This window comes from Motilibacter rhizosphaerae (genome assembly GCF_004216915.1).
Taxonomy (GTDB): Bacteria; Actinomycetota; Actinomycetes; order Motilibacterales; family Motilibacteraceae; genus Motilibacter; species Motilibacter rhizosphaerae.
Genome location: NZ_SGXD01000005.1, coordinates 227,938 through 283,355, shown reverse-complemented (window position 1 = coordinate 283,355; position 55,418 = coordinate 227,938). Strand labels below are relative to the sequence as shown.

The following is a 55,418-nucleotide window of genomic DNA, read 5'->3' as shown; positions in this document are numbered from 1 at the left end:
CGCCGGTGAGGCCCGCGGGCTCGACCGGGCGGAGGCGCTGCGCGCCATGACCCTGCGCTACGCCGAGCTCATGCACTCGAACGAGCCCGTCCACACGTGGGAGGTCAGCGGCGGTTGAGGTCGCGCGCGCTCGCCTGGTCGCGCGGCATCAGGTCGAGCCGGGCCACGACGACGTGCGCGGGCCGGGTGACCGCCCAGGTGATCGCCTCGGCGACGTCCCCTGCGGTCAGCGGCGTCACCCCCTGGTAGACGCCGGCCGCGCGCTCCTCGTCGCCGCTGAAGCGGACCTTGGAGAACTCGGTCTCGACCATGCCGGGCGCGACCTCCAGGACGCGTACGGGCTCGCCGAGGAGCTCCACCCGCAGCGTGTCGACGACTGCCGCGGCCGCGTGCTTCACCGCGGTGTAGCCGCCGCCGCCCGGGTACGTCTGGTGCCCGGCGACGCTCGTCACCACGGCGATGCGCCCGTCGCCGGAGGCGCGCAGCGCGGGCAGGAACGCCCGCACCGTGCGCGCGACGCCGGTGACGTTGGCGTCGTACATCCAGCGCCACTGCTCCTCGTCGAAGCCCTCGACGGGGTCGAGCCCGAGCGCACCGCCGGCGTTGGCGATGACGACCTCGACGGCGTCGTGGCCGGCCGCGAACTCCTGCACCGACGCCGTGCTCGTGACGTCGAGCGGGCGGGCCTCGACGCTGACGCCGGCCGCCCGCGCCTTCTCCGCGACCTCGGCCAGGCGGTCCTGCCGCCGGGCGCCGAGGAGGAGGTCGAAGCCCGCCTCCGCCAGCGCGTACGCCGTCGCCTCGCCGATGCCGCTGCTCGCGCCCGTCACCACCGCTGTCGCCATGCCGCCGAGGCTACCGACCCCCGGCGCGCCGCCCGCGCGGGCCCAGCGGAGGATGGGGCGATGAGCAGCGAGCACGCCCCCACTGCCACGGCCATGCGCCGCGCCCTGCGCCGCGCCCGGGACGGCGTGACCCTGGACGCCGCGGAGGGTGCGGTGCTGCTGCAGGCGCGGGGCGCCGACCTCGAGGAGCTGTGCGTCTCGGCCTCCCGCGTCCGCGACGCGGGGCTGGCGGCCGCCGGGCGGCCGGGGGTCGTGACGTACTCGCGCAAGGTCTTCATCCCGCTGACGCGCCTGTGCCGCGACCGCTGCCACTACTGCACCTTCGTCACGGTGCCGGGCGTGCTGCGCCGCGAGGGGCACGGCATGTTCCTCACGCCGGACGAGGTCCTCGACATCGCCCGGCAGGGCGCGGCGATGGGCTGCAAGGAGGCGCTGTTCACGCTGGGCGACCGGCCGGAGGACCGCTGGCCGGAGGCGCGGGAGTGGCTCGACGCGCACGGCTACGACGACACCCTCGCCTACGTCCGCGCGATGGCGGTGCGGGTGCTGGAGGAGACCGGGCTGCTGCCGCACCTCAACCCGGGCGTGCTGTCCTGGACGGACTTCCAGCGGCTCAAGCCGGTCGCGCCGTCGATGGGCATGATGCTCGAGACCGTCGCAGAGCGGCTGTGGTCGGAGCCCGGCGGCCCGCACTACGGCTCCCCGGACAAGGAACCCGCTGTGCGCGTGCGGGTCCTCGAGGACGCCGGCCGGACGACCGTGCCGTTCACGACCGGGCTGCTGCTCGGCATCGGGGAGACCTTCGAGGAGCGGGCCGAGGGGATCCTCGCAATACGCCGTGTCGCGCGGCAGTACGGCGGCATCCAGGAGGTGATCCTGCAGAACTTCCGGGCCAAGAGCGGGACCGCGATGGCCGCGACGGAGGACGCCTCCCTGCAGGAGCTCGCGGCGACGATCGCGGTCGCCCGGCTCGTCCTCGGCCCGGCGGTCCACCTGCAGGCGCCCCCGAACCTCGTCGACGACGAGTACGCCCTGATGCTGCGCGCCGGCATCGACGACTGGGGCGGCATCTCGCCGCTCACGCCGGACCACGTCAACCCCGAGCGGCCGTGGCCGCAGATCGACGAGCTCGCCGAGCGCTGCCGTGAGCTCGGGTTCGAGCTGCGCGAGCGGCTCACGGTCTACCCCGAGTACGTCCGCCACGGCGAGCCGTGGATCGACCCGCGGGTGCTGCCGCACGTCCGTGCCCTCGCCCTGCCGGACGGCCTCGCGGACGAGAAGGCCGTCGTGGCAGGGCGTCCGTGGCAGGAGCCGGACCAGCCGCTGACCTCGGCGGGGCGTACGGACCTGCACCGCGAGATCGACGAGTCGGGGCGCACCGACGACCGCCGCACCGACTTCGACGAGGTCTACGGCGACTGGGAGTCGCTGCGCGACAGCGTCGCCAGCGCGCGGGTGCCCGAGCGGCTGCCGGCCGACGTCCGCGAGGCGCTCTCCGTTGCCGCGGACGACCCGACCCGGCTGAGCGACGCGCAAGCGCTCACGCTGCTCGAGGCCGACGGCGAGCCGCTCGACGTGCTGGCGCGCATCGCGGACGACCTCCGCCGCGCGGTCGTCGGCGACGAGGTGACCTACTGCGTCACGCGGAACATCAACTTCACCAACGTCTGCTACACCGGCTGCCGGTTCTGCGCGTTCGCCCAGCGGCGGACCGACGCCGACGCGTACACCCTGTCACTGGAGCAGGTCGCCGAGCGTGCGGCGCAGGCGTGGGACGTCGGCGCGACCGAGGTCTGCATGCAGGGCGGGATCCACCCCGATCTGCCTGGCACGGCGTACTTCGACATCGCGAAGGCGGTGAAGGAGCGCGTGCCCGGCATCCACGTGCATGCGTTCTCGCCGATGGAGGTGGCGAACGGCGCGACCCGTACGGGCATGAGCATCCGCGACTGGTTGCAGCAGGCCAAGGAGTCCGGCCTGGACAGCATCCCCGGCACTGCAGCGGAGATCCTCGACGACGAGGTCCGGTGGGTGCTGACGAAGGGCAAGCTGCCGACGTCCGTGTGGGTCGAGGTCGTGCGGACCGCGCACGAGCTCGGGATCCGCTCGTCCTCGACGATGATGTACGGCCACGTCGACGCCCCGCACCACTGGCTCGGGCACCTGCGCCTGCTGGCCCAGCTGCAGCAGGAGACCGGTGGCTTCACGGAGTTCGTGACGCTGCCCTTCGTCCACCTCAACGCGCCGGTCTACCTCGCGGGGATCGCCCGTGCCGGCGCCACTCCTCGGGAGAACCGCGCCATCACCGCGATGGCCCGGCTGCTGCTGCACCCGTGGATCCCCAACATCCAGACCTCGTGGGTGAAGCTCGGCTCCGAGGGTGCGGCGCAGATGCTGCAGTCAGGCGCGAACGACCTCGGCGGCACGCTGATGGAGGAGACGATCTCGCGCATGGCCGGGTCGTCGTACGGGTCCTACAAGAGCGTCCGCGACCTCGAGGCGGTCGCGGCGGCCGCCGGGCGTCCGGCCCGCCAGCGCACCACGACGTACGGCGTGGTGCCGGAGGAGCGGCGCGAGGCGGCCCTGCGCTCCGACGGGCACCTGCCGGTTCTGCTGCCCGTGGTGTAGCCCCCGAGATCTGCATGATCACGGGGAGGGGGCGCCCCAGGATCTGCATGATCACGGGGAGGGGGCGCCCGAGATCTGCATGATCACGGGGGAGGGGCGGGTCAGACGAGGGTGAGCTGCTCGCCCTGCCGCGCCCGTCCCTGGGCCAGCAGGGCGCGCTCGTGCCCCGTCCGCCAGGCGGTCGTGACGCGGCGGCCGACGCCGTGGCGCGTCGCGAGGTCGGTGACCTGCTGGGCGATGCGCGCCTGGTAGGCCTTCGGGGCGTAGGAGCCGGCGACGTACATCGCCTGGTAGCGCGGCACGAGGTCCGGGTGCGTCGCCTGCAGCCACTGCATCCACCACTCGCGGGCGCCGGGGCGCAGGTGGAGCGTCAACGGGGTGACGTAGTCGGCGCCGGACTCGGCGATGGCGCGGACCGTCGCCTCGAGCTGTTGCGGCGAGTCGGTGAGCCAGGGCAGCACGGGCGCCATGAGCACGCCCGTGCGGATGCCCGCCTCCCGCAGCTTCGCGAGCGTCTCGAGCCGGCGGGTGGGCGGCGGGGTCCCGGGCTCGACGGTGCGCCACACCTCGTCGTCGACGGAGCCGACGCTGACCGCGACCGAGACGTCGGTGACGTCCGCAGCCGCGGTGAGCACGTCGAGGTCGCGGGCCACCAGCGCGCTCTTGGTGAGGATCGAGAACGGCGTCCGCGCCGCGGTCAGCGCCTGCAGGACCTGCCGGGTCAGCTGGTAGCGGCCCTCGGCACGCTGGTACGGGTCGGTGTTCGTGACGAGTGGCAAGGTACATACTCACGAGGGTGCGGAGCAAGGAGGACACAGTGCGGACAGCGATCTACTGCCGGATCAGCCAGGACAGGGACGGCTCTGAGGCGGGGGTGACCCGTCAGGAGGAGGACTGTCGTGCCCTGGCAGCGGAGCGCGGCTGGGAGGTCGTGGAGGTCTACACCGACAACGACGTGTCCGCCTCCAGCCTCAGCCGGAAGCCTCGGGTGCGCTACGAGCAGATGTTGGAGGACGCCCGCAACGGGCGCTTCGAGGCGGTCACCTTCTACTCCAACTCCCGGCTCACGAGACGGCCAAGGGAGTGGGAGCAGGTCATTGAGCTGGCACAAAAGCACAAGATCAGGTTGGCCTCCGTCAAGAGCGGTGCCGCCGACCTAACGACGGCGGACGGCAGGGCCGTAGCCCGCACCATCGCCGCATGGGACGCCGCAGAGGCCGAGCGGACGGGAGAGAGGGTCAGTCGAGCGCACGAGCAGCGCCGCGCCCAGGGGAGGGCGCACGGCGGACACCACGTCTTTGGCTACCTCAAGCCTGACGCCTCGCAGGGCATCGGTTACACGACACACATTGACCCGGAAGCCCAGGCTGCGATACGTCAAGCGGCGGAGATTGCCGTTCTTGAGGGAAGCCTGACCAGCATTCAGAAGGCTTGGAACGCCGCTGGCGTCCTCACGGTGAATAGCGGTCCGTGGAACAGTCTGCGCAGCATCCAGCGAGTCCTGATGAACCCACGGATTGCCGGTCTGGTGGCCCACAAGGGGGAAGTGGTCGGGGAGGGTGACTGGCCCGCCGTCATTGACCGGCCAACCTGGGAGGCCATGTGCACGGCTATTGCGCCTAAGAAGGGCGGGCCAGGGTCACACAACGCTCGGAAGTATCTCTTGAGCGGCTATGTATTCTGTGGCTCTTGCGGACACCGCATGGAAGCCGCCGAGTCGTCGGGCACCTACAGCAAGGGCAAGCGCGCTGGCACCCGTTGGACCGTCAACCGGTACGCCTGCTATTCCAGCACTGGCGGTTGCGGCAAGGTCACCCGGAATAAGACTTGGCTTGAGACGTACGTGAAGGCACTGGTTGGCAGGGCCCTCCAGGACGCTCCTCCCAGGGAGCATGCCGTGAGTGGAGCAGACCACTCCGCCGAGATTGCCCGACTTGAGGCCGACATTGCGGCTACGCGCGCAGACATGCTGTCCGGCGCCGTGCCGAGGGCCGACGGCTTCGCCTACGTGACCGCCTGCCGTGCGCGAGTGGTGGAGCTTCAGCGAGAGCAGGCGCAGTGGGCCCGAGCAGCCATTGAGCAGAGTGCCCGACCCCCACTGGAGGTCTGGCAGGACGAGCGCCCAGAGACCCTGGAGGCGCGACGGGCGATCCTGGGCACCGTCGTGCGCAGCGTGGAGGTTCTGCCGCTCCCACGCGGCTTCTGGACGGCGGACAACCTGCCCCTGGACTCCGTGAGGGTCCACACCGCTTGACTGTGCCGCGTTAGTTAGGTTGACCCCCGTGGACACCGGGGCTACCTTCGCCTCGGTCCACGGGAACGTGCGACCACACCAGCGAACCGAGAGGACACGGCGTAGCCGTTAGTCAGACCGCTCAGGCCACAGTGCCCGAGCAAGCCCGGACAGCCGTCACGGCTGGATCGGACCGCAAGACCCTGAAGGACCTTGAGCCGTGGGCGGACGCCTGGGCAGCCGACCACTGGCACCCGTCGTCGGAGACCTGGGATCGGCTCTACCGCCTGGCGGCGCTAGCCCCGGCTTCAGTCGTTCGAGGGCCGAATCTCAATCTCGGCACGGACCAGCCGCTTGGTCTCGCTGCCCTCGTGCAGGACGTAGGGCCCATCGGAGAAGTCCTCCGTGACGTCATCGAGCCGCAGGTGTCCATCCCTAACGAGAGTGTCCAAGTCCTCAGCAGACAGGACCAGGCGGACAAGCGCGCCCTCGGCGCGACCCTCAAGAGCAACACGGGAAGCCATGCGCAGCAGCCTAGCGGGCTGCTCTCCGCCAGCACCAAGGCCGCAGCATGAGGCCCAGCACGATCATCCATGAGTCCTGGACCTGCGGTTGGCGCGCAGGACGCAACCCTCTGGCTGAGCCCCCACGGGACAAGGCTGAGGCGGACGCCTGGCTGCGCTACATGCAAACCTTCGGCACCAAGAACCCCGCCGCACGCAAGCTCTGGCGCGACATGCACGCGCGGTTCCTTCGGGACCTTGAGGCAGCAGCGAATGACTGAGCGGCTTCTGGTCCGGGACGTGAACCTCTACAACCGACTCCTCCGAGGACACAGCGGCCTCAAGGTGGGTCCTCGCGCCGTTTGCCAGGTCCATTGCGCCCGGGCCACATATCGAGGGAAGAGCGGGGGAGTGGTCTTTCCGTTCAGCATCAAAACCCTCTCCGATGAAGTCGGCCTCAATGAGAAATCCGCCCGGGACAATCGTCGGATTGCTATTGACTCGGGCTGGCTCACTAGTCTGGGTAGCGACACCTGGAAGCGCGAGCGCTTGGCTCTGTCGATTCCTTTCGACAAGTGGAAGGAGTTTCAGGACTGTCCGGGAACGGCTGAGATTGCGCACGGGGAGTGCGGCCATTGGAAGGGCAAGTCAGAGCTGGGCACCCTGGTGGTACCCCCTCAGAGCGCCCCCTATGGGGCGCCCAGGGATCCTTGGGCTGAGCTTGAGTACTACCCCCCGAGCGGCTACTACGGCGGCGCAGACGCGGGGCTAGCTCCCTACTAGGGGCACCCCTGGCACGGTAGAAAGCTCCACGTCTGCGGAAGAAGATGCCGTGGATCACGAAGAATGTATACCCATACTCTGTCTATCTCTGTTGCCACTCTGTTGAGTGGCTATAGAGAGTAGAGAAGCACGAGCACCGAAGAGTGCTCGGCTTGAGAACTAAGGCACAGAGGTAAGCCAGACTCCTCGGAACAGACTGGCGTCAGTTCCTCGGAGTTAGAGAACTGGTGAAGGAATGACAATCACCCCGTGAAGGGGTGATGGTCAATGCAGTATCAGCCCAGGGATGAAGACAGCCCCGCAAAGGGCTGCCAGAGAGCTGATAGCCAGAGAAAGCCCTAGGAACGCCTCAGCGGCCATTGAAGCCGCTGGGGCTACTCCTGGGCCCCCGAAGGGCACAAGGCGCTTAGAAACGATTCTGAGGCTTCTCAGAGGCATCTGAGCGTCATATGGGGAAGGGGGGTGTGAAACCTTGACGGTTTCACCTCTCCCAGACCTGGACCTAGCCAAATTGGCACGGCCGCAGATTGATGAACTTTTATCCGGTTTCTGGTTGTGTTTTTGGTGTTTGCTGTTCATTGTGAGCGAGTTCAACTGAATGAGAAGGAGAGACATGCGGGGGACCATCTATTGCGAGCACTGCGGACGCCTTTGGGCGCAGTGCCCGGAGGCCCAGGAGCGAGACGCGGCTCAGTGGGTTGCGAGAGTCGCCCGGAGAGGACCGATCCCAGGCGTACCGAGGCGCCAGGCGACCGAGCATGACGCGCGGAGGCCAGTGAATAAGGCGGACGCCATTTCAGCGGGTCTCTTCAAGCTGGACGGCGAGTGACGGAAGCGGCGTCGATTGCCCGTGACATACCTCACACGGCTCTGTTGTCCTACTTTTGCTCCTAGGACAGCTCTTCTATAGTGAGGGGTTTTCTTCCCTCCGCAACACACAGAGGAGAAGGACCATGCCATTCCTTGAGCGTCATCAGTGCCAGCAGTGCGATTCGTTCTTCACCCGGACCTATGGGCTCCGGGGTCGCAAGCCGCGCTACTGCGGCGAGTCCTGCCGCGCCAAGGCGGAGCACGCTCGCATCGTGGCCCGCCTGGTGGCCGATGGGAAGCTCGTTGAGGTTCCCGCGTGACCGACGTGGCTGCTGCGCTGGACCGGATCACCCGGACTCAGCGACAGGCCCTCCTGTCGGCCTTCACGGGCCTCAGGGACGCCAATGCCACCAAGGATGAGCCGTACGCCGCTCTGTGGTCAGAGCTGGCCTGGGCAGTCCATGAGGCTGCCCGCCGCGAGGCAGTGAGCCTCAAGGCGCTTGAGCGGGAGGTTGCTCCCATCCGCGCCGTCGCCGTCACGTTCGAGGACGGCCCTGCTCAGCCGCTCTACGGAGTGCTGGGTTACCCGGACCGCTAACGGTCCGATCTTGATTGTCCTGGCGTGAAGCCGCGTCAGGTCTTGCTGGTCCGCAGAACACGGGTTGGGGAGAGCCGGGTGGCGTCCTAAGGGGCGCTGCCCGTTCTTCATTTCTACCGGTCCTAGGACCGGCGCCAACCCCGTTCAATTCAGCCCGCTAGCGCTTCCGGCTAGTGGGCTTTCTGCTGTCCAGAAGGACCCACATTGTTCAACATTGACGCCTTCGAGGCGCTTATTGAGAAGGCCCGCAGCGAGCAGCGCGGGCTTGCCCCGACCGAGCTTGCCGCTGTCCTGACTTCGCTCCGGTCTGAGACGCGTAACGAGGTTCTGGCCGCTATCAACGCTCCTGGTCTTGAGGACCAGCACATTGAGCGCCGGGACGCGCTTGAGGCTATTGTCCTCAGCGCTGTTGAGAAGTCTAACGAGGGCGCTTCGTCCGCCGTGACTGAGCGGCGTTCCCGAGTTCTTCACGCCGCCGCTAACGCGGTGCCTGGCGATGAGAACCGCTCTCTGATTCCTGGGACGAGCGAGCTGCGGGCCCTCATTGCAGAGGGCACCAACCCGGCCGGTGGTTACACCGTTCCCACCGAGACGGCCCATGAGCTGATTGGCAAGCTTGCCGCCGCGTCTGTTTTCCTCCGTGCCCCGGGGCTTCAGGTCCGCCGCTTCACCGGTGGCAGTTTCCTGATTCCTCAGGTGCAGAGTTCTTCGGCTCCCGGCGTTGTTGCCGAGGGTGCAAGCATCACCGAGGGAACGCTTTCCTTCGGCGCGCAGACGTTCAAGCCCATTAAGTACGCGAGCCTCTACCGAGCGTCCTCGGAGATCCTTGAGGATGCTTCGGTGGACCTGCGCAACGAGATTGCGCACATTATGACTCGTGACGTTGGTAGCGCGGTTGACGTGGACGCCTTCGGCGCGGGCAACGGCACTACGGCCCTCAAGGGCCTCACTGCTGCCAGTCAGGGCACCACAACCAACTTCAGCACCGGCCACACCGCGATTACGTGGACGGACATTCTGAACTCCGTCACCGACATTGAGGCGACTGGCGCTAGCGCTACTGTCGTCTGGGCATCCCCGGATCAGGCCAAGCCGCTGCGCGCGACTCAGACCACCACGGGTGAGTTCATCATTGGCAGCCCGACCACGACGCCCACCGACCGCGCCGCTGGCCTTCCGCTCCTCGTGAGCGCGAACCTCCCCGCGCGTACGGTCATCGTGGCTGACGCCAGTCGCATCTACGTCGGCGTTCGTCGTGACGTGAATATCGCCTACAGCGCCGATGCCTTCTTCGGCGCGGACAGCCTTGGCCTTCGCCTGACGTACCGCCTCGCCGGTATCAACGTCGCTGAGGCCACCAGCGTCCAGATTCTCAAGGCTTCCGCCTCGTAACAACTTCTAGCGGCCCTCGGCCGGGGTGTCTTACAGGGACCTCCACCCGACAGAGGGGCTTAGCCCGCTAGTGAGCTGCTGCGCCGCGTCATCCCTCACTGCTGCGTTCCGCCCGGTACACCGGAGTTCACAGTGAGGCGGCTCAGCCGCTCTTTGGCCCCCTGGCCCGCCGATTCTCTCAATCTCGGCCGGGTCGGGGGGCCTTTTTGTCGTTCCCCGTGACTTCTGAACCCAAGGCAATCCACATGGCTGATTCCTCTCAAACCCTGCGCGTCGTCATCGTCGGTGACGCCAAGTCCGTCCAGCGTGCCTTCAGCGGAACCTCCGCTAGCGCCGCTAAGACCGAAGCTGCACTCAAGCGTCTCTCTGCTCGCACCGCTGCGGTCGGGACGGCGTTTGGGGTTATGGGTGGCCTTGCAGCGGCCTCGCTGGCACGCATGGCGGTTAACGGAGCCAAGGCTGGCTTCACGCTGGCTGAGAAGCTTGAGCAGGCGCGCATTGGCTTTACGACCCTTCTGGGGTCGGCCAAGGCTGCCGACACCATGCTCAACAACCTGAAGAACTTTGCCAAGACCACGCCGTTTGAGTTCCCCGAGCTGGTCACTCAGGCTAACCGCCTGCTGGCGATGGGCTTTGCCTCCAAGCAGATCATTCCCCTGCTGACCAATGCCGGTAACGCTGTTGCCGCTGTTGGTGGCAATGGCGAGACGCTGGACCGCGTGACTCTGGCTCTGGGTCAGATCAACACCAAGGGTCACGTCATGGCTCAGGAGATGAACCAGCTCACCGAGGCTGGCATCCCCGCCTGGCAGATGCTTGCCGACAAGCTCGGGACGAATGTCGCCGGGGCGATGGACAAGGTCACCAAGCGCCAGGTGGACAGCAAGACCGCTATGGATGCCTTCATGTCCGGCATGGAGAAGTCCTACGGCGGCATGATGGACAAGCAGTCGCACACCGTCCAGGGCATGATTTCGAATATCAAGGACGCCTCTGGCCTGGCTGCTGCCAACATCGTCACGGCATTCTTCCCGGCTATCAAGGTGGTCCTCAACAAGTTCGTTGACCTCACGAGCTGGATTAGCAACAAGACCCCTGCCGCTATCAACAAGGTCAAGGGCGAGTTCGAGAAGCTGAAGCGTTCTCTCAAGGAGAACCTTCCTAGCATCGACCTCAGCAAGCTCTTCAAGACGGGCAAGGCTGACGCTAGCGCCGGTAAGGCGTTCGTCCAGCCGATCCTTGACTCTCTCGGGAATGCTGGCAGTGCAGTGACAGAGAAGGTCAAGACCTGGCGTCAGCCGGTCATGGACGCCTTCTCGCAAATCAAGATGGACGTTACGCCGATCCTGCACAGCATGGCGGTAGGCATCCGAGACGGTGCCAAGACGCTCATTGACGCCTTCACGGCGGGTGTGCAGACGGGCGATTGGGGTCCGCTGGGTCAGGCTATTGGCACTGCCATTGGGACCACGCTGAAGGCTTCGGCTGACCTGGCTACCGTCCTCCTGGGCTGGGTGAAGCAGGTCGATTGGGTGGGTGTCGGTATTGCCGCTGGCAAGGTCGCGCTTCCGTTCGTCATCGGTCTCGCGTCCGGGCTTCTGGCGTTCGACCCCAAGGCCCTCTTCTCGCAGCTTGCGGCGCATTGGGAGCTTGTCCTGGTGGCGGGGCTATCCATCGCCTTTGCCCCGGCGAAGATTGCCGGTGCTCTTGGTGAGGTGCTGGCCCGCGTTCCGCTGGCCGGTGGCCTGCTGAAGTGGGGTGTTGAGGCCCTTCAGAAGTTCGGGGATGGACTGGAGTCCGCCGCTGTCCGGGTCCTGGGCAACCTGGGTAAGGGCTTCGCTCGCAGCTTCACCAAGATTGGCACTGACTCCGCTGGGTCTATCAGCGGCATGATCGTGAGCATTGTCAAGTATCTTGCCGAACTGCCGATCCGGGCTGACAAGGCGCTCCTCACGCTTCAGTTCGCGGGAGCTAGAGCAATCGTGAACTTCGGCCGAGCGATGCTAGACCGTGCTCCTACGGCCGTGGGCGACGTGCTGGGCACCATCAACCGCCTGCTCATCAATGGCGGGGTGAAGATCGCCAAGCTCCTGGTAGACGCCGGACGCAACGTGATTGAACTCTTCCTCAACGCGATGACGGGGAAGTTTGCTGGCGTGAGTGCCAGTATTCAGGCGCTGGGTGCTCTCATCAAGAACGCTGCGGCTGACTTTGGGAGCCTGCTGGTTGACGCTGGGGTGAACCTGGTTCGTGGGCTTGTTCGTGGAGTCACCAGCTCGGCGAGTTTCGTCAAGGACGCCATGAAGGGTCTTGCCTCCACGGCCAAGAACACCTTTACCTCGTTCCTTGGCATCCACTCGCCGTCGCGAGTCTTTGCTGAGTACGGTGACAACACGGTTGAGGGTTACGCGGCTGGCGTCAAGCGCACTACACCCAAGGCTGTGGCTGCTGTTGCCGCTCTCGCTCGCTCGGTCTCGGATGCCATGAAGCGCTTTGAGACTGACCTCTTCAACAAGGACAGCAACGGGATTGTTGCCAACCTTGTGGGGGACACGTCTGGCATCAAGGATCAGGCACTCAACCTGGCTACCTCTGTCCTTGGGCTTCCGGCGGACCTCGGCTCCGAGCGGAGCGGTCTCAACCAGAAGGTCACCGACGCCAGCACGGCCAATGCCAATGCGGTCAAGGCGTCCACTGAGGCGGTGCTCAAGCGCACCGAGGCCATGAAGAAGTACCAAGCCGCCGTGAAGGCCCTTCAGACGGCCCAGGAGGCCCCCGTGAGGGCCGACAAGAAGGGCTCCACCGCCAAGAGCGAGGAGGCCAAGGCGAAGGCTGAGGCTGCCGCACAGAAGCGCGTAACGGCTGCCTGGAACTCCCTGCACGACGCCCAGGAGCGAGCAAGGAACGCAGCGGGCAAGGTCACAAGCAGTGGCAAGGCGCTCAGCAAGGCGAAGGACGACCTCAACGCGTACGACGCCGCGACCGCAAAGGCCCGTGATCCGAAGAATATTGAGGCGGCGCGCCAGGCTATCGCTGTTGCTAATCAGAAGTTGCAGGACCTTGCGAAGCAGCGGGACGACGTTGCTACGAAGCTGAAGGCGGCGCAGGACAACCTGAGCAGCGCCCTCGGCTACGCCAGCCAGGTCAGTGGCAACCTGGCTGGTCTCGGGAACCTCACGGGCCTCCTGGATGGGTCCACGGACGCCGACGGTAATCCTACGGGTGACAACACTGCGGCTGGTCTCGGAAAGAGGCTGGGGGACAAGCTGGCTCAGGTCAAGGGCTTTGCGTCCAACGTGAAGGACTTGCTGAGCAAGGGTCTCAACAAGCAGTCGCTCCAGGATATTGTGGCTGCCGGTGCGGACACGGGCGGGCAGGTCGCTCAGGCGCTTCTGAACTCCCCTGGCTCTATCGGAGATATCAACTCCATGCAGAGCCAGATTCAAGGAATCAGTGACGATCTGGGGAAGTCCCTGGCTGACAGCTTCTACGCCGTCGGTGGGCAGACTGCCGATCAGTACGCGGCTGGCCTCCAGGTGCAGTTTGACAGCCTTCAGACGCAGATGCAGACCGTTGCTGACGGTCTGGTGACCTCGTTGCAAACTGCTCTTGGTCTGGACGCCGAGGGGGATAACCCGCTCAAGGTGCTGGGCGAGCAGGCGGGGGCAGCGTTTGTTGACGGTTTCACCGATGCCGTGGCGAACGGCACGGCCACCAAGACGCTGACGACCAAGCCGAAGGCCACGGCTTCGGGGAAGAACTTCTTCGACACGGCTCTTGCGGGCGGCATCACGACCATTGTGAATGTGGCCGGGAGCGTCATCAGTGAGCGGGACCTTGCCGCTACCATTACGAAGCACCAGGCGACTACCGCCCGGCGCTCGGGACGAGCGGCCTAAGAGGCAACCTGGCTTGCGCTTAGGTTGACTCCTACGTTAGACACAAGATTGCCCCTGTGGTTGGGCCTGGCGACTATCACTCGTCAGGACTCCGGCCACAGGGGCGCTTCTTGTGTTTCTGGCGTCAGGGCTACCGCTGCCTGGGGATGAGACCGAAGAGGTGACTCCAGGTCTCGTCCGTCGGGCGGAAGTTGTCGGCCACCCACTGCTCAGCCCATGCGTTCACGTCTGGCGCGGGCACCCGCTCGAGTTCGGGCGTCCCGTCCTCCACCCAGAGCACGTCCGTTCCCTCGGGGATGAACTCCCAGGCACCCTCCAGGGCTGCGCGAGAGACGGGGTGCCGAACGTCCAGCGTGAAGGTCTCGCCCTCCTGCCAGAGCGCTACGCCAGGCACGTCGTAGTGCAGGACGGGGGCGGTGGTTGTGCTTGTCATGCTGCTTCCTCTCGGTAACCAGGCGGTCGCCTTGAGCGCCTGGGTCCTGCATGGGACCACGGCGAGTGGGACGACACACCTAGACCGGGAGAACCTGGTCCCTTCTGACTACCTCGGCTGGCTAGTATGTGCGCTGCCGCTCGTCGTCCCGAGCGCGACGTGGTCACCGGACCAGGACGGCTTCTGCAGCTCGCGCGCCAGCACCTCGGCGACGTTGACCTTGACGACGATCTTCGAGTCGAAGTCGGCACCGCTGTCGAGGTCGAGGTACTCGTGGGTCTTGCGGGCGAAGCAGTAGACGCAGGCGTGCGTGCACCCGCGGTAGGGGTTGACGGTCCAGCGGAACGGCACCCGGCTCGCCGCGGGGACGCGGTTGAGCGCCGAGCGCGCGGTCACCTCGAAGAACGTCATGCCGCGGAACTCCGGGGTGTCGAAGGTCCGCGCCACCGCGCCCCTCGGCAGCAGCGGCAGCGCCGCGCTCGTGGCCTCCATGTCGAGGCGCTGGCTGTCCCATCGCACCCGACCATTCGACCACATGTTCGAGCCGGGCGTCACGACCGGCGCGCGGTCCGCTCCTGCAGCAGGGCACCGAGCCGCTCGACCGTCCCCGTCATGCCCCGCGCCGACGCCGCCGCGAGCACCGCCTCGAGCTCGGCCCGGTCGCCGCCACGGAGGCCGCCGGCGTCCTCCGCGGCCCATGCCAGCGCGTACGCCCGGGCGTGGACCTCCGCGCTGCCGCCGCCCTCCCGCCGGGCCAGGGCGAGCGCGTCGGCCAGGTGCTCGCCGGCCGCGGCACGGTCGCCCTCGAGCCGGGCGAGCCGGGCGAGCGCGAGGGAGACCGGCCCCACCGTCCCGATCTGGCCGAGGGTGGCGAGCAGGCCGGCGAGCGGGGCGAGCCGGGCGCGCAGCGGGGGCGCCAGGTCGGCCCGCTCGAGGTCCGCGACGACGTGGGCCAGCAGCGCGAGCCGCCCGTGCGAGGTCCAGACCTCCGGTTCGGGCCAGTGCACCTCCGCGGCGAGCGCCTCCTCGCCGCCCGGCCGTCCAGCGGCGGCGTCGGCGACCGCGCGGGTCCATCGCGCGACGACCGGGTTGTGCGGGACGTCGCCGGACGCCGCGGCCAGCGTGCCCCGGTCCCACGCGAGCACGAGCGCCGCGAGCTCGAAGGTCCCCGCCTGCTGCAGCTCCGTGCGCCGGTGCGCGGCCTCCGCCTCGTCGTAGAGCCGGGACGCCTCCGCGAGGTCGCCCCGCCACTGGGCGAGGCAGGCCCGGGCCCAGCCGAGCTGGACTCGGTTCACCGGCAGGCGCAGCACCTCGCTGCGCAGGCTCCCCGCGCTGATGTGCTCGGCGGCCTCCGCGGTGCGCCCGAGGTTCATGCACGCCATCGTCAGCAGGTTGTGCCGCAGCACCTCGTCGACGTCCTGCTGCTCGTGGGGCAGCGTGCGGAGGCGCTCGAGCAGCTCCACCGACTCCGCCGAGCGGCTCGCGACCCCGGCGTACGTCAGCGTCCTCCCGAGCAGCGCGTCGGCCAGCACGTCGGCGTCGCCCGTCGCCTCGGCCAGCGCGAGCGCGCGGGCGCTGAGCCCGTCCGGGACGGAGGGGTCGGGGTCGTAGCAGTGCCCGATCGCGGTCACGGCGAGGACCCGGGCCCGGGCGGCGGGGTCGTCGGCGAGCAGGCCGTCGAGCCCGCGCAGGGTCGCGAGCAGGGGCGCGGGGTCCGAGCCGTAGACCGGCCAGGGCCACGAGCCGGAGACGCGCAGGAGGTTCGCCGCGAGCCGCCCGACGGAGGCGGTCCTCCCGGCGCGCAGCGCGGTGACGAGCTCGGCGTCGAGCACGTCGAGCACGGCCTGCCCGCGTCCGGAGCGGGTCAGTGCCGTGAGCTCCGCCGCGACCAGCTCGTCGCGCTCGGCGGGGTCGGCGCCGAGCAGGAGCTCGTGCGCCTCCACCGCGCTGCGCCACCAGCCGGCCGCGGCCTCGGGCTGGCCCTGCTGCTCCGCCGTACGGGCCGCGTCGCGAGCCGCGGCCAGCACCTCGGCCGCGTCGGCCAGCGCGCCCGCCGCGCGCAGGTGCCCGGCGCGGCGCAGGGCCCGGTCCCCGCGGACGCCGCCGTGCGCCGCCGCGGCCGCCGCGAGGTGGAGGCGCTGGCGGCGCAGGGCCGGCACCGACGCGGCCACCTCGTCGCGGAACAGCGCGTGGGTGAAGGCGTAGCCGCCGCTGGCGGCCGAGTGGACGAGGACCTCGGCGGTGGCGGCCGCGTCGAGCGCGTCGGCGGCGCTCGTCACGTCGCTGCCGAGGACCTCCGCGAGCAGCCGCACGTCGAGCGGGTCCCCGAGGACGGCCGCCACGCGGAGTGCCTCGAGCACGGGCTCGGGCAGCTCGGCCAGCCGGCGGGCGAGCACCGGGCGGACGGCATCGGGCACTGCGCCCTCCGGGTCGGCGGAGGCGAGCTTCGCGTACTCCTGGGCGAACAGCGGCACCCCGCCCGTGACGGCCGTCAGCGCCGCGGTCTCGGCCGCGTCGGGGCGGCGACCGCGTACCTGCTCGACCAGGTCGGCCACGTCCGGCGCGGTCAGCGGCGAGAGGGCCAGGTGGACGCTGCCGGGGTGGCGGGCGGCGCGCGCGAGCACCCGCTCGAGCCGCGGGTCCCCGACGCCCGGGCGCGCGGTCAGCACGACGGCGAGCCCGGGCCGCTCGACCTCGTCGGCGAGCAGGCCGAGCAGCCGCAGCGTGCTCGGGTCCGCCCAGTGCACGTCGTCGACGAGCAGCAGCAGCGGGCCCTCGGCGACGGCGGCGAGGACGAGGTCGCGGACCTGCTCCAGCACGGCGTAGCGCGCGGTCGCAGGGTCGGCGGTGCCCGGCGCCGACAGGACGGTCGCGGGGTCGGCGCCGAGGTCGCGGACGACCTGGCGCAGCGGCCACCACGCGGGGACGGCGTCGTCGTCCGGGCAGCGCCCCTGGGCGACGCGGCCGCCGCCCGCTCGCCAGAGCTCCACCGCCTCCTCGGCCAGGCGCGTCTTGCCGATGCCGGGCCGCCCGGACAGGACGACCCAGGCGCACCCGGTGCCGCGGGCCGCGTCGAGCGCGGCGCGCACCTGCTCCCGCTCCGCCTCCCGCCCGACGAGACCGGAGCGCGGAGCGGGCACGACGGCCACCGGCGCGGCGGTCGTCCCGGGCCCGGGCCAGCCGGCTGGCCCGGGGTCCTGGCGCAGGAGGGCGCCCTGCAGGTCGCGCAGCGGGCCGCCGACCTCGAGCCCGAGCTCCTCGTCGAGCGCCGTCGCGTGGTCGCGGTACGCGGTGAGCGCCTCCGCGGTCCGGCCCGCCCGGTGCAGCGCGACCAGCAGCAGCCAGACCGCCCGCTCGTCCAACGGGCACTCGGCCACCAGCGCGCGCGCCTGGGCGACCGCCTGGGCCACGTCACCCAGCCCGAGCAGCCCGGTCGTGAGGTCGTGCAGCAGCCCGGCGCGCCGCTCCAGCCACGAGCCGGTGACGAGGCGGACGGCCTCGGTGTCGGCGTACTCCTCGAGGTACGGGCCGCGCCACTCGCGCAGCGCCGCCTCTCCCCGGTCGACCGCCGTGCGCCAGTCGCGCTCCTCGACGGCCCGGCGGGCCGCGCGCACGCCCTCCTGGAAGCGGACCGCGTCGAGCTGTCCGGGAACGACGTCGATGAGGTAGCCGCTGCCCGAGCGCACGAGCGGGGAGGGCGTGTCCGGGGAGTCGCGCACCACCTGGCGCAGGCGGGACACCAGGGCGTACAGGCTGGAGGTGATCTGGGGCGAGGCGTCCTCGCCCCAGATCTCGTGCACCAGCCGGTCCGAGCTCACGACCGAGCCGGTCTCGTGCAGGAGCAGCGCCAGCAGGGCGCGCTGCTTCGGCGGACCGAGCGGGAGGGGCTGGCCGTCCTGCTCGACCTGGAGGCGGCCGAGCAGGCGGAAGTCCAGCACGCTCCCGGATCCTGCCAGTCCTCGGGCGCTCACGCCGGGGTTCGCGTGGACGCGGCCAGGCGCTCCCGCGACTCGACGGCGAGCTCCTGGGCCGTCTGCAGCGTGCGCCCGACCAGCCGCCCGTAGCGCTTGCGCAGGCGGCCGGCGACGAGGACGGTGTCGACGTCCGCGGTGTCGGCGTACGCCGTGACGGCGACCATCGGGTCCGGCACGCCGGCCAGGCGCGGGCTGTCGGCGCGGAGCAGGACGATGTCGGCCTGCTTGCCCGGGGTCAGCGAGCCGACCCGGTCGGCGAGCCCCGCATTGGCCGCGCCGCCGAGTGTGGCCATGCGCAGCAGCCGCTCGGGCGTCAGCGCGTCGGTCTCCGCCTGCTCGCCGGCCGCGCGCCGCCGCCACGCCTCGGCGCGGTAGCGGGACTGCAGCACCTGCATCTCGGCGAACATGCTCAGCGCGTAGCTGATCTCGTTGTCGCCGCTGAGCCCGACCTCGCCGCGGCAGGCGAGCGCGGCCTCGACGGGCGCGACCGCCGAGCCGAGCCCGAACGCCGCGTCCGAGCGGGGGCAGAGGTTGACCGCCGCCCCCGACTCTGCGACGAGGCGCCAGACCGCCTCGGGCAGGTCGTAGCAGTGGTTGAACGCGTGCCGCTCCCCGAGCAGGCCGGACGCCGCGAGCGCGCCCATGACCGCGGTCAGGTCCGGCGTGTGCGGGCCGAGCTCGGTCGACACCCAGAGCCCTGCCTCGGCCGCCGCTCGCCACAGGCGGTCCGAGGGGTGGACGCCGAAGGCGCGGACGCCCACGAGGGGCGTGCTCGTCGACTCGCGCAGCCGGGCCGCGAGCGCGACGACGCCGTCGTCGGGGGAGCCGAACGGCGCACCGACGGCCGCGACCCCGCGCAGGCCGGCGTCGGTGAGCGCCTGGACGCCGGCGACCGCGTGCTCGAGGGTGAGGGCGTTGTGCGCGTTGTCGACGACGGTGGTGATGCCAGCGTCGAGCGCGGAGACGGCCGTGGCGAGGGTGCCGGCGTAGACGTCGTCCGGGGAGTAGCGCGGGCCGGCCCCGAACGCCGTGAGGCCGAGGTAGCCGCCGAAGTCGACGACTGGTCCGCTGCCGCGCAGCTGGCCCTCCCAGGCGTGGACGTGGGCGTCGACGAAGCCGGGGAGCGCGATCATCCCGGTGGCGTCGATGACGGTCGCGCCGGCGGCCGAGAGGTCGGTGCCGACCGCGAGGATCCGCTCGCCCTCGACGAGCACGTCCCCGCGGGGCAGCACGCCGAGCTCCGGGTCGACGGTGAGCACGGTGGCGCCGCGGACCAGCACCCGGGAGGTGTCGGGGGACGCGGTCGGGAGGGGGAGGGAGGGGCTGGGGGTGGTGGGCATGGCGGGCTCCAGGGGTCCGGCGCGGGGCGCCTCGATCGGGACGTGCCCAGCGTCCGCGCCGGGTCTTGGCGCGCCCTTGCAGGAACCTGCGGCCCCGCCGCTAGCCTCCGCGGATGGACGTCGGCTACTCCGGTACGCCCCTCGCCCGCAAGCTCGGCATCCGCGCGGGGTCGCGGGTCCTGCTGGCCGGCGCGCCCGCCGGGTTCGTGGTGCCCGACCTGCCCGACGGGACCGTCGTGCACCGCAGGGCGGGGAGCGGGGACTACGACGTGGTGCTGGCGTTCGTCGTGCAGCAGGTCGAGCTGGCGCGCGCGCTGGAACGGCTCCCGGCGCGGCTGAGCACCGCCGGCGGCCTCTGGCTCTGCTGGCCCAAGCGGAGCTCCGGCGTCGTGACCGGGCTCGGCGAGGGCGACGTGCGCGCCGCGGGCCTCGCCTCAGGGCTGGTGGACAACAAGGTCTGCGCCGTCGACGCGACGTGGTCAGGGCTGCGCTTCGTCCGTCGCCTCGCCGACCGCTGAGGGCACGGGGTCCCAGCCCCGCCCCCCGCCGGGCCGGCAGCGCCGCAACCGTGCGCGGGCGAGCAGGGTGCCCCGGCGCAGGCCGTGGACCGCGAGGGCGTCCAAGGCGTACGTGCTGCAGGAGGGGGTGTAGCGGCACCGGGCGCCCCACCGGAGTGACGTGCGCTCCTGGTAGGCGCGGACGGCAGTGGCGGCGAGGCGGGCCAGCGCGGAGGGGTAGCGGCGCTCGTCCACCACGACGCGGTCCCGCTGTCCGGTGAGCACCGCCCAGGCCGTCAGGACCAGAAGGGGGCCGAGCAGGAAGCCGATGTCGCAGCCGTCGAGGCCGCTGCACGCGTCCAGCAGGCCGCCGTCGTCGCACCCGTCGCACCAGTCGCGGTCCTTGCGCTTCCGGCCCCCGAAGGGGTGCCGAGCGCGGAACCAGGCACGCCCCCAGCAGGAGCGCTCCCGCTCGGCCGGCTGCAGCGCCATGCGCCTCCTCGTCGTCGACGAGCACACCGTAGTGGCGGTCCCGGGGAAGTTCGTGCGACTCGGGGCTCAAGCCCGCGGCCCCGGCGCCGACAAGGTAGTCGTCAGCGTGTGGAAGGCTCCGGAGAAGCAGCGCAGCAGCTCCGGAGCGCGCCAGCTGTCGTTGCTGCGCAGCACCTTCGAGCGCCGGCCCCGACGTACTCGCGTCGTCGGGGCCGGTTGCTGTCCCCTGCGAGACCCGGGAGGCCGCATGCGGCGTACGCCCCTGCTGGCCGCGGCGCTCGTCGCGCTCGCCGTCGTCCCCGCCTCGTCGGCGTCCGCCGTGACCGTCATCGTGCCGCGCCCGCACACCCCGAGCGCCGGCGGCATCGGCTACCCGCACCCCGAGAAGCCGCGCCCGAACTGCGGTGGTGAGCCGGTCGGTGCCCCTGACAGCGCGCAGCTCTCGACGAAGCCGGCGGCCAAGGGCTTCGACCTCACGTGGGCCACGCCCGAGGACACCAACGTCGTGAGCTACCGGGTCACCGCGCTGGACCAGACGCTGCGCGCTGGCCCCGCCCCGAAGCTGCAGTGGTTCACGGTCAAGGTGACGAAGCGCTGCAGCAGCATGGGGTTCAAGCTGCGCGGCCTCAAGACCGGCGTCTACTACGACGTCTGGCTCGACGTGGTCTTCACCCGGCCGTACGACCCGAAGACCACCGTGGACCGCACGGTGGGCCGTTCGGGTGTCATGGTCGCCGGCTAGCTCAGTCCCCGGCGCGAGCGGCCGATCTGCTGGTGTGGACGGCATCTCGGCAGCGGACCAGGCTCCGGGCAGCGCGCAGGTCGCGATGCTCCGCAAGGTGCTGGACAGCGGCAGCGAGCGCATGACGCAGCTGCTCGACGTCCTCCCGAAGCCGGCTCCCGTCCAAGCACGCCCGGGGGAGTGGCTGCTCTAGCGCCAGGGGGAGTCCTGCCTGCTGCGCTGGGCAGGAGGAGCGCATGACCGAGGTGCTCGACCGGGTGCGGCGCTTCGCCGCGGGCCGGGACCTCGCCCTCGCGTACGCCGCCGTCGTCCTCGTCGTCACGGTCGTCATCGCCCTCCAACCGCCGCACGTCACCGAGGAGCTCGTCCTCGACAGCAGCACCAACCTGGCGAACCTGCGCAGCACGCCGCTCCTCGTGCTCGCCGCCTCGGCGTTCGTGACACCGTCGCTCGCCGGGCTGTGGATCCTCGTGCCGCTGGTCTGGGCGTACGGCGCCGCGCAGCGCTGGGTCGGACGGGGCGCCACCGTGGTGGTGGCGGCGTTCGGCCACGTGTTCGCGACCGTGGGCGTCGCGACCCTGCTCGCCGCCGGGATCGCGCAGCACCAGCTCTCCCGGCACCTCGAGCACGAGCCGGACGTCGGCGTGAGCTACGGGCTGGCCGCGGTGCTGGGCCTGCTCACGCTGCGGCTGCGCGGCCGGCGCCGTCGGCTGGCCGTCGTCGGGGGCACGGTCGCCGCCGCGGCGTACGCGCTGGTGTCGCAGACGTTCACCGACCTCGGTCACCTGCTGGCGTGGGGCATCGGGCTCGGCACGGCGCAGGTCGCCGCCGCGGTGCGGCGGGCGGCCGACTGACCGCTGCGCTAGTCGCCCCACATGGCAGGCCGCAGCTCGATGGTGTCGCCGGGCCCGGCGAACCGTGCGGCCAGCGCCTCGGCCCGCTCACGCGTCGCGCAGTCCAGCAGGAAGAAGCCGGCGAGGTGCTCCTTGGACTCGGCGTACGGGCCCTCCGAGACGACGTGAGCGCCGTCCTGCCAGCGGTAGACGGTCGACGATGCGGGCGCGCCGAGCGCCTCGGCGGTGACGAGCTCGCCGGACGCGGAGATCTCGCGCAGCAGCTCGTCGAACGCCGCGGCACCAGCCGCGCGCTGCTCGGGCGACTGCGCCCGGCCCTCCGGGGTGAAGTCGACGGTCGGGTGGCCCCAGGGGGAGGGGGCGGAGTGGATGAGCACGAGGTACTTCACGGGACCTGCCTCCTTCGTGCCGCCCCCGGTGGGCGGCTGCCACGTGGTCGGAGCCGAGGCCCTGTCCTCGACACGGGTGGACATCGACACCTCCGGACATGACACCCTTCCGCACATGCCCACCACCTCCGTGCACGTCGCCGAGCACATCGCCCGCCCCGCGGTCGAGGTCTACCAGTACGTCTCCGACCCCGCGAACCTCGCGCACTGGGCGAGCGGGCTGGGCAACGGGGTGGAGCAGGTCGACGGCGAGTGGCAGCTCGACACCCCGGGCGGGCGCGCCACGGTCGAGTTCGCGCCGCAGAACCCCCACGGCGTGCTCGACCACCGCATCACGCTGCCCGAGGGCGTCGTCATCGAGGTGCCGATGCGCGTGCTGGAGCACGGTCCGGACGACGCGGAGGTCGTCTTCACCGTCCGCCCGCTGGCCGGGATGAGCGACGAGGACCTCGCGCAGGACGTGGCCGTCGTGACCGAGGACCTGCAGCGGCTCAAGGCGGTCCTGGAGGGCCAGCCGGTCAGCTGACCGCGCGGGCGTAGCGCTCGCCCAGCCGGCGTACGGCGTCGGCGAGCTCGAGGGAGTCGACGACGGTGAAGTCGCACCCCAGCGCCCCCAGCCAGAACGCGAGGTCGTCGGCGGTCCGTCCGCCGAGGCGGACGGTGCACCGCTGCTCCCCGGCGGGCTCGACGACGCCCCAGGGGCCGATGCGCTCGGCGACCTCCGCGGCGGGCGCCTCCATCACGACGGTCCCGACCGCACGCTGCTGGACCTGGCGGTTGCGCGCGGCGACGTACGCCGCGACGTCCTCCGCCGGCAGGGGGCGCAGCGCGAAGCGGTGGACGGAGGAGTGCAGTCCCTCCAGACGGTCGACGCGGAACGTCCGCCAGTCGTCGCGGTCGAGGTCGTAGGCGAGGAGGTACCAGCGGCGGCCGAGGCTCACGAGCCGGTACGGCTCCACCCGCCGGTCGGTGGCCTCACCGCGGGCGTCGAGGTAGCGGAAGCGGACGAGCTCGCGGGCGCCCGCCGCTGCGGCCAGGGCCGTGAGCACCTCGCCGTCGACGCGCGGCCCGCGTGGCAGGCTGCCGGCGCGGACCATGTGCGCCTGCAGCACCTCGACCTGCGCGCGCAGCCGCTTCGGCAGCACCTGCTGCAGCTTGGTCAGCGCCCGCAGCGCCGTCTCGTCGATGCCCTCGACCGCCTGGCCCGCCGCCGTGCGCAGGCTGACCACGACGGCCACGGCCTCGTCGTCGTCGAGGAGCAGCGGCGGCATGGCCGTCCCGGCGGCGAGCCGGTAGCCACCGACGGCCCCTCGGGTCGCCTCGACGGGATACCCCAGCTGCCGCAGGCGTTCCACGTCGTTGCGCACGGTCCGGGTGGAGACCTCCAGCCTGCGGGCGAGCTCCGGGCCCGGCCACTCGCGCGGGGTCTGCAGCAGCGAGAGGAGCGAGAGGAGGCGTCCGGCGGTCTCGGCCATGCCCGAGAAACTACTCCGGAATGAGGAACGGAACGTGCCGCATGCCGTCCTAGCGTCAGGGACGTCAAGCACCGGTCCGTACCGCCCGAGGAGGGCCCCTCATGACGACCACCACCTCCGACCGCCCGGTCCTCGCCGACCCGGCTCCCGCTGCCGACCCGACGAGCGCCGGAGTCGCGCACCCCTGGCTCGGCCTCGCCGTCGTGCTCGCCGCGATGATCGTCGACATCCTCGACTCCACGATCCTCAACGTGGGCGCCGCCTCCATCAAGCGCGACCTCGGCATGTCGAGCTCGGCCGTCGAGTGGGTCGCGGCGTCGTACACCCTGGCGATGTCCGTGGGCCTCATGACCGGCGGACGGCTCGGGGACCTGCTGGGGCGCAGGCGGATGCTGCTCGCGGGCATCGCCGGCTTCCTCGGCACGTCGATCGCCTGCGCGCTCGCCTGGTCGGGGCCGAGCCTCATCGCCTTCCGCGTGCTGCAGGGCCTCTCGGCCGCCGTGGTGACGCCCCAGGTGTTCGGTCTGATCCGCGACCTGTTCCCCGGGCCGCGCATGGCCAAGGCGTTCGCGGTGCTCGGACCCGTCATCGGCGTCTCGACCATCCTCGGCCCCGTCGTCGCCGGCGGCCTGCTCGACCTCGACCCGTTCGGCACCGGGTGGCGCTCGCTGTTCCTCATCAACGTGCCGGTGGCCGTGGGTGCGCTCGTGGTCGGGGCCTCGGTCCTGCCTGCGCGCCCTGCCGAGGCGCGCCAGGTGCGCTTCGACGTGCTGGGGACCGTCATGCTCGCCGGCGTGAGCCTGCTGCTCGTCTTCCCGCTGGTTGACGGCCGGTCCCTCGGCTGGCCGCTGTGGATCTTCGGGCTGCTCGCCGCGACGGTGCCCGTCCTCGCGCTGTTCGTCGGGCACCAGCGGCGGCGCGTACGGGACGGCAAGGACCCGCTGGTCGAGGTCTCCGTGCTGCGCAAGCGGTCCTACGTCTCCGGCGTGCTGTTCGTCATGGCGTTCTTCGCGGTCGTGGTGGGATTCCCCCTGACCGTGGGGCTCTTCCTGCAGGTCGGGCTCGGCATGACGCCGATGCACGCGAGCCTCGTGCTGTCCGCGTCAGCAGTCGGGGCGTTCCTCGGGACGGCGGTCGGGGCGTGGGCAGCGACCGCGGTCGGGCGCCCGATCCTCCACATCGGCCTTGTGATCATGGCGGTGGGCACGGGGATCCTGCTCCTGGCCCTGCACGGAGCGGCCGTCGGCGACGTGTCCACCTGGGACCTCGCGCCCGGGCTCGGCGTCTTCGGCCTCGGCTCCGGCATGATCTTCGTGCCGCTGTTCAGCATCGTCACCGGCGACATCGACGACCACGAGGTGGGCTCGGCGAGCGCGCTGCTCGAGTCGATGCAGCAGCTCGGCGCGTCGGTGGGCATCGCCGTGCTGGCGACGCTGTACTTCAGCAGCCTCAGCAGCGGCTCGCCCGTGCGGGCCACCGAGCGGTGCCTCGAGGTGACGCTCGCGTTCCTCGCCACGACGTTCGTGGCTGGGTGGTTCCTGCCGCGACGGGCGCGCGCGCACTCCTGAGCGGCGGCCCTACTGCCAGCCGTACTCCGCGCGCAACCGCTCGGCGACCCGGTCGAAGCGCACACGGTCGAGGACCGCGCCCTCGCGGCGGATCCCGTCCTCGTCGACCTCGAGCACCCGGTCGAGCCGCACCCAGCTCGGCCGGTGCTCGCGGTCCCAGCTGCCGGCGCCCAGGGCGAGCCAGCCGTGCTGGCCGTCCCGGGCGGACTGGCTGGAGAGCATGAGCCCCAGCAGCTCCTGGCCCTGCCGCCCGACGACGAGCACCGGCCGGTCCTTGCCCTGCGAGGCGTCCTCCTCGTAGGGCACCCAGGTCCAGACGACCTCACCGGGGTCGGCGCGGCCGTCGGGCTGGGGGGCGTAGTCGAGCAGCCGGGCCCCGGGGCGTACGGACCCCGTCGGCCGCACCCGCGGGTGCTTCCGCACGGCCGGCGGCGGCGCCTGCTCCACCTGGCGCTGCACGAGGCGCAGCAGCGCGCGCACCAGCGGGACCCACCCGGCCATCTGTCCTCCTGTCGACGGAGGTCAGCAGCGTACGGCGTTCCCGCTGCGCGCCCGCGCCGCCGACAGGAACGCCGCGTAGCTCCACGTCAGGTCGCGCACGCTCTTCTCGTAACCGGTGGTGCCGTCGAACTGCTCGCTCAGCTCGAGGTGGTCGGAGTGGTAGACGAGCGCGCGCATCATCCAGTCCCCGGCGTCGCGCAGCGCGGCGTACGCGTCGGCGGGAGAGCTCGCCGCCGTGATGCCGAGCGGCGCGAAGAACGGCGTCGACAGCGCGTCCAGCGGCAGGCTGCCTGAGGCCTGCACGGCGGTGGCGAGGCGGTAGTGCAGCTCCGCGACGTTGGCGGTGCACAGCGCCCAGGGGTGGCCGCCGACGACGTCCGGGTCGCTGACGTCGCCGTCGTAGTGGTCTCCCGGGTAGCGGCCGAACAGCGGCCCGAGGCCTTGCGCGGCGTCCGCCGCGTTGACCGGGTACGCCGCGGGCCCCTCGGTCCAGGTGGCGCGCAGCTCGGCGAGGGTGGCGAGCAGCCGCGTGTCGGTGAGCGGCACCGCGCCGTAGACCGCGGCGCAGACGATGTCGATGTTGGGGTCGTACCCGCCGGGGACCTCCCCGAGCACGCTGCGGTAGCGCGTCCCGTCCCAGTGCGCGTCGAGCGCGGCGGCCAGCCAGTCGGCCGCCTCCTGGGCGGGCGTCCCGGAGCGGCCCGTCGCCACGAGCTCGCGGAAGCAGCGCAGCTGCACGGAGCGCGCGAAGAACGACTGCCCGGTCACCTCTTCCCACAGGTTGGTCGTCGGCTCCTGGTAGTGCGCGAGCAGGAACTCCGTGTCGGTCGCGACGACCTCCTCGGCCGCGGTGGCCGCGTCCGCGTCGAGCAGGGGGAGTGCCTGCAGCACCGCGAGGATCCGCAGTGCTGGGCCGTCGCTCTGGTCGCTCCACGGCCGCGCGCTGGCGTCGATGCGGTAGGCCCCCCGGTGAAGCGGCGCCCCCGGCGCGGTCTGGCAGGCGCGCGAGAAGCGCACGTAGTCGGAGAGCATACTGCTGGGGGTGCCCGGGACTTGCTGCGCGGCAACGAGTTCGAACGCCGTGAGGGCCGCGTCGCGCGTCCAGTGGAAGACGTAGTCCTGGTCGATCGAGGACAGGTCGGCGGGGTACGACGGCGAGGCGATGATGCAGCCGGGCTTCGACCAGGTCTGCGTCCCGGGCGCCTGGAAGACGAACCCGTCCGTCGCGACGTTGCGGACCATGAGGCCGTACATGTGCTGGGCGACGGCGTCGAAGTCCGCGCCGGGCGGGGGCGCCGACTGCACCCGCTCGTACGTCGTGACCGGCGCGCTGCCGGAGGCGGGTGTGGTCACCGACGCAGCATGCTCCCGCTCCCACTCCCTCCACAACGTCGTGGGGCTGGTTCGCGCTATGACCCCGAACCAGCCCCACGACGTCGGGTGCCGGGGTGCCCGTTCGGGCGTCGGATGGCCTAGCGTCATGTCCTGTCCATCCGCATCTGTGATGGTGTGGCCCCGTCCGTCCTCCCCGCGTCCGCCAGGAGCTGCCGTGCCTCGTCCGTCCCTGACCGGGAGGCGCGCCGCGCCGCTCGCCGTCGCCGCCGGTCTCGCGCTCGTCGTCGCCGGTCCCGCCGCCGCCCCCGCGCACGCCGCCTCGACGGGCCTCGTGCTCGGCGAGGTCTACGGCGGCGGGGGCAACTCCGGCGCCACGCTGACCAACGACTTCATCGAGCTGGCGAACCGGGGGAGTGGCGCGATCAGCGTCGAGGGCTGGTCGGTGCAGTACCGGCCCGCGGCGAGCGGGAGCTGGCAGGTCACGACGCTGCACGGCAGCGTCCCGGCGGGCGGCACGTACCTCGTCCAGGAGGCGGCGGGAGCGGGCGGGACCACGGCGCTGCCGACCCCGGACGCCACCGGCAGTATCGCGATGTCGGGGACCTCCGGGGTCGTCGCCCTGGTGTCGTCGACTGCGCCGCTGTCCTGCACGACGGTGGCCGAGTGCGGCGCCGTCGACCTCGTCGGCTACGGGACCGCGACGCTGCACGAGGGGGGCGCTGCCCCGGGCCTGAGCGCGACGACCTCCGCGACGCGGCGCCCCGGGCCGGACACCGACGACAACGCCGCCGACTTCACCAGCGAGACGCCCAGCCCGCAGCCGTCGGGCGCCGGCGGGGGAACGACCCCGCCGCCCACGCCCGGACCGCTGCGCATCCACGACTTGCAGGGCACGGGCTTCGTGTCGCCGATCGACGGGACCGCGGTGACCAACGTGCCCGGCGTGGTCACCGCGGTGCGGAAGTCCGGCAGCAGCAAGGGCTACTGGGTGCAGGACCCGGCGCCCGACGCGGACCCCCGGACGAGCGAGGCGGTCTTCGTCTACAGCACGTCGCCGAAGGTCGCCGTCGGGGACTCGGTCCTCGTGAGCGGGACCGTGAAGGACTACTACCCGCTGAGCTCCGGTGAGACGGTCGCGACGACCTCGAACCTCTCCGTCACCGAGATCTCCGGCTCGACCGTCGCCGTCCTCAAGCACGGCGTGGCGCTGCCCGCGCCGGAGGTCATCACGCCGACGTCCGTGCCCGGCACGTACGCGCCGGACCTCGGCGGCGCGAACATCGAGACGGCCGGTCCCCTCGACCCCAGCCGCTCCGCGCTGGACTTCTGGGAGTCGCGCGAGGGCATGCGCGTCGAGCTCGACGACGTCCGCGTCGTCGGCCCCAGCAACAGCTACGGCGAGCAGTACGTCACGACGAAGCCCGACCAGGCGCGTACGCCGCGGGGCGGGACGCTGCTGACGGCGGAGAACGCCACGCCCTCCGGGCGGATCGAGCTGGCGACGACCGACGGCTCGGCGCTCTCGCTCGACGTCGGCGACTCCCTCGCCGGCCCCACGGTCGGCGTCGTCGACTACTCGACGTTCGGCGGCTACCTCGTCTCGGCGACCTCGCTCGGCTCCGTCGTCAAGGGCGGGCTGCAGCAGGAGGTCGCCACGCCGCAGGGGCGTCGCCAGCTCGCGGTGGCGACCTACAACGTCGAGAACCTCGCGCCCACCGACCCCGACAGCAAGTTCTCCCGGCTGGCCACGGGCATCGTCACCAACCTCGCGACCCCCGACGTCGTCGCGCTCGAGGAGGTACAGGACGACGACGGCGCCGTGGACGACGGTGTCGTGACCGCAGGGGTGACCGTCTCCAAGCTGGTCGACGCGATCGTGGCGGCCGGCGGACCGCGGTACTCGGCACGCTCCGTCGATCCCGCGAACGACGCCGACGGCGGGCAGCCGGGTGGCAACATCCGCATCGTGTTCCTCTTCAACCCCAGCAGGGTCTCCTTCGTCGACCGGGGCGCTGCTGACGTGGACCGGACGACCACCGGCACCGCCGTCACGGGGATCCTGCCGCGGCTGACGCTCTCGCCCGGTCGCATCGCCCCGACGGATCCGGCCTGGGACGACAGCCGCAAGCCGCTGGTGGGGGAGTTCCGCTTCCAGGGCAAGCAGGTCTTCGTCATCGCCAACCACTTCCGCAGCAAGGGCGGCGACCAGAACGCCGACGGGCGCTTCCAGTACCCGCAGCGCAGCTCGGAGGAGCAGCGCATCCAGCAGGCGAAGCTCGTCCACGACTTCGTCGCCTCGATCCTGCGCCGCGACCCGCTCGCCGCGACGGTCGTGCTCGGCGACCTGAACGACTACCAGTTCAGCCCGGCGCTGGCCGAGCTGCGGACCGGCTCGACCACGGGCAAGGGCCTGCCGATCCTGTCCGACCTCATCAACGGGCTGCCGGCGGACCAGCGCTACACCTACGTCTACGACGGCATCTCGCAGGTGCTCGACCACATCCTGGTCACGCCGGCGACGCGGCTGTACGGACCGGTGGACTACCAGGTCGTCCACCTCAACAGCGAGTTCAGCGACCAGGTGAGCGACCACGACCCGCAGGTGGTGCGGCTGTTCGGCTCCTGGCTCTGACGCCTCCCCCCAACGTCGTGGCCCTGGTGCGCGCTCTGGCACCGCACCAGGGCCACAACGTCGGGAGCCTCAGCGGAAGGACGTCAGCGGAAGGACCAGGTGCGCGCCCAGGTCCGCGCGGCGAGGGCGGCCTGGCCGCTGGGATTCGGGTGGAACCAGTCGATGGTCGAGAGCTCGGAGCGCTTGACGCCCGCGGCGAAGACCGCGCCGCCGTCCGTACGGCAGTGGGGGAGGGCCGCGCAGGCCTTGCGCAGCACGGCGTTGTACGCCACGACCCGTGCGCGCACCGCCTTCCTCCGCGCCTCGTCCGCCGGTGCGGTGGAGGCCGGGCGGGCGAGGAGCGACTGGCAGAGCCGCCATGTCGACCACGTCGAGCGCGCGTCCGCCACGCCGTGGGCCGCCTTCCACAGCGCGTAGACGTCGGGGATCGAGGCGACGAACACCCTGCTGCTGGCGATCTTCGCGAACCCCGCGGTGACGTCGCGCTGGAAGTCGGCCACGGGGGTCATCTGGTCGACCGAGGGCGCGCAGGCGTCGTTGGCGCCGATGAGCACCTCGACGTACGCCGCGCGCTGCGCGTGCGCGCGGGCCGCCTGCGCGGGCAGGTCGGACGCGGTCGAGCCGGTGGCGGCGTCGTTGTAGGCGCGTACGCCGTGGCGGAGCGCCGCGAGCCGCGAGGCGTGGCTGTGCACCGCGGGGGAGGTGCCCGTCGACCACGACACCGCCGGGCAGTCCTGCAGGAAGCCGCAGGCGTCGAACCCGCGGCTGATCGAGTCGCCCAGCACGGCGATCGACGCGGGGGCAGGCGCCGTGGGGCGGGCCGCGGCGCCGGCGGGCACCGCGTACGCCGTCGGCAGCAGCAGCGCGGCCACGACGGGGAGCAGCGATCGGCGCAGCGCCACGGGGTCCTCCTGGGATGTCGGATCGACGGGGGATGCACGACACGGGTCGTTCACCTGGATGTCAGCGTACGGTCGCCCGGCCTCCCGGTTGGTCGCCGATCATCCTCCGCATGCGACCGTCCGGGCTGACCCGCCCCCTCCTCGTCCTGTCCGCCGCCTCCGCGGCCTGCCTGTCCGCCACGTGCCTCGCGGGCGGCGCCAGCGCCGCCGCGCCGCTCCACGCCGCCGACGACTCCTACACGGTGCGCCACGCGGGCGGCCTCACGGTGAGCGCGTTCAGCGGCGTGCTGCACAACGACGCCGGCCCGGGCGCGCAGCTGACGTCGCACACCGACCCGGCGAAGGGCACGCTGCACGTGGCGGCGGACGGGTCGTTCACGTACGTGCCGCAGCCCGGCGCGACGGGCACCGACACGTTCACCTACACGGTCAGCGACGCCGTCTCGCTCTACACCACGCAGCTCGCGCCGCTCGCGACCATCGGTGGGGTGACGGTCACCGGCGGCGCGTACGGGTCCTCGCTGGCACCGGTGCCCGGCACGACCGACCAGTTCTACGGGCTCACCGACCGGGGGCCCAACGTCGACGGGCCCGGCGGGACCAAGGTCGAGCCGCTGCCCGGCTTCGACCCGGCGATCGCGAAGTTCCGGCTGACCTCCAAGGGGCTCGCCCGGCTGCGCGAGGTCATCCCGCTGCAGGACGCGTCGGGACGGCCGTACGACGGCCGAGTGAGCACCGAGGCCAGCACCGGCGAGACGATCACCGACCTCGACGGGAACGTGCTGCCTGCCACCCCCGACGGCTACGACTCGGAGGGCCTGGTCGCGCTGCCGGACGGGACGTTCTGGGTCTCGGACGAGTACGGCCCGTACGTCACGCACTTCGACAAGAGCGGCAGGCAGATCGGGCGGCTGTCGCCGTTCGACGGCTCGCTGCCGCGCGAGCTGCAGCGCCGCGTCCCCAACAAGGGCATGGAGGGGCTCACGATCACGTCTGACGGCTCCACGCTCGTCGGGATCATGCAGTCCGCCCTGCAGCAGACGCCGGACCTCAAGGCCAAGAACGTCGTGCCGCTGCGCATCGTCACCTACACGTTGAAGACCGGCGCGACGCACGAGTACCTCTACCTGCTGCACGACCCGAAGGCGAACTCGGGCGCGGTCAGCGAGATCACCGCCGTGTCGCCGACGCGCTTCATCGTCGACGAGCGCGACGGCGCGTTCCCGTCGGCCACCGGCTTCAAGCGGCTGTACACGGTCGACGTCTCCGGCGCGACCGACGTGGGTCCGGCGAGCACCGTGCCCGGCGCGGTCTACGACGGCGCCGACGGCGGTCTCCTGGTCGGGGGCAAGACCATCGAGGAGATCGCCGGCGACAAGGGGGTGACCGCGACCGCGCAGGCGAAGCTCGCTGCGGTCGGCATCACGGCCGGGACGAGCACGCAGACCCTCGACATCGACGCGGTGCTCGGCCAGCTCGACCCGACCTACAGGTTCTTCGCCCACGACAAGGTCGAAGGCGTCGCGACCACGGACGGCGGGCGGACCCTGGTGATCAGCAACGACAGCGACTTCGGGATCTCCGGCCTGACCGGCGCGACCCCGCCGTTCCAGCTGACGCCGAAGATCACGACCGCAGGCGTGCAGGACGACGGTGAGTACCTCCGCATCGACACGAGCAGGCTCGCCTCCTCGAGCGCCGTCGCCGCGGACCACACCTCGACCGCGACGGTGACGATCGACCTCGGCTGACCTCCCGCACGAGGGCCGGTCCGCGACTGCGGGCCGGCCCTCGCTGCGTCCCCGCCCCGCGCGTGCGAAGGTGCTGGGGTGCACACATCCGGCCGGTGGCGCCGTCCGCTCGCCGCGATGTTCGCCGTCGCGGGTACGGCGCACCTCCTGCGCCCGCGGCCCTTCGACGCGATCATCCCGCCAGCACTGCCGCACCCGCGCGCCTGGACCATCGGCAGCGGGATCGCCGAGCTCGCGCTCGCCTCCGGCCTGCTGACCGGGGACCCTCGGGTGCGCAGGGCGTCCGCGTACGCCGCGGCAGGTCTGCTCGTCGGCGTCTTCCCGGGCAACCTGCAGATGTGCTGGGCGGCGTGGCACGACCCTGACGCGGGCCGCGGATACCGGGCGCTCACGGTGCTGCGCCTGCCGGTGCAGGTCCCGCTCGTGCTCGCCGCGCTCGCGGTCGCGGGTGAACCGGCGGTCCCGCCCGTCGTCTCCTCCGTGGTGTGAAGAGGCTCCTCGCGCTGCTGGCCGTGTCGTCCCCGTGATCGCGATCGCGCCGCCCGCGTCGGCCGCTGCTCCGCCGTACCAGCTGACGGTGCGGTCCTCCGCCTCCCTGTCCGCGGAGCCGTCCAGCCTGCGGGCAGGCCGCTACGACGTCCGGCTCGTGGGCGCTGGAGGCAGCCGTCGCCGAGGGTCGTGACGACGCTGTCCCCGCCCCGTGGCGGCGCGGCGCGCTCGCGTCGGTGACGCTGCCGTGGTCGGGGTGGCTCCTCGTGAAGAACCCGTCGGCTGGGCCGCAGACGGTGACGATCATCAGGTACGGCGGCGTCTTCTCCGACCGGCAGTTGCTGAGGTTCGGTGGGGGCTACGAGGACTCGCTGTACCTCCAGACGCTCGGCGCGCACCAGCACCTCGTCACGCACTACCGGCTGGCCCCCGGGACCTACGTGCTGTCCAGCAAGGGCGCGGGGGACGGCGCGGTCCGCGTCACCGTGCGCTGACGGGTTGACCGGTGTGCGTGCCGGGAACCGGCCCGGTGACAGCAGGGACAGCAGGACCACGAGGAGGCAGCCATGAGCGAGAGCACCACGCCGTCCGGCCAGGACCGCGAGGGCGCGGAGGCCACGGTCCGCGACCTGCCTGGCGAGACCGCGCTCGGCAAGGTCGACCCGGCCACGGCCACGACCCCCGACGAGATCGGCCGCGACGCCGAGGAGGTCGCCCGCGAGAAGGGCTTCGGCAACCCTGGGGGCCAGTCCTAGCGGCCCAGCACCGCCACGAGGAAGTCCGCGGACGGGCTGTAGGGGCGCAGGTCCCACGTGGAGAGCAGCAGCTCCTCGCGCAGGCCGGCCTCCCGCCCGTCGGCCCGGAACTCCTCGAACGCGTACCCGCGTCCCGCGCCGAACCCGACGACGAGCCGACCGTCGTCGGCGAGGTGGTCGCGCAGCCGGCGGAGCACCTCGACCCGCGTGCTGGGCGCGAGGAACGCCGCGACGTTGCCCGCGCAGACGATCGCCGCGAAGCCCGCGCTGATCCCGAGCGCGGGCAGGTCGAGCTCGGCGAGGTCCCCGACGAGCCACTGGCCCTCGGGGTGGTCCTCCTGCGCCGCTGCGACGAGGACCGCGTCCCCGTCGACGCCGATGACGGTGTGCCCGGCGCGCGCGAGGTGGCCGCCGACGCGGCCCGTGCCGCACCCGGCGTCGAGGACCCGCGCGTGCCGCGGCAGCATCGCGTCGACCAGCCGCGCCTCGCCGACCACGTCCTCACCCTCGGCGGCGAGCCGGCGGAAGCGCTCGACGTACCACTCCGAGTGCCCCGGACTCTCCCGCAGCCGCCGGGTCCACAGGTTCTCCTCCGTCACGGGCCCATCGTCGCACTGCGCCTACGCTCTCGTGCCATGCTCCCGCCGCCCGTACGCGCCCTGGCCGACGTCGTCGAGGCCGCCCTGGACGCCGCGCTCGCCCACGACCCCGACGCGCTGGACACCGCGCTCGCGCGGGTCGCGGTCGTCGGCCCCGAGCAGGCGGGCCGCGTGCTCGGCGAGCTGGCGCGTCGGCTGCTCGAGGAGCAGCACGCCGACGGGCTCGACTCCGACGACGTGCAGGCGGTCGTCGTCCGGGTCTCGCGCGCCGCGGGGGAGTGGCTCCCCGACATCGACCCGTACGCCGTGGTGGCCGCCGTCGCCGGCGCGCTGGGCGTGCACCTCGAGGAGGAGTCCCCGGTCCCGCCGCCGTCCGTGACCCGGCACGGGGTGCTGCTGGTGGCCGAGCTGCTGGGCGGGCGGCGCGTACGTCCCCTCCTGCACGCCACGGTCGAGGACATCGCCCGGGCGGAGGCGCAGGAGCAGCCCTGACCCTCCGGCGACGGAGTGCTTGACCGCGGCGAGCAGCAGCGGTCTAATCAACTATGGACCTAGCACAAGTCGCGCCATGATCGAGTTCTACCTCGACGGGCGCTCGGGCGTCTCGCCCTACCTCCAGATCGTGCAGCAGGTCCGCCACGCGCTGCGGCTCGGGCAGCTGCACGAGGGCGACCAGCTGCCCACGGTGAAGGACGTCGTCAGCGTCCTCGCCATCAACCCCAATACCGTGCTCAAGGCCTACCGCGACCTCGAGCGCGAGGGGCTCGTGCAGGCCCGGCCGGGCATCGGCACCTTCGTCACGCGCAGCCTGACCGGCAGCTCGCACGCCGCCCTCGGGCCGCTCCGCCAGGACCTGCGCCGGTGGTTGGCCAAGGCCCGTCGGGCGGGGCTCGACGACGAGAGCATCGAGGCGCTGTTCCGCAGCACCTCCCGCGCCATGGCCGAGGAGGAGATCGCATGACCGACGTGCTGCGGGCCGAGGGCCTCGGCAAGGAGTACCGCCGCCGCTGGGCACTCCGCGACTGCACGCTCTCCGTCCCTGCCGGCAAGGTCGTGGGGCTCGTCGGGCCGAACGGCGCGGGCAAGAGCACGCTGCTCAACCTCGCCGTCGGCCTGCTGCGGCCGTCCGAGGGCCGCATCGAGGTCCTGGGCGACCGCCCGGGCGGGAGCCCGGAGCGGCTCGGCCGCGTCGGCTACGTCGCGCAGGACACGCCGACCTACGCGCGGCTCAGCATCGCCGACCACCTGCGCCTGGGCGCGCGGCTCAACCCGAGCTGGGACGCCGGGCTCGCGGCGGAGCGCGTGAGCCGCCTCGGCCTGGACCCGTCCCGACGGGCCGGCAGCCTCTCCGGCGGTCAGCGCGCGCAGCTCGCGCTCACCGTCGGGGTGGCCAAGCGGCCGGAGCTGCTCGTCCTCGACGAGCCCGTCGCGAGCCTGGACCCGCTGGCACGACGGGAGTTCCTCCAGGACCTCATGGGCACCGTCCCTGAGCACGGGCTGAGCGTCATCCTCTCCTCGCACCTCGTCTCCGACGTCGAGCGGACCTGCGACCACCTCGTCGTCCTCGTCGACTCCCGGGTGCGCATCGCCGGCGACATCGACGACCTCCTCGCGACGCACGTCCGGATGACCGGGTCGCGCCGCGACCCGCTGACGCTGCCGCGGTCCCAGACCGTCGTCACCGCACGCCACACCGAGCGGCAGACCACGCTCGTCGTCCGCAGCGAGGAGCAGGTCCTCGACCCCTGGTGGACGGTCACCCCGCTGACCCTGGAGGACCTCGTCCTCGCCTACATGGCGCCCACCGACGAGGTCGACACCGCGCCCCGTCCCGCGCTGGAGGTCCAGCGATGACGTGGCTCACCTGGCGCCAGGCGCGCCTCTCCCTCTGCTCGGTCGCCGCTGCCGCGGCTGTCGTCGTCGTGCTGCTCGTGCTGACCCGGCCCGGTCTCATGGACGCGTACGCCCTGCAGCACAGCACCTTCCTCGACCGGCTGCAGTCCGTCCGCTCCGACCAGTCGCTCTACCTCGCCGGCATCGTGGCGCTCTACCTCGTCCCCCCGGTCATCGGCGGGTTCTGGGGCGCGCCGCTGGTCGCGCGCGAGCTGGAGGCGGGGACGCACCGGCTGGTCTGGACCCAGGGCGTGACGCGGACGCGCTGGCTCGCGGTGAAGCTCGCGGTCACCGGGGGCACGGCCCTCGCCGTGACCGCCGTGCTGGCCGTGGTCGTGCAGTGGTGGTCCAGCCCGATCGACCTCTCGGTCGACCGCGGGCACGCTGCCGGCCCGTTCAGCCTGCCCCGCATCTCGCCCGAGCTCTTCTCCGCGCGCGGCGTGGTCCCCGTCGCGTACGCCGCCCTCGCCCTCGTGCTCGGGGTGGCCGTGGGGCTGGTGCTGCGGCGCACGGTGCCGGCGATCGGGCTGACGCTCGTCCTGGTCGCCGCCGTGCAGGTCGTCATGCCGACGCTGGTGCGCGAGCACCTCGCCCGGCCGCAGGTCAGCAGCATCCCGCTCACCCTGACCGACGTCGACGGCCTGCGGGGGCGCGGCCCCGACGTGGTCGACTCCTACATCGTGCGCACCCCGACGGCGGGCAGCTGGACGCTGTCGGACGCGACGGCCGGTCCAGGTGGCACGCACCTCCAGCGGCTCCCGGCGAGCGCGAACTGCTTCCCCACGCCCCCGGACCCCGGGAGCCCGCCACCGACCACGCGGCCCAGCAGGGCCGACATGCAGGCGTGCTTCGCGCGGATCACCGCGGAGGGCTACCGCCAGCGCATCGTCGCCTTCCGCGCCGGCAGCTTCTGGACGCTGCAGTGGCGCGAGACCGGCCTGCTGTCCGGAACCAGCCTGCTGCTGCTGGGCTTCTCGTTCTGGCGGGTGCGCCGCGACCTGACCTGACCCGTACGCAACTGGTGGTTGCGCTTCTGCCCGGCACGGTCTACCGTCATCCGCAACCACTAGTTGCAGGAGGCGGTCATGGAGCTCGGCACCCTCGAGCGGGAGATCTTCATCGCAGCGGAACCGGACGTCGTCTTCGCCGTCGTGAGCGACCCGGAGCACGTCCGGCGCTGGTGGCCGGACGAGGCGGCGTACGAGCTGGTCCCCGGCGCGCCCGGCCACATCGCCTTCGGGGACGGCGACGGGCGCAAGGTCGCGGGCTTCTCGGTCGTGGAGGCCCTGGCGCCGCGCAGCTTCTCGTTCCGCTGGACGCAGGAGGTCGGCGAGCCGGCGGAGGTGGGGAACTCCATGCTGGTCACCTTCGAGCTGGTGGCGCGCGACGGCGGGACCCTGCTCCGGCTCACGGAGACCGGCTTCCGCGAGCGCGGGTGGAGCGAGGCCGTCGTGGCCGAGACCCACGCGGACCACTCGCGCGGGTGGGACTTCTTCCTGTCGCGGCTGCCGGGCTACGTCGCCTCGCTCGGGGTGGAGGTGTGAGCCCCGCGCTGCTGGACGTCGACGACGAGCTGTGGTCGGCAGTCGGCGACCCCACCCGCCGGCGGATGCTCGACCTGCTGCTGGCGGCAGGCGCGGGCACGGCCACCTCGCTGAGCGCGCAGCTCCCGGTCACGCGCCAGGCCGTCGCGAAGCACCTCGTGGTCCTCGACCGGGCCGGCCTCGTTCGGGCGAGCACCGCCGGCCGGGAGAAGCGCTACGCCGTGGATGAGCCCCGGCTGGAGCGCGCGGTGGCCCAGCTGTCGTCGGTGGGCTCCGCGTGGGACGCGCGGCTGCGCCGCATCAAGGACATCGCCGAGGCTGTCGCGCAGCGGCAGCAGGACTGACACCCTCACGGAAGGACTGCGAGCATGGACATCCTGCACCGCATCGGGGTACGCACCTCGAGCCCTGAGCAGGTCTGGAACGCCCTCACCACCGTCGACGGGCTCGCCCGCTGGTGGACCGAGGACACGACCGGGAGCGCCGAGCCCGGCGGGACCCTGCTGTTCCGCTTCCCGCCGGTCGGGGGCTTCGACATGGAGGTCGTCGAGGCGCAGCCGGGGGAGCGCCTGACCTGGCGGGTCGTCGACGGCCCCGCCGAGTGGGTCGGCACCACCATCGACTGGAGGCTGCGCCAGGACGACGGCTGGACGATCGTGCTGTTCGAGCACCGGGACTGGCGCGAGCAGGTGGAGTTCATGAACCACTGCAGCACGAAGTGGGCGACGTTCCTGCTGAGCCTCAAGTCCCTGGTCGAGGACGGCAAGGGCGCTCCTGCGCCCGGCGACGTGCAGATCAGCGACTGGCACTGAGTGCGTCCAGGCATCGGGCAGACTCGGGCCCGTGCCCACCCTCGCCGCGCTGCTCCGCTACCCCGTGAAGAGCGCCCGCGCGGAGCGCCTGTCCTCCGCCGCCGTCGACGCCGAAGGCCTGCGCTGGGACCGGCAGTGGGCGTGCCTCGACGCGGTGGACGGCACGGTGGGCAGCGCGAAGCACCCCGGGCGGTGGGCGTGGCTGCTCGAGGTGGGCGCGACCACCTCCGACACGGGCGAGGTCGTGCTGCAGGTGGCGGGAAGTTCTGTCGTGGCAGGCACTCCTGCCGCGGACACGGCCCTGACGGCGCTCGTCGGGCGGCCCGTACGCCTCACGACCACGCCGCCGGCGACGCCGCGCCTGCACCGGCAGGTGCCCGACGACCCCGACCTCATCCCCGAGTGGATGGCCGACGTCGAGCCCGGCAGCGAGGTGCTCAGCGACGTCCCCGGTGCCCGCGCCGGCCGCTTCGTCGACTTCGGCGCGCTGCACCTCGTGACGACGGGCGCGCTCGCGCAGCTCGCGTCCCAGGCGGGGCGGGCGGACGTCGATCCCGTGCGCTTCAGACCCAACCTCGTCATCGACGCGCCGCGCGACCCCGAGCCCGGAGAACGGCTGCGCGTCGGGGACCTCGTCCTGCAGGTCGCCTCCCCGACCGTGCGCTGCGTCGTCCCGGGGCTCGACCCCACCGGAGCGACCCCGCCCGACCGTGAGCTGCTCGCCACGGTCGCGCGACACCACCGGCGGGTGGTGCCGGGAGTCGGCCGGGGCGCGTGCTTCGGCGTCTACGCCGAGGTGCTCGAGCCGGGCAGCGTCGTGGTGGGGGACCCCGTGCTCAGCGGATGACGCCCTGCGTGATCTCCACCGCGAGGTCACGCAGCTTGCGGTTGGCGTGCTGGGAGGCCCGCGCGAGCTCGGCGAAGGCGTCATCCGCGCTGCAGCGCCGGGCACCCATGATGATCCCCTTCGCCTGCTCGATGACCGCCCGCGAGGCCATGGCCTCGCTCAGCTGGCGCGCCTGGTCGAGGGCGCTGGCGTAGGACGTCGCGTTGGCGATGACGACGGCGGCGAGCTGAGCGACCCGCTGGCTGAGGGCGACGACGTCCGGGTCGTCGAAGGCGTGCGTGCTCGTGGAGTAGACGTTGAGGCCGCCGATGGTGCTGACCTGCACCGGCAGCGGGACCGACAGCGAGCTCCCGACGCCCTTCGCGGCGGCGGCGGGCGCGTACGACGGCCAGCGCTCCTCGGTCGCCATGTCGCTGACGACGAGGACCACGCCGGCGCGGGCGGCGTCCATGCACGGGCCGGCCCCACGTTCGTACTGGAGCTCGTCCGCGTCCAGCGCGAGCTGCCCCGTGTGCGCGGCCGTGAAGGCACGTTCGCCCTCCAGCAGCGTGAGTGACACGTCCTCGGCAGGTCCGATCGCCTCCCGCGCGAGCGCGGTGACCCGCGCCAGCACGGCGTCGCGCGGCTCATCGACGAGCACCGTCGTCGCGAGTTCGTCGAGCACCTGGTCGGTCGGTCGCACGACCGCCTCCTGCCCTCGACCCCGCCGGCTCATTCGCCTGTCGGCGACAGTCGTACGGGGCCGGGTCGGGGCACGTCGGCGGGCCCCGCGTGCGAGCATCGTCGACGCCGCGGACGAGCCGTCCGGGAAGGTCAGGCTGCTGCTGCCGCGCTGAGCACTCGTCCGCGGGGCGCAGAGCCGAACCCCTTGAGCAGCAGCGTGACCCCCAGTGCCAGCTCCCACCCCGCGACCGGGAGCGCGGCCACTCCGGCGACGGGCGAGCCCTGCTCGTAGGCGCCGCACGCGATCGCGACGTCGCTCGCGAGGAGCAGGGGAGCCCCGGCGAGCCCGAGCAGGGGGATCCAGCGCGGCACGAGCCCGTTCCGCAGCAGGACGGTGCCGAGGCAGCAGGCGCTGATGACGGGCATCAGGCTCTGGCCCAGCAGGAAGGTGCCGTCGTAGACCTCGACCAGCACCCGCTGGGCGACGCGGAGCGACTGCACCTCGTACGCCGCGCGCCCGTCGCGGAGCGAGACGACGGCCAGCATGCTGGTGACCCCGACGAGGATGAGCGCGGCCTCGACGACGCGGGCGGCGAGGAACCCGACCGCCGCTGTCTCGGAGTGCCGACGCAGCAGCGGGAACAGCGTCACCGCGGTGGCGGCGCAGGTCACCGCGAGGGCGACCTCGAGCAGTGCTGCGGTGACCACGCCGGTGGGACTGCCGGCGCCGAGGACGAAGTCCGCGTGGTCGCGCACCGCGGCGTACAGGGCGAGGGTGGGGACCGACGTGATGAAGGTCAGCAGGTAGAGCGCCCCCGCTGTCCTGGCCCTCGTGCGATCGCCCACGTCCATTCCCTCCGTCCGAGGTGTACGCCGTACACCTTCGCGGCAGACCCTAGGTGTACGCTGTCCACCTCGTCAAGCAGGAGAGGGCGCCCATGGCCGGCCGCACCCGGGAGCCGCTGAACCGCGAGCGGGTCCTGCGCGCTGCTGTGGCCCTCGCCGACGACGTGGGGATCGCCGGTGTGAGCATGCGCCGGCTCGCCCAGGACCTCGGGGTGGTCCCGATGGCGCTCTACAAGCACGTCGCGGACAAGGAGCAGCTGCTCGACGGCATGGTGGATGCGGTCATCGCCGAGTTCGCCGTGCCGGAGGACGGGCTGGGGTGGAAGGACGCGGTGCGCGGGAGGGTGACCGGCGCGCGGGCTGCCGTCCTGCGCCACCCCTGGGCACGCACCGCGATCGAGACGCGGACCCGCCGGTCGCCCGCCGTGCTCGGTCACATGGACGCCGTCTCCGGGGCGTTCTTCTCCGGTGGGCTGTCGGCGGACCTCGTGCACCACCTCATGCACACCCTCGGCAACCGCATCTGGGGCTTCAGCCCGGAGCTGTTCGACGCTCCGGAGGACGGCCCGGGTCGCGAGCTGACGGAGGCCGAGCAGCAGGCGATGGCGACGCAGTTCGCCCAGCAGTTCCCGCACATCCTGCAGATCGCCGTGGCGGCGACCGGCGGCGACCTCTCAGGAGTGGGTGGTGGGTGCGACGAGGAGTTCGAGTTCGCCTTCGCGCTCGACCTCGTGCTCGACGCGGCCGAGCGGCTGCACCGCGCAGGCTGGAGCTCGCGAGCGCGCGAGACCGCGGGCTGAGCCGTCAGGCCGGCTGCCACAGCTCGATGCGGTTGCCCTCCGGGTCGCGCACCCAGCCGAAGCGACCGACACCGTCCATCTCCTGCACCTCGCCGTCCACGTCCGCCCCGTGCGCCCGGAGCTGCGCGAGCATGGCGTCGAGGTCCCGGACGCGGAAGTCCAGCATGGTCCGCTGCGACGCCGACCCGAAGTAGTCCGTCCCGGACTCGAACGCGGCGAAGACCGTGGGCCCGTCCTGCTGGCGCCACAGGCCGTTCTCGTCGAGGTCGAGACCGAGCGCGTCGCGGTACCACTGCCCGAGCGCGACCGGGTCGGCTGCCCGGACGAAGTACCCGCCGATCCCGAGGACGCGCTCCATGCTCCGCAGTCTGCCGCACCGCAGGGCGTAGCGTCCCGCAGGTGCAGCAGGTTCCGGCGTGGCGGCGACACGGCGCGGTGGTGCGCACCTCGCTCGTCATCGGGGCGACCACCGGCGCGTACGGCGTGGCCTTCGGCGCGGCAGCCGCTTCCGCCGGGGCGAGCGCGTGGCAGGCGCTCGCGCTGTCGCTGCTGGTGTTCTCCGGCGGGTCGCAGTTCGCGGCCGTGTCGGTGGTCGGCGCGGGGGGCTCATGGGGCGCGGGGTGGGCAGCCGCGTGGCTCCTCGGGCTGCGCAACGGGTTCTACGGCCTGCGCGTCGCTCCGCTCGTCCGCCGGCACCGGCTGCCCGTGCGCCTCGCTGCGGCCCAGGTGACGATCGACGAGTCGACCGCCGTCGCCGTCGCGAACGAGGCGGACACGACTGCCGCCGAGCTCGGGTTCTGGCTCACCGGCGTCAGTGTCTACGTGCTGTGGAGCCTCGGCACGCTCGTCGGGGCACTGGGTGCGCAGTCGCTCGGGCGCCCGGAGGCGTACGGGCTGGATGCGGCCGCTCCTGCTGCCTTCGCGGCCTTCCTCGCGCCGCAGCTCCGGCGCCGCGGGGTCCTCCCGGTGGTCGTGGTGAGCCTCGTGCTCTGCGCCGTCGCGGTCCCCCTGACGCGGCCGGGGATCCCGGTCGTCCTCGCCGTCCTGCCCGCGCTCGTCGTCGCGGCCCGCCGGAGCGGAGCGCGGGCGTCATGAGCTGGACGTTCGTGCTCGTCCTCGCCGCCGGCGTCTACCTGCCGAAGCTGCTCGGCCACCTCGTGCCGGAGCAGGTGCTCGAAGCGCCTGTCGTGCAGCGGTTCGCCGCGGTCGCCCCGGCCGGGCTGCTGGCCGCGCTGGTGCTGACGCAGACCTTCGTCTCGGGGACGTCGTACGTGCTGGAGCCCCGCGCCGCAGGTCTCGGGGTGGCGCTGGCGGCCGTCGCGCTGCGAGCGCCGTTCCTCGTCGTGGTCATGTCCGCCGTGCTCACCGCCGCGGTGGTCCACGCGCTCTGAGCGCCGGTTAGCCTGCGGGCACCGCACGAGGGGGCAGGGATGGACGAGCAGCTCGCGGCGCTCAACGACCGCGTCGCCACGGCGGTGGAGGCGTGGCTCTCGTCGCCCCGCGACGCCGGGGTCTACGCGCGCCTCGTGTCGGCGGCCGAGGCGCGGCGCGCGTACCTCGCCGTGCAGCGGGCGGCTCCCGCCGTCGTCGAGCCTGCGGGAGGACCGGCGCCGCAGCCGGAGATCGAGCCCGAGCCCGACGACGATGGCGTGGTCCAGCCCGTCCGCGACCTGCTCGGCGGGGATGACGTCCGCACGATGCTCGAGCGCCTGCGACGCGGGGGCTAGGGGCCCGTGGCCGGCCGTCAGCCGCCGAGGCCCGGGCCCCGCACGACGTGCAGCTCGTCGGGCTCGACGTCATGCCCAGCGGCGCAGCGCAGCCGCAGGTGGACCGCGGCCCCGCAGCCCTCGTGCTCCACCCCGATGGTCGCGCGCTCCGGGCCGACCGCCCACGTGTCCCCCCACTCCCGCATGGCGGTGAGCACGAGCACGAGGTCGCGGCCCTTGGTGGTGAGGGCGTACTCGTAGCGCGTGCGGGCCCCCTCCTCGCGGTAGGGCCGGCGCTCGAGGACGCCCGCGCCGACCAGCTCCTTGAGCCGGGCGGCGGCGACCGGCTCGCTGACGCCGACGCGGCGGACGAAGTCGTCGAAGCGCGTGGTGCCGAAGCTCGCCTCGCGCAGCAGGAGGAACGACGACCTGGTCCCGACGACGTCCAGCGCCGCGGAGATCGAGCAGGCCGCGCCGAGCCAGCTGTCGCGGTCCTCGACGAGATCCATGCTGACAGCGTACTCCTCCTGGCTTGCTCTTCCCTCAGTCAGCCACGTACTGTCACTGCTGACTCAAGCCGGACTAAGCCAGGGAGTACGCCATGGAGCTGCAGGGAGCCGTCGCGCTCGTCACCGGTGCCAACCGCGGGCTGGGGCGCCGCCTCGCGGAGGAGCTGCAGGGGAGGGGAGTGCGGGTGTACGCGGCAGCCCGGGACCCGCGCCGCATCGACGTCCCCGGGGTGACCCCGGTGGCGCTCGACATCACCGATCCCGCCGCGGTCGCCGCCGCCGCTGAGCTCGCCCGTGACGTGACGCTGCTCGTGAACAACGCCGGGTCGGCCACGGGTGCGGGACTGCTGAGCGGGTCGCTCGACGACGTGCGCCTCGAGATGGACACGCACTACTTCGGCACGCTCGCCATGGTGCGGGCCTTCGCCCCGGTCATCGAGGCCAACGGCGGCGGCACCATCGTCAACGTGCTGTCCGCGCTCTCGTGGCTGAACTACCCGGGGGTCGGCGCGTACTCCGCGGCGAAGTCCGCGGCGTGGTCGCTGACGAACGGCGCACGCGTGGAGCTGGCCCCGCGGGGCATCCGCGTGGCGGGGCTGCACGTCGGCTACATGGACACCGACATGGCCGCCGGCGTCGACGCGCCCAAGTCCGACCCGCGTGACGTCGCGCGCGCCGTGGCCGACGGCGTCGCCGAGGACGCCTGGGAGATCCTCGCCGACGACGTCTCCCGGCACGTGCAGCAGGGCCTCGCCGGGGGCGTGCCCGCGCTGTACCCGGAGCTCGCGGCCTGAGGTCGCTCTCCCGGCTGCACATGTCGTGCCTCCTGGGGTAGGGGAGCGGCGTGCTCGTGCCAGACCTGCGCCGGTTGCGGCACCACCCTGCCCTCACCGGGCTGGCGCGGGTGGGCCTGGTGGCGCGGGGAGTGTTCTACCTGGTGCTGGCCGCACTCTCGGTGGCGCTCGTCGTCCCCGGCCCGAGCCCGCAGGCCAACGCGAACGGTGCGCTGCGGCGGGTGGCGGCGAACCCTGCGGGGTTCGCGCTGCTCGCCGCCGCGGTCGTCGGCTTCCTGGCGTTCGCCGTGGCCCGGTTGCTCGGCGCGCTCAGCGACGAGCGGCAGGGCGTGTGGAGGCGGGTCAGCACCGGGGGACAGGCGCTGAGCTACGTCGTCCTCGCGGCCACGACGGCGTCCTTCCTCGTGGGCAAGCACTCGACCGGTTCAGAGCAGCAGCAGCACCAGGAGGCGTGGAAGGTGCTCGGCCTGCCCTTCGGTCGCGAGATCCTCGCGGTGGCAGGCCTCATCCTCATCGCGGTCTGCTGCTGGCAGGTCTGGACCGCTGTCGGGGGCGACTTCGCCGACACCCTCCGCACGGAGCGGATGTCCCGGGCCATGCGGGTGGTCACGACCACCACGGCCCGCATCGGGATCCCCGCCCGCGCGCTGGCGTTCGCGCCGATCGGCGTCTTCCTCGTCGTCAGTGCCGTCAGCGGCGACGGCTCGGACGCGAAGGGGCTGGACGCGCTGCTGATGACGACGGCCCGCGCGCCGCTGGGGCGGGTCGGGGTCGTGCTGGTCGCCCTCGGGTTCGTGGTCTTCGCGGCGTACAGCTTCATCGAGGCGCGCTACCGGGCCGTCGAGAGCGGCGGCTGACGTCGGCTCAGGCGCCCTCCGCCAGCGCGGTGAGCCGGGCGACGTACGCGGCCCAGTCGTAGCCCTCCGGCAGGTTCGGTGCCGCCGGGGTCAGGCCCGTCGCGCCGTCGTGCAGCTCGCGCAGGATGTCGGCGTGCCCGGCGTGGCGCGACGTGTCGTCGATCACGCGGACGGCGAGGTGGTGCAGCGTGGCCTCGGCCCGCTCGGCGGGCCAGTGCGCCACCCGCCCGACGGTGTCGAGCGGGAGCTCGCGCAGGGTCTGCTCCGTGGCCACGCCGACCCTCCGGTAGAGCGCGACAGTGGCCGCCGCTGACTCGCCGGCCGTCGCGTACCAGTCGGCCTGCGGGTCGCTGTCGTAGGACTCCACGGGCACGAGCAGGTGCTCGCCGCCGAAGGTCCTGCCGACGCTCGCGCCGAGGTAGGTCCACTCGGTGTTGGTGCAGTGCTTGACGATGCCGAGCAGGTTGGTGCCCGTCGGCGTCCGCGGCATGCGCAGCTCACGCTCCGACAGCCCGTCGAGCTTGGCCAGCAGTCCCTCGTGGGCGCGGGCGAGGTAGTGGATGAGGACCGCTGCCGGGTCCGCGAGGTCGACCATGCGCCCATGCTGCGCCCATCCGTGCTCAAGCGTCCGATGCCCCGTCTCCAGCCGAGGCGGCGGCAGCGCCGGCAGGGTTCAACGGCCGCGGCTCAGCAGCAGGTGCAGGTCCTGGAGCGGGAGCGGACGGTGCAGCAGGAAGCCCTGCGCGTGCGCTCCCACAGCGCCGCCGGCTCGTCGGTGCGCGGTCCTAGGGTGTGGAGCCATGACGCGGCATGTCGACGAGGATCTGCGCGGTGCGGAGTTCCGCGAGTGCGACCTGAGCGGCGCGCGCCTGGTCGGTGTCGTCATGCACGACGTCGTGATCGACGGGTCGGTCAGCAACGTCGTGGTGAACGGTGTGGACGTCACGCCGTACGTCGAGGCAGAGCTCGACCGGCGTCATCCGGTACGGCTGCTGATCCGCTCCGAGGACCCTGCCGACCTGCGCGAGGCAGCGCGTCAGCTCCGTGCTTCCTGGGCGGCCACGACCGAGCGGATCCGCCGAACCCCCGGCATCGAGCGCCGCAGCGTGGACGACGAGTGGTCGGCGGTGCAGACGCTGCGCCACCTGGTCTTCGTCCACGACTCGTGGTTCCGCCGCTGCTGCCTCGGCTCGCCCCGGCTCTTCACGCCGATGGGCATCGGGACGAGCATCGAGCCCTATCGCGGCGCGCACGGGCTCGACCTCTCGGCCGATCCCTCCCTGGACGAGATCGTCAGCGTCCGGGACGCTCAGGCGGCCGAGCTGGAGGCGTGGCTCAGCACGGTCACTGCTGCCGAGCTGGCCGCCCGGGCTCCAGTGCCCGACGGCGATGTCTGGCCGCCGTACGCCCGGGGCCGCTCGGTGCGGCAGTGCCTGCGCACGGTGCTCGACGAGACCTTCGAGCACCACCGCTTCTGCGTCCGCGACCTCGACTGGGTGTCACCCACCGGGCAGGACCCGTCGCACGCAGCGCTCGACGTCAGCACCGGGCACCGGTCGCGCTGACCCGCAGCGCGGGCACGACGAGCACTCCGGGTCCCGGCTGCGTGGTTCCCCCGGCCTCCCGCGCTCAGCCCAGCGGGCCGAGGTCGTCGCGGAGCAGCCGCGGTGCGCGGAACGGCCAGTCCTCGCCCAGCCAGCGGGGCACCAGCTCGTCGAGCGCCCGCTCCACCTCCGTACCGACCAGCCGGTCCACCACCCACCACGAGACGTCCGCGTCGACGCCCGGCTCGCGCGCGGGATCGATGTAGACGCAGCCGAGCAGCTCGGTCTCCCCCTCGTCGAGCAGCGCGTAGTTGAACGACTCGTGCGCGGCGATCTCCGCCTCGTGGTGGGCCAGGTCGTCGAGGTCCTGCTGGCGCGTCATGCCCACTGGCGGCCAGCCCCAGGCGGCGCCGTAGATGCTCCACAGCCGCTCGCGCGAGCCCATGACCGCCGGCAGGTCGATGTCGACGTCGGCCGCGCGGATGGGGCGCAGGTGCTGGCCGGTGGGCAGTTCGACGTGCAGGGGGTGCTCGAAGGTCTCAGGGAGCCACTGGCGAGGGGGGTCGGTCATGGGAGGACCGTGCCAGAGCCGCTCGACGCGCGGGCGGCTTCCCGTCGGCCAGCGCAGCGGGGCGCGACGGGGGCCAGCCGCTGAGGTCGTGGAGCACCGGCGAGCGGGAGCGGATCGATGCCCGGCTTCCGGTGCGCTCCCGGGGTGCGGGTCCCTAGGGTGGGCGCCGTGGAGGTGGGTCCGGAGCTCGCGGTGCTCGGCGCGGTCGAGGCGCGGCGGGACGGGACCGTCCTGCCACTCGGGCCACCGCTCCAGCGCAAGGTCCTCGCGGCGCTGGCTCTGCACGGCGGACGTCCGGTGACGAGGGACGCGCTCGTCGAGCTCGTGTGGGGACAGCGGGCGCCAGCGGCGGCCGACAACACGATCCAGACGTACCTGTCGGGGTTGCGCAAGGTGCTGGAGCACGAGCGGCTCCCGCACGCCCGCGGCGAGGTCATCGTGCGGACGTCCGCCGGGTACGCGTTGAGCACCCCACCGGTCGACGCACTCCGGCTCGAGTCCGTCGTCGCGAGGGTCGACCAGCGGCTCTCCGGCCCGCGCGATGCCACCGGAGTCCTGCCGGCCTCGCTCGTCGGGGACGTCGACGAGCTGCTCGCCGAGCTCGGTACCGCCCTCGCCCTCTGGCGCGGGGCGCCCTACCCGGAACTCGGCGACGGGGACGGAGCCGTCGCCGAGCGGCGCCGGCTCGAGGCGCTGAGGCTGCTCGGCCTCGAGCTCCGTGCAGCGCTCGAGGTCATGACCGGTGGCGCGGCGCGCGCGGCGGTCGACCTGGAGACGATGACGGCGGCCCACCCGCTGCGCGAGCGGTTGTGGGCGCTCCGGGCCATCGCCCTCTGCCGCGCCGGTCGGCAGGCCGACGCCCTGGGCGTGCTCGCCGAGGTGCGCGAGGTGCTCGCCCGCGAGCTCGGGATCGACCCGGGTCCGGAGCTGGTCACGGTGCAGGTCGCGGTCCTGCGGCAGGACCCTGCCGTCGTGCCAGCGCTCCGGTCGCGTCGTCCGGCTCCTCCGGTCGCTCGAGCGCCGTCGGTCGAGCTCGTCGGCCGCCGCTCGGAGTTGGCACAGCTCGTCGACCTGCACGAGCAGGTCGTCAGGGCGCCCGGGCCGCCGGTCGTCGCCCTGGTGACCGGCGAGGCCGGCATCGGCAAGAGCGCGCTCGTCACCGCGCTCGCGCGCCGAGCCGAGGAGCGGGGGACCACTGTCGTCACGGCTCGGTGCCCGGAGGACGCGGGAGCGCCGCCGCTGTGGGCCTGGTCGCAGCTCCTGCGCGGAGCGGGAGTGCGCGTCGCCCAGGAGGAACCCGCCGACGACGTGGGCGCCGGCTACCGCGCCCGGCTCCGCAGCGTCGACGCGCTGCTCGAGGCCACGGGTGGTCCGGCCCTCCTGCTCGTGGAGGACCTCCAGTGGGCCGACGCCTCGACCCTGCAGGTGCTGCACCTGCTCGCCACGACCGAGGGACCGACGCGCCTGCTCCTCGTCCTCACCTGGCGCGCCAAGCCCTCCCCGGCGGTCCGCGAGCTCGCCGCCGCCCTCGCCCGGCGGCACGCGCACGCCCTCGCCCTGCAGGGGTTGGACACCGCGCAGTCGGCGCAGGTCCTCGCCCTCACGAGCGGAACGTCCCCGACTCCCGCCCAGGCGCAGGCCCTGCACGAGCGCACGGGCGGCAACCCGTACTTCCTCGTCGAGCTGGCCCGCGCGGCGCGGGGCGACCTGGACGCGCTCGTCGCTGGCGGCGCCTCCTCCGAGGGCATCACGGCTGCGTTGCGCCGCAGGATCGACGCACTGGGCGAGAAGGCGGCCCGCACGCTCGCCGCGGCAGCGGTCCTGGGGCGCGACGTCGAGGTCGCCACGCTCACAGCGGCGGTCGGCTCGACCGAGGACGAGGTCGTCGAGGACCTCGAGGACGCGTACGCCGCGGGGCTGCTGCAGGAGACCGGGATCGACCGCTTCCGCTTCGCGCACGACCTGCTGCGGGAGACCGCCCGCGCCGGCGTCACCCGCAGTCGTGCGGCGCGGCTGCACGCTGCGGCGGCCGCCGCCCTCTCGACCCGCGGCCTGCCGGGACGCGAGAGCGACCTGGCGCACCACTGGCTGGCCGCCGGCCCTGCCCACGCATCGAAGGCGTGGCGGGCGGCACGCGAGGCGGCGGCGGCTGCCCGGCGGCTGTACGCGTACGACGAGTGCGCGCAGCTGCTGCGGCAGGCGCTGGCCGCGGTCGGCGACGACCCCGCCGCCCTCGCCGAAGACCGGTGCGACCTGCTGCTCACCCTGGGCGACGCGCTGCGCCTCGGCGCGCAGTGGCTGGACCTGCGACCGGTGGTCCATGAGGCGCTCGCGGCGGCGCAGCGGCTCGGCGACCTCGAGCGGGTGTTCACGGCGGCCACCCTGCCGACCGACGGCGCCTACTGGCTGGCGAGCCCGTACGGCCAGGTCGACGAGGTCGTCGTCGCGGCGCTGCGCCAGCTCCTCGAGGCGCTCCCTCGCCACGACGACCCCCGCCGCTGCCGCGTGATGCTCAGCCTCGCCAGCGAGGTGTACTACGCCACGGGGAGCGCGGAGCGCGAGGCGCTGGTCGACGAGGCCGTGGCGATGGCGCGCCGCCTCGGGGATGACCGGCTGCTGCTGACCGCCTGCCTGGCCGGCGCCACCTCGGTGTGGCGCAGCGCGCGCTCGGAGGAGCAGCTCGCCCTGGCCGTCGAGGCGGTGGCGCTCGCGCGCACGCTGCAGCTGCCGCTCGCCCTCGCGGACGCGCTCACGGTCCACGTCGCGGCGGCCAACGACCTCGGCCTCGTCGAGGAGCTGCCCCAGGCGCTGGAGCTCGCGCGCTCCCAGGCCCGCGAGCTCGAGCTGCTCTTCAGCCAGCTGCTGCTCGACGGCATCGAGATCGGCTGGTGCGCCGTGCGCGGCGAGCACGACCGGCTCGAGCAGCTCGCCGCCGGCATGGCGCGGCTGGCCGAGCCCATGCACCTCGCTCAGCTGCAGAGCAGCGCGGCCGCCGTGGCGCTCATGCGGCTCTGGTGGTCCGACCGCGACGAGGAGCTGCTCGCCGTCGTCCGCGCCGGTGAGCAGGCGGCCGGCGTCCCCGTGAGCGCCTTCGTGGCCGTCGTCCTGTGCCGCACCGGCCGCCTCGAGGAGGCCGCGGCGTACGTCGCGCGGGGCCTGCGCATCGAGGAGGACGACTGGCTCTCCCCGGCGATCTGGAGCCTCGCCGCCGAGTGCGCCCTGCGCCTGCGCGATCCCGCCCTCGCGTCCGCGGTGTACGGACGCCTCCTGCCCCTCGCCGGTCGCCCCGCCACCGCCGGGTCCGGCATCGTCGTCGGCCCGACGGACGCCTTCCTCGCGATGGCGGCCCTCGCGGTCGGTGAGCGGGACACCGCCTCCCGCCACGCGAGTGCCGCCGAACGCGTCGCCGAGCGCTGGCGAGCAGAGCCCGTGCTGCGGTGGGTGGCCCGGTTCCGCGAGGAGTGGGCCGTCTAGCCGCTCAGGTCGTCGCGAAGATCTCGCGCTCCCGGCGCGAGAACCGCGGGTGGAGCAACCGTACGAGCAGCCGCATCGGCGCCGGGGCGGACGAGAGGACGCGCCGCAGCAGGTGCTCGTCGACGCCGTCCACCACCCAGGGGAGCATCTGCAGGACCGCTGTCGGCGGCTGGCCCTTGCTGAAGCGCTTCTCCAGCGCGACCCACTCCGCCTGCGTCGTCACCTGCTGCAGGAGCGCGATCGCGTCCGTCTCCTCGTGGCCGAGGTGCCGGTCGAGCACCTCGCGCACGCCCGCCAGCCGTACGCTCAACGCCGCCCGAGTGCCGGCGCGCTCACCGCCGGCCGACGCGAGCGCTGCCAGCGCCGCGGTGACCTGGGCCAGGCCGGGATCGATCTCGTCGTGCTCCTGCTCCATGGCGTCGAGCACCAGCAGCTGCTCGGGCGTCGCGCGCTCGCGCAGCCAAGGCCAGAGCACGGTGTCCTCGGCCTCGTGGTGGTGGTGCAGCTGGCCCACGAGCACGCCCCAGCGCGCCGAGAGCCGCCGCCACGCGTCCAGGTCGTCGAGGGCGACGTGCGGGACCGCTCGCAGGAAGCGGTCGAGGTCGCGGCGGAACGCGTGGTGGAACAAGTACATGTTCGCCATGTCGACCGGGCCGTCCGGTGCGGCGGCTTGCCCGGGGAGCAGGATCTGTGTCGGCCATGCGGCCTTCGTCGTCGTCATGGCGCCAGGGTGGCGAGCCGCACTGGAGATCGACTTGAGGTTCGCTGGAAGCGGCTCCTGAGCGGTCCCTGACCCGGCCGCGGGCGAGCACCGCCTCGAGGAGCGCCGGGAGGGCTCGCCCGCTCGGCCGTCACGCCGGGGTGCGGGCTCAGTCGTCGAGGGCGAAGCGGGCGCGCACGACCTTGCCGTCCTCAGGGACCTGCTCGACCTCGACGGTGTTGGCGAGTGCCTCGACGATGCCGAGGCCTCGGCCGGACTGGGTGTCGGTGTCCGGCTCGCGGTGCCGAGGAGGGCTCGGGTCGGCGTCGCGCACGTCGAGCTCGAGGACCTCGTTGTCCCAGCGGCGGAGGATCACCTGCAGGGGCGGGCGGCCGTAGCGGACGGCGTTGGTGACCAGTTCGCTGACGGCGAGCTTGACCGGGTCGACGAGCCGGTCGAGGTGCCAGCTGGCGAGGATCTCCTCGACCCGTGTCCGGGCGAGGCGCGGGGACTCGAGGTCATGGGGCAGCGGGACCTCGACGTACTGGGGGTGCCGCGACGGGTCCGTCGGCGGGCCGTCGGCCGTCATGCCGCATACCTGCCCCCTCTGGGGATCCCGCACACAGCGCGGCCCGACCGCCTGACCGCTGCCGAGCGGCGGTCCGCCGCCCGGCTCAGAGGTGGGCCCGAGGGCGAGCGGTGGGGGAGCGTGCGGGAGCACGAGATGCTCGTCCACCGCACCTCCGCACTGGTGGACCCCGCCGACGACCGGAAAGCCTTTGGCGCACCTGCTCTGGGCGGCTTTCGATAGGGGGCTCGAGCCACCAGGCGGTGGGGTGGGCGTGCATCGGCAGGAGGCACCGGTGTCCGAGGGGAGCGAGCAGCTGACGCTGGTCGTCGAGCTCCGGGTGCGCGCCGGCGCGCAGGAGCAGGCGAGGAGAGCGGTCGAGGAGCTGGCCGCGGCGACGCGCGCCCTGGATCGCGGTCTCATCCGCTTCGACGTCGCGCTCGACCCGGTCGACGACAGCCGCATCCTCGGCTACGAGGTCTGGCAGTCACAGGCGGCGCTGGACCAGCACGCACGCCAACCACACACGGTGCGGTTCCGCCAGCTGTCCGCCAGCTTCGTCGTCGACCCCGACGAGCCGTTGCACGTGCAGCGGTGGCGTCCGCTCCAGCCGGAGCTCCCGGCGCCGTACCCGGCCGTGCCGGTCCCCGCCGCGCAACCGCCGCCGGGCTTCTCCCACGCGTGGCACGAGACCGACGACGCCCGTCTGCACTACGTGGTCGGCGGTTCTGGCGACCCGCTCCTTCTGCTCCACGGGTTCCCGAACACCTGGTACGCCTGGCGCGAGGTCATGACGCGGCTCGCGGGTGACTACACGGTGTACGCGCTGGACCTGCGCGGCCTGGGGGACTCCGAGGCCGGGCAGCTGCCCAACGACGTACCGACAGGCGCTTCCGACGTGACCTCCCTCGTCACCTCGCTGGACCTCGGGCCCGTCCTCGTCGCCGGACAGGACTGGGGTGGGTCCACCGCCTTCGCGTTCGCCGCCGCTCGGCCCGAGCTCGTCCGTCGGCTGGCCGTGCTGGAGGCGATGCCCAGTGGTCCTTGGACTGTCGAGGGGGAGGGGAGGACCGCATGGTTCGCGGAGTTCCACCGCATCGCGGGACTGCCGGAGATGCTCACCGCCGGCCGGGAGAAGGACTACCTCGCCTGGTTCTACACGGCCTTCACCGCCACCCCCGGCGTCCCTTCCCCCTGACCGACGCCACAGAGACCGTCTCCGGCAGCAGCACCACCGCCGAGTGGACGTACAGCTACGACCTCGACGGCAACCGGCTCTCCGACGTCACCTACTCCAACGGCGTCAACGTCGACTCCCACACCTACGGCTACAACGCCGCCGACGAGCTCACCAGCCGCAACGGCAGCACCACCGGCTGGTCCTACGACGGCGACGGCAACCAGCTCACCGGCGCCATCAACGCCACCGCCAGCACCTGGACCTACCCCCGCGGAGACCAGGCCGCCACCGTCAACGCCGGCACCGCCACCAGCTACACCTACGCCGGCACCGGCAACGACGAGCGGACCGCCAAGACCATCGGCTCGAGCACCACCAGCTACCTCAACAGCCCCGTCGGACTCACCAGCCAGACCAGCGGCACCGCCACCGACCGGTTCATCCGCACCCCCCGGCGGGGAGCCCGTCGCGTACCTCACCGGCGGCAGCATCTACTACTACCTGACCGACAACCTCGGCACCGTCGTCGCCCTCATCGACACCAACGGCGCGCTCGTCGGCACCTACACCTACGACCCCTTCGGCAAGACCTCCGGCGTCACCCCGGCCGCAGCAGGCACCGCCACCACCGTCACCAACGGCAACCCCCTGCGCTACACCGGCGGCTACCTCGACAGCGAGACCGGTCTGTACAAGCTCGGTGCCCGCTACTACAACCCCCAGATCGGGCGCTTCACCCAGCCCGACCCCAGCGGCCAGGAAGCCAACACCTACCTGTACGCGGGCGGGGACTCCGTGGACTACACGGACCCCAGCGGGCAGTCCTTCGGCGACTTCGTGCGGAACGCGACCGCGTTCCATGACGCCTACAACGCCACCGTTGACGCCTTCAGCAGCGACACCAAGAAGTTGATTGCTGACGCGGTTGGCGTGGGTACTGCTGTTGCTGTGGACACGGGGTGCAACTTCGTACTCGGCGCAGCGGCCGCACCTACCGCCGGAGCTTCCGAGCTCGGGGAGTACTTCTGCTGGGTCGATGCCGAGTACATGACTAATCCGGCTTCTCTCAACACAGTCAGCGGATATATGCGGAGTGGTCCTTCTGCCGCATTTATTCAGATGAAGGGCAGTCAAGTTCTGAGTCAGCCGGTGGCCGGCTCCTCTGTTGACGCCTTCAGTGACGTGTGGAACGCGTGCAGCTGACGCGCCGCTCACGCCCTCGACGAGGAGTCCTCTGATAAGGACTGGTCCCGCAGCCTGCCTGAGAGATGTCGGCGAACCTTCCGGCCGGAGTAGCGGCTTGGTCTGGCGCTACTCCGGCCGGAAGGAGACGATTGCAGTCGCTCACCTGTGCCTCCGACTGCACCAGTTCGGGGCGCTTCGACAACTACAGCAACAATCACCAAGAGACGCGCGTGACGCAACCGCCTACTTCACGACTACGCGCACCACAACGCACCGCTTGTCGGGCGCCGACAGCTTGCAGCCTAGGGTCGAGAGCTCGACCGATCCCGCCGCAACAGCACGAAAGCTGCCCGTTTCCCCATCCTTGCTCCGCGCGTAGAGGACGACGGCCCCCTTAGGGGGAGGGTCAGGGAGTGCAAACCGCGGCTTGCGTTGACCACTTACGGCGGGCACCACGTGCATATCAAAGGACTCGCCGACACTGAGGCTCACTACTGGCGCGGGCG

At 72.3% G+C, this 55,418-nt stretch carries 55 protein-coding genes and 2 pseudogenes (1 of these 57 running past the window's edge); 36 read left to right on the top strand and 21 right to left on the bottom strand.

The window, feature by feature from the left end; all coding sequences use genetic code 11:
• Positions 1 to 118, top strand: the final stretch of a protein-coding gene (locus EV189_RS18065) for a glutamate-cysteine ligase family protein (RefSeq protein WP_130494390.1). It extends 1,364 nt beyond the left edge of the window; the window shows 118 of its 1,482 coding nt (coding positions 1,365–1,482); the start codon falls outside the window, past its left edge; its stop codon occupies positions 116 to 118.
• Here EV189_RS18065 and EV189_RS18060 read toward each other — a convergent pair.
• A complete protein-coding gene (locus EV189_RS18060) occupies positions 105 to 845 on the bottom strand; it encodes an SDR family NAD(P)-dependent oxidoreductase (protein WP_130494389.1) in 741 nt (246 codons plus the stop codon). The genes EV189_RS18065 and EV189_RS18060 overlap by 14 nt on opposite strands.
• A gap of 60 nt (positions 846 to 905) precedes the next feature.
• On the opposite strand from EV189_RS18060, the gene EV189_RS18055 reads away from it, so the two are divergent.
• Complete coding sequence (locus EV189_RS18055; RefSeq protein ID WP_130494388.1) at positions 906 to 3,473, top strand: bifunctional FO biosynthesis protein CofGH; 2,568 nt, start codon at positions 906 to 908, stop codon at positions 3,471 to 3,473.
• A 101-nt stretch (positions 3,474 to 3,574) separates the two neighbouring features.
• Here EV189_RS18055 and EV189_RS18050 read toward each other — a convergent pair whose 3' ends face one another.
• Entirely contained in the window at positions 3,575 to 4,252 is a 678-nt protein-coding gene (locus tag EV189_RS18050; RefSeq protein WP_130494387.1) for a radical SAM family protein, read from the bottom strand.
• A 17-nt stretch (positions 4,253 to 4,269) separates the two neighbouring features.
• On the opposite strand from EV189_RS18050, the gene EV189_RS18045 reads away from it, so the two are divergent.
• The 4 genes from EV189_RS18045 (at position 4,270) to EV189_RS18030 (ending at position 13,691) form a co-directional block, all read left to right on the top strand.
• Positions 4,270 to 5,727, top strand: a complete 1,458-nt coding sequence (locus tag EV189_RS18045) for a recombinase family protein (RefSeq protein ID WP_165400378.1) — start codon at positions 4,270 to 4,272, stop codon at positions 5,725 to 5,727.
• A 2,391-nt stretch (positions 5,728 to 8,118) separates the two neighbouring features.
• Positions 8,119 to 8,400 carry a hypothetical protein gene (locus tag EV189_RS18040; RefSeq protein ID WP_130494385.1) on the top strand — a complete coding sequence of 94 codons (282 nt, stop codon included), beginning with the start codon at positions 8,119 to 8,121 and terminating at the stop codon, positions 8,398 to 8,400.
• Between the two features lie 204 nt (positions 8,401 to 8,604).
• Complete coding sequence (locus EV189_RS18035) at positions 8,605 to 9,792, top strand: phage major capsid protein (RefSeq protein WP_130494384.1); 1,188 nt, start codon at positions 8,605 to 8,607, stop codon at positions 9,790 to 9,792.
• Between the two features lie 245 nt (positions 9,793 to 10,037).
• Entirely contained in the window at positions 10,038 to 13,691 is a 3,654-nt protein-coding gene (locus EV189_RS18030; RefSeq protein ID WP_130494383.1) for a tape measure protein, read from the top strand.
• A 130-nt stretch (positions 13,692 to 13,821) separates the two neighbouring features.
• Here the strand turns inward: EV189_RS18030 and EV189_RS20370 are convergent, their stop codons facing one another.
• The 4 genes and pseudogenes from EV189_RS20370 to EV189_RS18015 all read right to left on the bottom strand — a co-directional run bounded on the left by EV189_RS20370 (position 13,822) and on the right by EV189_RS18015 (position 19,438).
• Positions 13,822 to 14,124, bottom strand: coding sequence for a hypothetical protein (locus EV189_RS20370; RefSeq protein WP_165400377.1), 303 nt, complete (start codon positions 14,122 to 14,124; stop codon positions 13,822 to 13,824).
• Positions 14,125 to 14,268: 144 nt separating this feature from the next.
• A pseudogene (locus EV189_RS18025) lies at positions 14,269 to 14,643 on the bottom strand (Rv2578c family radical SAM protein); the annotation flags it as partial.
• A gap of 32 nt (positions 14,644 to 14,675) precedes the next feature.
• Entirely contained in the window at positions 14,676 to 18,062 is a 3,387-nt protein-coding gene (locus EV189_RS18020) for a BTAD domain-containing putative transcriptional regulator (protein WP_165400376.1), read from the bottom strand.
• 29 nt (positions 18,063 to 18,091) lie between these two features.
• A complete protein-coding gene (locus EV189_RS18015) occupies positions 18,092 to 19,438 on the bottom strand; it encodes an amidohydrolase family protein (RefSeq protein WP_130494381.1) in 1,347 nt (448 codons plus the stop codon).
• A gap of 113 nt (positions 19,439 to 19,551) precedes the next feature.
• Between EV189_RS18015 and EV189_RS18010 the strand changes: the two genes are divergently transcribed.
• Positions 19,552 to 19,956, top strand: a complete 405-nt coding sequence (locus EV189_RS18010; RefSeq protein ID WP_130494380.1) for a DUF3052 family protein — start codon at positions 19,552 to 19,554, stop codon at positions 19,954 to 19,956.
• On the opposite strand, the gene yidD is transcribed toward EV189_RS18010, so the two are convergent.
• A complete protein-coding gene (gene yidD / locus EV189_RS20825; protein WP_231116540.1) occupies positions 19,918 to 20,427 on the bottom strand; it encodes a membrane protein insertion efficiency factor YidD in 510 nt (169 codons plus the stop codon). The genes EV189_RS18010 and yidD overlap by 39 nt on opposite strands.
• Before the next feature lie 247 nt (positions 20,428 to 20,674).
• Here yidD and EV189_RS18000 point away from each other — a divergent pair, with 247 nt between their 5' ends.
• From EV189_RS18000 to EV189_RS17995, 3 genes are read left to right on the top strand one after another with little or no spacing between them, the layout of a single operon-like run.
• Complete coding sequence (locus EV189_RS18000) at positions 20,675 to 21,169, top strand: hypothetical protein (protein WP_130494379.1); 495 nt, start codon at positions 20,675 to 20,677, stop codon at positions 21,167 to 21,169.
• Positions 21,170 to 21,203: 34 nt separating this feature from the next.
• The gene (locus EV189_RS20365; protein WP_165400375.1) at positions 21,204 to 21,362 is read left to right on the top strand and encodes a hypothetical protein; all 159 of its coding nucleotides are present in this window, start codon (positions 21,204 to 21,206) and stop codon (positions 21,360 to 21,362) included.
• Positions 21,363 to 21,405: 43 nt separating this feature from the next.
• Positions 21,406 to 22,023, top strand: coding sequence for a rhomboid-like protein (locus EV189_RS17995; protein ID WP_130494378.1), 618 nt, complete (start codon positions 21,406 to 21,408; stop codon positions 22,021 to 22,023).
• An 8-nt stretch (positions 22,024 to 22,031) separates the two neighbouring features.
• Here EV189_RS17995 and EV189_RS17990 read toward each other — a convergent pair whose 3' ends face one another.
• Positions 22,032 to 22,412, bottom strand: coding sequence for a YciI family protein (locus EV189_RS17990; RefSeq protein ID WP_130494377.1), 381 nt, complete (start codon positions 22,410 to 22,412; stop codon positions 22,032 to 22,034).
• Positions 22,413 to 22,527: 115 nt separating this feature from the next.
• Between EV189_RS17990 and EV189_RS17985 the strand changes: the two genes are divergently transcribed.
• Positions 22,528 to 22,938: an SRPBCC family protein gene (locus EV189_RS17985; protein WP_130494376.1), complete on the top strand. Its 411-nt coding sequence runs from the start codon at positions 22,528 to 22,530 to the stop codon at positions 22,936 to 22,938.
• Here the strand turns inward: EV189_RS17985 and EV189_RS17980 are convergent.
• On the bottom strand, positions 22,931 to 23,887 hold the full coding sequence (locus tag EV189_RS17980) for a helix-turn-helix transcriptional regulator (protein ID WP_130494375.1): 957 nt from the start codon (positions 23,885 to 23,887) through the stop codon (positions 22,931 to 22,933). The two genes, EV189_RS17985 and EV189_RS17980, sit on opposite strands and share 8 nt — an antisense overlap.
• A 101-nt stretch (positions 23,888 to 23,988) precedes the next feature.
• Between EV189_RS17980 and EV189_RS17975 the strand changes: the two genes are divergently transcribed.
• Complete coding sequence (locus EV189_RS17975; RefSeq protein ID WP_130494374.1) at positions 23,989 to 25,455, top strand: MFS transporter; 1,467 nt, start codon at positions 23,989 to 23,991, stop codon at positions 25,453 to 25,455.
• Positions 25,456 to 25,464: 9 nt separating this feature from the next.
• Here the strand turns inward: EV189_RS17975 and EV189_RS17970 are convergent, their stop codons facing one another.
• On the bottom strand, positions 25,465 to 25,956 hold the full coding sequence (locus EV189_RS17970; RefSeq protein WP_130494373.1) for a type II toxin-antitoxin system PemK/MazF family toxin: 492 nt from the start codon (positions 25,954 to 25,956) through the stop codon (positions 25,465 to 25,467).
• 21 nt (positions 25,957 to 25,977) lie between these two features.
• Positions 25,978 to 27,309, bottom strand: a complete 1,332-nt coding sequence (locus EV189_RS17965) for a glycoside hydrolase family 15 protein (RefSeq protein WP_165400374.1) — start codon at positions 27,307 to 27,309, stop codon at positions 25,978 to 25,980.
• A gap of 196 nt (positions 27,310 to 27,505) precedes the next feature.
• On the opposite strand from EV189_RS17965, the gene EV189_RS17960 reads away from it, so the two are divergent.
• On the top strand, positions 27,506 to 29,923 hold the full coding sequence (locus tag EV189_RS17960; protein WP_231116539.1) for an endonuclease/exonuclease/phosphatase family protein: 2,418 nt from the start codon (positions 27,506 to 27,508) through the stop codon (positions 29,921 to 29,923).
• An 83-nt stretch (positions 29,924 to 30,006) separates the two neighbouring features.
• Here EV189_RS17960 and EV189_RS17955 read toward each other — a convergent pair whose 3' ends face one another.
• The gene (locus EV189_RS17955) at positions 30,007 to 30,825 is read right to left on the bottom strand and encodes a GDSL-type esterase/lipase family protein (protein WP_130494370.1); all 819 of its coding nucleotides are present in this window, start codon (positions 30,823 to 30,825) and stop codon (positions 30,007 to 30,009) included.
• A gap of 110 nt (positions 30,826 to 30,935) precedes the next feature.
• Here EV189_RS17955 and EV189_RS17950 point away from each other — a divergent pair, with 110 nt between their 5' ends.
• From EV189_RS17950 to EV189_RS17935, 4 genes are all read left to right on the top strand, one after another.
• Entirely contained in the window at positions 30,936 to 32,576 is a 1,641-nt protein-coding gene (locus EV189_RS17950; RefSeq protein WP_130494369.1) for an esterase-like activity of phytase family protein, read from the top strand.
• A gap of 117 nt (positions 32,577 to 32,693) precedes the next feature.
• Positions 32,694 to 33,065, top strand: a complete 372-nt coding sequence (locus tag EV189_RS17945) for a DoxX family protein (protein WP_130494455.1) — start codon at positions 32,694 to 32,696, stop codon at positions 33,063 to 33,065.
• A 236-nt stretch (positions 33,066 to 33,301) separates the two neighbouring features.
• Positions 33,302 to 33,559 carry a hypothetical protein gene (locus tag EV189_RS17940; RefSeq protein WP_130494368.1) on the top strand — a complete coding sequence of 86 codons (258 nt, stop codon included), beginning with the start codon at positions 33,302 to 33,304 and terminating at the stop codon, positions 33,557 to 33,559.
• A gap of 72 nt (positions 33,560 to 33,631) precedes the next feature.
• Positions 33,632 to 33,820: a hypothetical protein gene (locus tag EV189_RS17935; protein WP_130494367.1), complete on the top strand. Its 189-nt coding sequence runs from the start codon at positions 33,632 to 33,634 to the stop codon at positions 33,818 to 33,820.
• On the opposite strand, the gene EV189_RS17930 is transcribed toward EV189_RS17935, so the two are convergent.
• Positions 33,817 to 34,419 carry a class I SAM-dependent methyltransferase gene (locus tag EV189_RS17930; protein WP_130494366.1) on the bottom strand — a complete coding sequence of 201 codons (603 nt, stop codon included), beginning with the start codon at positions 34,417 to 34,419 and terminating at the stop codon, positions 33,817 to 33,819. The two genes, EV189_RS17935 and EV189_RS17930, sit on opposite strands and share 4 nt — an antisense overlap.
• 36 nt (positions 34,420 to 34,455) lie before the next feature.
• Between EV189_RS17930 and EV189_RS17925 the strand changes: the two genes are divergently transcribed.
• The 8 genes from EV189_RS17925 (at position 34,456) to EV189_RS17890 (ending at position 39,515) form a co-directional block, all read left to right on the top strand.
• Positions 34,456 to 34,911 carry a hypothetical protein gene (locus EV189_RS17925; protein WP_130494365.1) on the top strand — a complete coding sequence of 152 codons (456 nt, stop codon included), beginning with the start codon at positions 34,456 to 34,458 and terminating at the stop codon, positions 34,909 to 34,911.
• Between the two features lie 76 nt (positions 34,912 to 34,987).
• Entirely contained in the window at positions 34,988 to 35,380 is a 393-nt protein-coding gene (locus EV189_RS17920; protein ID WP_130494364.1) for a GntR family transcriptional regulator, read from the top strand.
• Positions 35,377 to 36,273 carry an ABC transporter ATP-binding protein gene (locus EV189_RS17915; protein WP_130494363.1) on the top strand — a complete coding sequence of 299 codons (897 nt, stop codon included), beginning with the start codon at positions 35,377 to 35,379 and terminating at the stop codon, positions 36,271 to 36,273. The genes EV189_RS17920 and EV189_RS17915 overlap by 4 nt, the downstream gene beginning before the upstream one ends.
• Positions 36,270 to 37,319 (top strand): ABC transporter permease subunit, encoded by a 1,050-nt coding sequence (locus EV189_RS17910; RefSeq protein ID WP_130494362.1) that lies wholly within the window; start codon positions 36,270 to 36,272, stop codon positions 37,317 to 37,319. The genes EV189_RS17915 and EV189_RS17910 overlap by 4 nt, the downstream gene beginning before the upstream one ends.
• A 78-nt stretch (positions 37,320 to 37,397) precedes the next feature.
• The gene (locus EV189_RS17905) at positions 37,398 to 37,856 is read left to right on the top strand and encodes an SRPBCC domain-containing protein (RefSeq protein ID WP_130494361.1); all 459 of its coding nucleotides are present in this window, start codon (positions 37,398 to 37,400) and stop codon (positions 37,854 to 37,856) included.
• Positions 37,853 to 38,200, top strand: a complete 348-nt coding sequence (locus tag EV189_RS17900; protein ID WP_130494360.1) for an ArsR/SmtB family transcription factor — start codon at positions 37,853 to 37,855, stop codon at positions 38,198 to 38,200. The genes EV189_RS17905 and EV189_RS17900 overlap by 4 nt, the downstream gene beginning before the upstream one ends.
• Before the next feature lie 24 nt (positions 38,201 to 38,224).
• Positions 38,225 to 38,668 carry an SRPBCC family protein gene (locus EV189_RS17895; protein WP_130494359.1) on the top strand — a complete coding sequence of 148 codons (444 nt, stop codon included), beginning with the start codon at positions 38,225 to 38,227 and terminating at the stop codon, positions 38,666 to 38,668.
• Between the two features lie 31 nt (positions 38,669 to 38,699).
• A complete protein-coding gene (locus EV189_RS17890) occupies positions 38,700 to 39,515 on the top strand; it encodes an MOSC domain-containing protein (RefSeq protein ID WP_130494358.1) in 816 nt (271 codons plus the stop codon).
• On the opposite strand, the gene EV189_RS17885 is transcribed toward EV189_RS17890, so the two are convergent.
• Complete coding sequence (locus tag EV189_RS17885; RefSeq protein WP_231116538.1) at positions 39,505 to 40,197, bottom strand: GAF and ANTAR domain-containing protein; 693 nt, start codon at positions 40,195 to 40,197, stop codon at positions 39,505 to 39,507. The two genes, EV189_RS17890 and EV189_RS17885, sit on opposite strands and share 11 nt — an antisense overlap.
• Positions 40,198 to 40,328: 131 nt before the next feature.
• A complete protein-coding gene (locus tag EV189_RS17880) occupies positions 40,329 to 41,030 on the bottom strand; it encodes a DUF4386 domain-containing protein (protein ID WP_130494356.1) in 702 nt (233 codons plus the stop codon).
• An 86-nt stretch (positions 41,031 to 41,116) separates the two neighbouring features.
• On the opposite strand from EV189_RS17880, the gene EV189_RS17875 reads away from it, so the two are divergent.
• A complete protein-coding gene (locus tag EV189_RS17875) occupies positions 41,117 to 41,824 on the top strand; it encodes a TetR family transcriptional regulator (protein ID WP_130494355.1) in 708 nt (235 codons plus the stop codon).
• 4 nt (positions 41,825 to 41,828) lie between these two features.
• Here EV189_RS17875 and EV189_RS17870 read toward each other — a convergent pair whose 3' ends face one another.
• A complete protein-coding gene (locus EV189_RS17870) occupies positions 41,829 to 42,182 on the bottom strand; it encodes a VOC family protein (RefSeq protein ID WP_130494354.1) in 354 nt (117 codons plus the stop codon).
• Positions 42,183 to 42,223: 41 nt separating this feature from the next.
• On the opposite strand from EV189_RS17870, the gene EV189_RS17865 reads away from it, so the two are divergent.
• From EV189_RS17865 to EV189_RS17855, 3 genes are read left to right on the top strand one after another with little or no spacing between them, the layout of a single operon-like run.
• A complete protein-coding gene (locus EV189_RS17865; RefSeq protein ID WP_130494353.1) occupies positions 42,224 to 42,919 on the top strand; it encodes an AzlC family ABC transporter permease in 696 nt (231 codons plus the stop codon).
• Positions 42,916 to 43,215, top strand: a complete 300-nt coding sequence (locus EV189_RS17860) for an AzlD domain-containing protein (protein ID WP_130494352.1) — start codon at positions 42,916 to 42,918, stop codon at positions 43,213 to 43,215. Before EV189_RS17865 ends, EV189_RS17860 begins: the two co-directional genes overlap by 4 nt.
• 39 nt (positions 43,216 to 43,254) lie before the next feature.
• Positions 43,255 to 43,551 (top strand): hypothetical protein, encoded by a 297-nt coding sequence (locus tag EV189_RS17855; RefSeq protein ID WP_130494351.1) that lies wholly within the window; start codon positions 43,255 to 43,257, stop codon positions 43,549 to 43,551.
• A 17-nt stretch (positions 43,552 to 43,568) separates the two neighbouring features.
• Here the strand turns inward: EV189_RS17855 and EV189_RS17850 are convergent, their stop codons facing one another.
• On the bottom strand, positions 43,569 to 44,039 hold the full coding sequence (locus EV189_RS17850; RefSeq protein WP_130494350.1) for a winged helix-turn-helix transcriptional regulator: 471 nt from the start codon (positions 44,037 to 44,039) through the stop codon (positions 43,569 to 43,571).
• Positions 44,040 to 44,131: 92 nt separating this feature from the next.
• Between EV189_RS17850 and EV189_RS17845 the strand changes: the two genes are divergently transcribed.
• Positions 44,132 to 44,833, top strand: coding sequence for an SDR family oxidoreductase (locus tag EV189_RS17845; RefSeq protein WP_130494349.1), 702 nt, complete (start codon positions 44,132 to 44,134; stop codon positions 44,831 to 44,833).
• Between the two features lie 50 nt (positions 44,834 to 44,883).
• The gene (locus EV189_RS17840; RefSeq protein ID WP_130494348.1) at positions 44,884 to 45,690 is read left to right on the top strand and encodes a DUF1206 domain-containing protein; all 807 of its coding nucleotides are present in this window, start codon (positions 44,884 to 44,886) and stop codon (positions 45,688 to 45,690) included.
• A 7-nt stretch (positions 45,691 to 45,697) separates the two neighbouring features.
• Here EV189_RS17840 and EV189_RS17835 read toward each other — a convergent pair whose 3' ends face one another.
• On the bottom strand, positions 45,698 to 46,285 hold the full coding sequence (locus tag EV189_RS17835) for a DinB family protein (protein WP_130494347.1): 588 nt from the start codon (positions 46,283 to 46,285) through the stop codon (positions 45,698 to 45,700).
• Between the two features lie 205 nt (positions 46,286 to 46,490).
• Between EV189_RS17835 and EV189_RS17830 the strand changes: the two genes are divergently transcribed.
• On the top strand, positions 46,491 to 47,255 hold the full coding sequence (locus EV189_RS17830) for a DinB family protein (RefSeq protein ID WP_130494346.1): 765 nt from the start codon (positions 46,491 to 46,493) through the stop codon (positions 47,253 to 47,255).
• A 64-nt stretch (positions 47,256 to 47,319) separates the two neighbouring features.
• Here the strand turns inward: EV189_RS17830 and EV189_RS17825 are convergent, their stop codons facing one another.
• Entirely contained in the window at positions 47,320 to 47,805 is a 486-nt protein-coding gene (locus EV189_RS17825) for an N-acetyltransferase (protein WP_130494345.1), read from the bottom strand.
• A gap of 168 nt (positions 47,806 to 47,973) precedes the next feature.
• On the opposite strand from EV189_RS17825, the gene EV189_RS17820 reads away from it, so the two are divergent.
• A complete protein-coding gene (locus EV189_RS17820; protein ID WP_165400373.1) occupies positions 47,974 to 51,279 on the top strand; it encodes a BTAD domain-containing putative transcriptional regulator in 3,306 nt (1,101 codons plus the stop codon).
• Positions 51,280 to 51,283: 4 nt separating this feature from the next.
• Here EV189_RS17820 and EV189_RS17815 read toward each other — a convergent pair whose 3' ends face one another.
• Together EV189_RS17815 and EV189_RS20360 are read right to left on the bottom strand one after the other, a co-directional pair.
• Positions 51,284 to 52,000, bottom strand: coding sequence for a hemerythrin domain-containing protein (locus EV189_RS17815; protein WP_130494343.1), 717 nt, complete (start codon positions 51,998 to 52,000; stop codon positions 51,284 to 51,286).
• Positions 52,001 to 52,148: 148 nt separating this feature from the next.
• Positions 52,149 to 52,568 carry an ATP-binding protein gene (locus EV189_RS20360; protein WP_165400372.1) on the bottom strand — a complete coding sequence of 140 codons (420 nt, stop codon included), beginning with the start codon at positions 52,566 to 52,568 and terminating at the stop codon, positions 52,149 to 52,151.
• Between the two features lie 274 nt (positions 52,569 to 52,842).
• On the opposite strand from EV189_RS20360, the gene EV189_RS17805 reads away from it, so the two are divergent.
• The 3 genes and pseudogenes from EV189_RS17805 (at position 52,843) to EV189_RS21195 (ending at position 54,930) form a co-directional block, all read left to right on the top strand.
• Entirely contained in the window at positions 52,843 to 53,745 is a 903-nt protein-coding gene (locus EV189_RS17805) for an alpha/beta fold hydrolase (RefSeq protein ID WP_165400371.1), read from the top strand.
• Between the two features lie 471 nt (positions 53,746 to 54,216).
• A pseudogene (locus tag EV189_RS21200) lies at positions 54,217 to 54,489 on the top strand (RHS repeat-associated core domain-containing protein); the annotation flags it as partial.
• Between the two features lie 33 nt (positions 54,490 to 54,522).
• Positions 54,523 to 54,930: a hypothetical protein gene (locus EV189_RS21195; protein WP_231116536.1), complete on the top strand. Its 408-nt coding sequence runs from the start codon at positions 54,523 to 54,525 to the stop codon at positions 54,928 to 54,930.
• The last annotated feature ends 488 nt before the right edge of the window (positions 54,931 to 55,418 follow it).

Coding starts and splice junctions, on each gene's coding strand:
- EV189_RS18060 (WP_130494389.1), bottom strand. CDS start 845: ATGGCGACAGCGGTGGTGACGGGCGCGAGCAGCGGCATCGGCGAGGCG.
- EV189_RS18055 (WP_130494388.1), top strand. CDS start 906: ATGAGCAGCGAGCACGCCCCCACTGCCACGGCCATGCGCCGCGCCCTG.
- EV189_RS18030 (WP_130494383.1), top strand. CDS start 10,038: ATGGCTGATTCCTCTCAAACCCTGCGCGTCGTCATCGTCGGTGACGCC.
- EV189_RS20370 (WP_165400377.1), bottom strand. CDS start 14,124: ATGACAAGCACAACCACCGCCCCCGTCCTGCACTACGACGTGCCTGGC.
- EV189_RS18015 (WP_130494381.1), bottom strand. CDS start 19,438: ATGCCCACCACCCCCAGCCCCTCCCTCCCCCTCCCGACCGCGTCCCCC.
- EV189_RS18010 (WP_130494380.1), top strand. CDS start 19,552: ATGGACGTCGGCTACTCCGGTACGCCCCTCGCCCGCAAGCTCGGCATC.
- yidD (WP_231116540.1), bottom strand. CDS start 20,427: ATGGCGCTGCAGCCGGCCGAGCGGGAGCGCTCCTGCTGGGGGCGTGCC.
- EV189_RS18000 (WP_130494379.1), top strand. CDS start 20,675: ATGCGGCGTACGCCCCTGCTGGCCGCGGCGCTCGTCGCGCTCGCCGTC.
- EV189_RS17995 (WP_130494378.1), top strand. CDS start 21,406: ATGACCGAGGTGCTCGACCGGGTGCGGCGCTTCGCCGCGGGCCGGGAC.
- EV189_RS17985 (WP_130494376.1), top strand. CDS start 22,528: ATGCCCACCACCTCCGTGCACGTCGCCGAGCACATCGCCCGCCCCGCG.
- EV189_RS17980 (WP_130494375.1), bottom strand. CDS start 23,887: ATGGCCGAGACCGCCGGACGCCTCCTCTCGCTCCTCTCGCTGCTGCAG.
- EV189_RS17975 (WP_130494374.1), top strand. CDS start 23,989: ATGACGACCACCACCTCCGACCGCCCGGTCCTCGCCGACCCGGCTCCC.
- EV189_RS17970 (WP_130494373.1), bottom strand. CDS start 25,956: ATGGCCGGGTGGGTCCCGCTGGTGCGCGCGCTGCTGCGCCTCGTGCAG.
- EV189_RS17950 (WP_130494369.1), top strand. CDS start 30,936: ATGCGACCGTCCGGGCTGACCCGCCCCCTCCTCGTCCTGTCCGCCGCC.
- EV189_RS17945 (WP_130494455.1), top strand. CDS start 32,694: ATGTTCGCCGTCGCGGGTACGGCGCACCTCCTGCGCCCGCGGCCCTTC.
- EV189_RS17935 (WP_130494367.1), top strand. CDS start 33,632: ATGAGCGAGAGCACCACGCCGTCCGGCCAGGACCGCGAGGGCGCGGAG.
- EV189_RS17925 (WP_130494365.1), top strand. CDS start 34,456: ATGCTCCCGCCGCCCGTACGCGCCCTGGCCGACGTCGTCGAGGCCGCC.
- EV189_RS17920 (WP_130494364.1), top strand. CDS start 34,988: ATGATCGAGTTCTACCTCGACGGGCGCTCGGGCGTCTCGCCCTACCTC.
- EV189_RS17915 (WP_130494363.1), top strand. CDS start 35,377: ATGACCGACGTGCTGCGGGCCGAGGGCCTCGGCAAGGAGTACCGCCGC.
- EV189_RS17910 (WP_130494362.1), top strand. CDS start 36,270: ATGACGTGGCTCACCTGGCGCCAGGCGCGCCTCTCCCTCTGCTCGGTC.
- EV189_RS17905 (WP_130494361.1), top strand. CDS start 37,398: ATGGAGCTCGGCACCCTCGAGCGGGAGATCTTCATCGCAGCGGAACCG.
- EV189_RS17895 (WP_130494359.1), top strand. CDS start 38,225: ATGGACATCCTGCACCGCATCGGGGTACGCACCTCGAGCCCTGAGCAG.
- EV189_RS17880 (WP_130494356.1), bottom strand. CDS start 41,030: ATGGACGTGGGCGATCGCACGAGGGCCAGGACAGCGGGGGCGCTCTAC.
- EV189_RS17875 (WP_130494355.1), top strand. CDS start 41,117: ATGGCCGGCCGCACCCGGGAGCCGCTGAACCGCGAGCGGGTCCTGCGC.
- EV189_RS17870 (WP_130494354.1), bottom strand. CDS start 42,182: ATGGAGCGCGTCCTCGGGATCGGCGGGTACTTCGTCCGGGCAGCCGAC.
- EV189_RS17860 (WP_130494352.1), top strand. CDS start 42,916: ATGAGCTGGACGTTCGTGCTCGTCCTCGCCGCCGGCGTCTACCTGCCG.
- EV189_RS17855 (WP_130494351.1), top strand. CDS start 43,255: ATGGACGAGCAGCTCGCGGCGCTCAACGACCGCGTCGCCACGGCGGTG.
- EV189_RS17850 (WP_130494350.1), bottom strand. CDS start 44,039: ATGGATCTCGTCGAGGACCGCGACAGCTGGCTCGGCGCGGCCTGCTCG.
- EV189_RS17845 (WP_130494349.1), top strand. CDS start 44,132: ATGGAGCTGCAGGGAGCCGTCGCGCTCGTCACCGGTGCCAACCGCGGG.
- EV189_RS17835 (WP_130494347.1), bottom strand. CDS start 46,285: ATGGTCGACCTCGCGGACCCGGCAGCGGTCCTCATCCACTACCTCGCC.
- EV189_RS17830 (WP_130494346.1), top strand. CDS start 46,491: ATGACGCGGCATGTCGACGAGGATCTGCGCGGTGCGGAGTTCCGCGAG.
- EV189_RS17825 (WP_130494345.1), bottom strand. CDS start 47,805: ATGACCGACCCCCCTCGCCAGTGGCTCCCTGAGACCTTCGAGCACCCC.
- EV189_RS17815 (WP_130494343.1), bottom strand. CDS start 52,000: ATGACGACGACGAAGGCCGCATGGCCGACACAGATCCTGCTCCCCGGG.
- EV189_RS20360 (WP_165400372.1), bottom strand. CDS start 52,568: ATGACGGCCGACGGCCCGCCGACGGACCCGTCGCGGCACCCCCAGTAC.